We start from the raw sequence: 57671 nt of genomic DNA on the forward strand, positions 1-57671 counted from the left end.
TTGTGAGCAAGGATGCGGCCACGCCAACGGTAGTAGCCACGGGTGGTCAGTTGACCTGCGAAGTAACAAGCTTGCCGATCACAGCCACGGGTTCCCCACAAAATGTTACGTATGCATGGAGCGGCCCATCGAACTTCACAGCAACGACAGCCAGCATCACGGCCACTTTGGAAGGAATTTACACGGTAACCGTTACGAATCCGGCCAACGGCTGTACGGCTTCGGACACGGCGATTGTGAGCAAGGATGCGGCCACGCCGACGGTAGTAGCCACGGGTGGTCAGTTGACCTGCGAAGTAACAAGCTTGCCGATCACAGCCACGGGTTCCCCACAAAATGTTACGTATGCATGGAGCGGCCCGTCGAACTTCACAGCAGCGACAGCCAGCATCACGGCCACTTTGGAAGGAATTTACACGGTAACCGTTACGAATCCGGCCAACGGCTGTACAGCATCTGACACGGCGATTGTGAGTAAAGATGCGGCCACGCCAACGGTAGTAGCCACGGGTGGTCAGTTGACCTGCGAAGTAACAAGCTTGCCGATTACGGCCACGGGTTCCCCACAAACAATCACCTATGCATGGAACGGCCCGTCGAACTTCACAGCAACGACTGCCAGCATCACGGCCACTTTGGAAGGAATTTATACCGTAACCGTTACGAATCCGGCAAACGGCTGTTCTGCTTCGGATACGGCGATTGTGAGTATTTCAACAAAAAAACCATCCGTTGGAATAAATAAACAATTGAACCTTGCTTGTATAGGTAGTATACCGGTAATAAGCACAGTTCTGAATGCGGTGCCATTCCCCAATGCAAGTTGGAGTCAGGTAGGAAATCAATCATCTGTTGTTTCATTTGCTAATGCAGCGGATCCGAATACAACAGTAAGCGGATTGGTGCCAGGCTCTTATACATTTGTATGGAAGGCAGGAGAATGTGCAGATACTCTACGAGTTTTGGTGCCTGACTGTAATGAAGAATGTATTAAACCCGAAGCCGGTCCTGACCTTTCCATTTGTGCACCAGTAACCACCGCAGATTTGCCTAATGCCGGAATCAATCAATCATGGGTTTCAAGTCCGATGAATCCAGCCTCAATTTCCATAGATTCTCAATCGGGAATTGTTAGAGGGATGACTGAGAGTGGAGTTTTCATTTTTTACCTGAATGATAATACCATTGGAAGTACCTGCTCTGATACGGTGTTTATTTTCCGTGGAATACCAAATGCGCCAACGAATCAATCAACCTGTACGGATACTTTGACATTGCCGGTCGTTGCCGGAAGCTCCTATGCGGTTGCAGCATTAAATCCTGCACCGGCTACTATTACTTCCAGCGGATCGATTCAGGGCATGAGTGCCATCGGTGTGTATACTTTTATACTTTCCAATGGAACATGTATAGATACAGTTCTCGTAGAAAAATTGAATTGTAATAAAATCTATGATTTGGCCCTCGATAAATCCATCAGTAAAAAAGTGGCTCAATTGGGCGATACGCTAACGTACACCATTCGGGTTTGGAACGAGGGAGAAGCTATTGCGCACGGAATTGAAGTTACCGATACGCTTAATGCCGGAGTTCAGTACCTTTCCTATACGTCAACCGTAGGGAATTATTCCAATGGAAAATGGACGTTTGACAGCATTGAGGTAGGAGATACGCTTTCTCTCAATATTAAAGTACGAGTGATTGGGCTGGGAGTTTGGTTTAATACCGCCGAAATTACCAAAATGACTGAGAAAGACGAAGATAGCACTCCTAACAATGGCGATGAAAGTGAAGATGATATTGATCGTGAGTGCTTTACAGTTCCAATTGAAGTCTGTCGCGGACAGGCCTACGTTGCTTCTGTACCAAACCAATACACAAATGTCGTTTGGTTTAGAGATGATGTTCAGGTAGCTGTCGGCAATTCACTGATTATTTCGGAATCCGGTCAGTATACCTTTACCGCAACCGAGACCCAATGTCCTGCACAGGGATGTTGTCCAATTATGGTTGCTGTAATTGACTGTTGCCCGGTAGATGTTTGCGTGCCATTTGTAATCAAGAAGACAAGATCTGGTAAGTAAAAAAATCATGTAGTTGAAGAATAAAAAAAGGGGCATTCCGAACTTTCGGAATGCCCCTTTTTATCTTGTACTTTTTCAAAAGTCCAAATGGCAATTGAGCCACTCGTCGTCAAACCGTGTGCCGTATTTGCGGTAAAAGCCTACAGCAGAAGTATTCCAGTCCAATACCTGCCACATCATACCCGTGCAGTTTGTCTCATGAGCCGCTTTGACCACGGCATCAAAAAGAATTTTTCCAATTCCATTTCCCCGCATCGTTTCGGTAATGATAATATCTTCCAGATACAACCGCTTGCCTTTCCAGGTAGAATAGCGAAAGTAAAAAAGCGCCAGGCCAACGGCTTTTCCCTCCGATTCTGCAATGTAAAAATCAAAAAGATTTTGTTCATAATCCTGAGTCATCCGGTCAACCGTATTGGAAACCTGATCCAGGGCTTTTTCATATACTGCCAATTCTTTTACTAATTCAAAAACAGCCGGAATATCTTCGCGTGTGCCGTGTCGTGTTGTAATGTTCATGAAATTGGGTTAGTTAAAAATTGAAGGTTTTATTAGTTATAATCGCAAAGCAGGTGAATACTACTGATGTTGTACAAAATTATCCCATCGGGCTAATACCTCTCGAAAATCTTCCGGTAGCTCTGTGTCAAACTGCATCCATTGTTTTGTTTTGGGATGAACCACGCCCAAAGACTTAGCGTGCAAGGCTTGGCGGGGCATGATTTTAAAACAATTTTCGACAAAGGCCTTATAGCTTCCACTTGTGGTCCCTCTCAAAATCCGGTCTCCGCCGTACGTACTGTCGCTAAATATCGGATGTCCAATGTGTTTCATATGTGCCCGAATTTGGTGGGTGCGACCGGTTTCAAGTGTGCATTTTAGAAGCGAAACATAGCGTAATTTATGAATAACCTCGTAGTGAGTCACCGCTGCTTTGCCCTGACTTCCGTCCGGATAAACATCCATTACCCGACGATCTTTGGCGCTACGGCCAATGTGCCCTTCAATTGTTCCCTTGTCCTGCTTCGGTTCTCCCCAAACGAGTGCATAGTATGTACGCTCAATGCTATGGTCAAAAAATTGTTTGGCAAGAAAAGTCATTCCGAATTCAGTACGGGCTATAACTAGCAACCCGGAGGTGTCTTTGTCTATTCGATGTACTAATCCAGGACGAATGTCTCCATTTCGGTTGGTCGGCAGATGCTGAAAGTGATACACCAACGCATTCACCAGGGTGCCCGTCCAGTTACCAAACGCCGGATGAACGACCATTCCGGCGGGCTTGTTCACGATTGTCATTTCTTCATCTTCATATAAAATATTGAGGGGAATATTTTCGGGAACAATTTCCGTGTCACGCGGTGGCTGCGGAAGCGATAGAACAATCACATCCAACGGCTTGACTTTATAGCTTGCTTTGGAGGCAATTCCATTCACAGTGATAGCTTCTGCTTCTATTCCATTTTGTATTTTAGTCCTGGTTACATTTGGTACGTGCAGACTAAGGTATTTATCAAGACGCATCGGTCCCTGACCTTTGTCGGCAACAAGCCGGTAATGTTCGTATAAATCTTCTTCGTCTTCGGGTATTTCCTGCGAATGATCAGACATAGAGTAGTAATAAATTGACCGCGCCGCCGGGGCGTGAAAAGTTGTAGGTATACAGGCTTCGTTCTACTTTTGACAAAAATATTAAAAATTTACGTGGACTTTCTGATTCCTTTTGGACCAACACGGCTACAACGCCTGCTTGATGCACCTACTCAACGGGCGGGAATTGACCTGTACCTGAAAAGAGACGACGAAATTCACCCTGAGATTTCTGGTAATAAGTGGCGAAAATTGAAGTTTTCGCTTTTGGAAATTCAAAAATCAGGATATGAATCTCTGATCACATTTGGAGGTGCCCGCTCCAATCACCTGTACGCAGCTGCTGCCGCAGGCAAGGCGTTGGGAATCAAAACGTTTGGTGTCATTCGTGGTGATGAATTTGCGGAGAAAGACACCGAAACCCTGCACTTTTGCCGTGCTCAAGGCATGACTCTTTTGCCTGTAAGCCGTGAATTGTACCGACAAAAAGAAGATCCCAATTTTCTTCAAAACTTTACCGTGGATTTCGGAAAATATCTTTTGCTGCCAGAAGGTGGAACCACCGCTTTGGCTTTGCCGGGCGTGCGTGAAGTAGTTGATGAAACGGAAAAGCAATTAGGTTTTTCTGCTGATGCTTACACCGTAGCCGCCGGAACGGGCGGAACTGCCGCTGGTCTATTGTCGGCACCGACTTCACGGGTGTTGGCTTTTTCTGCACTGAAAGGTGGAGATTTTCTTTTTGGAGATATTTTAAAATGGATAAATGAACCCACGGCTGCTCAACGTTTGACGCTTCGGACAGACTATCACTTTGGTGGATATGCTCGTCATACGCCGGAATTGATTCGTTTCATGAGCGAATTTGAGCAGCGGCATTCCGTGCTTTTGGAGCATGTGTATACGGGTAAAATGCTCTATGGAGTGTATGATTTGATGCGTAAAAATTTTTTCACTCCCGGCTCTACCATCGTAGCTATTCATACAGGTGGTTTGCAGGGACGTAGTCATGAGAATAAGAATTGAACAAAAAAAATCGGTCAGACTGAAAATTTCAGCCTGACCGATTTTTGAATCTATATTGGATCGAAAAGATTAACCAACGCTACCTTCCAAACTAATTTCAAGCAGTTTTTGAGCTTCAACCGCAAACTCCATCGGAAGTTGGTTGAGTACTTCTTTGGCATAACCGTTGACGATCAGCGCTACGGCCTGCTCGGTAGCAATACCACGTTGATTGCAATAGAACAAAATATCCTCTCCAATTTTTGATGTAGTAGCTTCATGCTCAACAGTGGCCGTTGGATTGCTAACCTCGATATACGGGAACGTATGCGCTCCACAGCGGTCGCCTAATAAGAGCGAATCGCACTGCGAAAAATTACGGGCATTTTCGGCACGTTTAAAAACTTCCACCAATCCGCGGTACGAATTCTGACTTTTCCCGGCAGAAATACCTTTCGATACAATTCGGCTTTTGGTATTCTTGCCGATATGAATCATTTTGGTGCCGGTATCCGCCTGCTGCATGTTGTTGGTAACGGCTACCGAGTAAAACTCGCCAATGGAATGATCGCCTTTCAATATAACCGAAGGATATTTCCAGGTAATTGCCGAGCCGGTTTCAACCTGTGTCCAGGAAATTTTGGAATAAGCGCCGTCACAAATACCACGCTTGGTCACAAAATTATAGATTCCGCCTTTTCCTTCCTTATCGCCCGGATACCAGTTCTGAACGGTAGAATATTTCACTTCGGCTTTTTCGTGCGTAAAAATTTCAACCACCGCTGCGTGAAGCTGATTTTCATCCCGCATCGGTGCCGTGCAACCTTCCAGGTAACTTACATAACTTCCTTCATCAGCAATAATCAGCGTACGCTCAAATTGCCCGGTTCCTGACGCATTGATCCGGAAATAGGTAGAAAGTTCCATGGGGCAACGCACGCCTTTTGGAATATAAACGAACGATCCGTCTGAGAAAACAGCGGAGTTTAGTCCGGCATAAAAATTATCTTTTGGAGGAACTACCGATCCCAGATATTTTTTTACAAGATCCGGATGCTCTTTGATTGCCTCACTGATGGAGCAAAAAATGATGCCTTTTTCTTTTAATGATTCTTTGAAGGTTGTAAAAACCGATTCAGAATCCATGACAGCATCTACTGCTACATTGGAAAGACGTTTTTGCTCATCCAGTGAAATTCCCAGACGCTCAAACGTATTTCTCAGTTCAGGATCAATATCATCCAAGCTATCCACCTGCTTCTTTTTCTTGGGAGCAGAGTAATATTTGATCGCCTGAAAATCAATGGCCGGATAGTGTACATTTGCCCATACGGGCTCAGTCATCTTTATCCAGGAACGATAGGCTTTCAACCGCCATTCCAGCATCCACTCGGGTTCGTTTTTCTTTGCAGAAATAAACCGAACGATGTCTTCGCTTAAACCGGGAGGTGCTTCATCCGCCTCAATGTCCGTGATAAAGCCGTATTTATAGTCTGAATTGGTAATTTCTTCAAGTAATTCTACTTCTTTGCTCATAATGCTAAAAGTTACCTTTTTAAGATATAATCAGTTAACAACTGAAAGAGGGGATCAGTTTGTCGTTTTGTACAAAAATATAGAAAAATTCTAAATAAGCTCACTTTCCTGACAGGAATCACCCCCCAAATCTGAATGGGCAAAGAAATGGCGAGTTTTTGGCAAAGTTTATTTTAAACCTTCCTATACGTCAATAATATTTTTCAGGAATAAGGTAATTTGCTACATAATCCTGAACTCCATCTTCAAGTGAATGAAACGGCTGAGAAAAACCAATAGAGCGCAGCTTACTCATCGACGCCTGCGTGTAGTATTGGTATTTGTCACGAATATCGACGGGTGTATCAATAAATTCTATGTCAGGTTCAATGCTCATGGCCCGAAAGGTATTCAACACCAGATCTTTGAACGTGCGGGCTTCACCGCTTCCCAGGTTATAAATACCCGAATTTTTGCGATGATGCATCAGGAATAAGCAAACATCCACCACGTCTTTCACATATACGAAGTCGCGCATCTGCTCGCCATCCTGAAAATTAGGATTGTGAGAGCGGAAGAGTTTCATTTTGCTGGTCTTTTTGATTTGGTGAAAAGCATGAAAAATTACGGATGCCATTCGTCCTTTGTGAAATTCATTGGGACCATACACATTAAAAAATTTGAGACCCGCCCAAAAAAACGGTTTCTTTTCCTGAGAAAGGGCCCACAAATCAAAATCATTCTTGGAATCTCCGTAAGGATTCAGCGGTTTGAGCTGCGGAATAAGTGATTCGTTGTCTTCATACCCAAATTCTCCCAGGCCATATGTAGCAGCAGAGGAAGCATATACCACCGGAATATGATACTCCACGCAGCGATTCCAGATTTCTTTGGAATAATTCAGATTAAGCTCATCAAAAATTTCGACGTCAAATTCAGTAGTGTCGGTACGGGCACCAATGTGAAAAATGAACTCGACTTCTTCGTGTTTTTGGTCCAGCCACGAAAAAAAATGGGTGCGCTCCACCCGTTCCTGAATCGACTTGCCGTCCAGATTTTCGAGTTTTTCTGTTTTTGAAAAATCATCTACGGCAATAATAAACGTAAAGCCCTGCTGATTTAATTTACTGATTAGGCAACTGCCAATAAAACCTGCTGCACCCGTGACAACAATCATACCTCCTGAGTCTAGTGTTTGTGAAGAATGTTTGAACCTGTAAAGTTAGGATAAAACCGCTGGGAGAACTAACCCGGCTGTTCCCTAAAAGTAGGATTTTTTTTAGTTGATTTCGCTAATTGATAAAAAACTATGGGAACAAGATGTAATTTTGTACCTGAAAGATTTGAAATAAAGTATGATTTACGTAACCAGAAAAGAACATTTCAACGCTGCGCATCGCCTGTATAATCCTGCATGGTCAGAAGAAAAAAATCAGGAGGTTTTTGGGCCCTGCGCCAACCGAAATTTTCATGGACATAACTTTGAACTCATTGTAACGGTCAAAGGTACACCCGATCCCGACACAGGTTTTGTGATCGATCTTAAAGTACTTGGTGAGCTGATTAAGAAGCACGTGGTAGATAAAGTGGACCACCGAAACCTGAATTTGGACGTTGATTTTATGGAAGGTAAAATGGCTTCCTGCGAAATTTTTGTGATGGAAATCTGGAAAATTCTTGCGCCAATTATTACCGAAAAAGCACCTGCTGCCCATCTGCATTACATTAAACTAGTCGAGACTCCCAAAAACTTTGTGGAGTATTATGGCGAATAACTTTCGTCAAGTTTGTCTTTTTTTAATCTTTCTATGAAATACTACCTCATTGCCGGTGAGCGTTCGGGCGATTTGCACGGTTCAAATCTGATGAAGGGCATAAGGGCGCACGATCCTGATGCACAGTTTCGGGCGTGGGGAGGAGATTTGATGAAAGAACAGGGTGCCGAGCTCGTCATGCACTACACGCAAATGGCCTTCATGGGATTTTGGGAAGTTTTTAAAAATCTGCGGACAATTTCAGGCTTTCTCAAAAAATGCAAAGCAGACTTAATCGAAAATGCCCCGGATGCTTTGATTTTGATTGATTATCCGGGTTTCAACCTTCGCATAGCGGCTTTTGCGAAGAAAAAAGGCATTCGGGTTTTTTATTACATTTCTCCCAAAGTTTGGGCCTGGAATCAGCGCCGGGCGCTCGGCATTAAGGCAAACGTGGATCACATGTTTGTGATATTTCCATTTGAAGTCGATTTCTACAAAAAATATAGTTACGAAGTTACCTACGTAGGAAATCCTTTGATGGATGCAATTCAGGATTTTGTGCCTGATGAATCGTTTCGTAACAAGAATGAGCTCGGACAAAAGCGGGTCGTTGCGTTGCTGCCGGGCAGTAGGCAGCAGGAGGTAACGGGCATGCTGGACCGAATGCTGAGCATTAAACCGTATTTTGAAGATCATGAATTTGTCATTGCTGCCATACGCACCCTGCCCGCTTCGCTGTATGAAAAATATACGTCTCAACCGGGCGTAACCCTTGTGTATGAGGCTACCTACGATTTGCTGCACATAGCCGAAGCAGCCCTCGTAACCTCCGGAACGGCAACGCTTGAAACCGCCCTTTTTGGCGTGCCGGAAGTAGTTTGTTACCGGACAAGCGCTGTTTCGTACCGAATCGCAAAAGCCCTGATTCAGGTTCCTTTTATCTCTTTGGTCAATCTGATTATGGAAAAAGAAATTGTTCGGGAGCTGATTCAGGATGAATTTTCGAGTCAAAATCTACATGCCGAACTTGCCGCCCTCGTAGAAGGCGGGGCCAAACGCTCCAAACAGCTTGCGGCCTATGCCGAACTCAAAAAGCGGGTTGGCGACAAAGGGGCTTCGCTGCGAACCGGGGCAGAAATTGTCCGGCTTTTGCAGGTCTGATTATTTGATTAAATAGTTGGATTTCCCAATTGTTTTCAGGGCAATTCCTGCTCCTCTGACCACCATTCGCAAGGGATCCTCTACGGTATGTACGTGCAGGTGTGTTTTTAGGGCAAGGCGTTTATCCAATCCGTGCAGCAACGCACCGCCTCCCGATAAATACATGCCTCGTTGATAAATATCTCCGGCGAGTTCGGGCGGCATTACTTCCAGAAGTTTCATGACAGATTCCTCAATTTTTGCAATGGATTTATCCAGGCAATGTGCAATTTCAGCCTGATTAACGACGATTTGCTTCGGCATTCCTGTGAGTAAATCCCGGCCCATCACTTCACATTCTTTCTGCGATTCCGGCAAATCTGTCAGAGCCGCACCAACCGCTTGCTTGATCCGCTCGGCGGTCGGTTGCCCGATCATCAGGTTGTATTCGTGGCGAATATAGAGTTCTATGTCAGCATCAAGCGCATTTCCGGCAATGCGAATGGATTGATTGCAGATAATTCCGCTCGATGCGATGAGGGCGATTTCGGTAGTGCCGCCACCTATATCCACAATCATGTTTCCCTCGGGCTCTTCCACATCAAGCCCAATGCCAACGGCAGCGGCAATTGGCTCATGAATAAGGTATAATTTGCTGGCACCGAGCGTTTCTGCGGAGTCCTCTACGGCTCTTTTTTCTACTTCCGTAATACCGGAAGGAATGCAGACTACCATCCGAATGAAGGGCTTAAAGAAGCTTCGTTTGAAACCTGCCATCGCCATCATTCCCCGGATCATTTGCTCAGCGGCATTGAAATCGGCAATAACTCCGCCTTGCAACGGCCGTACTGTGCGGATGTTTGCGTGGGTTTTGCCTTCCATTTGCATGGCCTCATTGCCGACGGCAATCATTTTATTGGTGCTGCGGTCAAATGCCACCACAGAGGGTTGGTCTACTACTACGTTTCCATCGTGTATTATCAGAAAATTTGCAGTACCAAGATCAATAGCTATATCGCGATTCATGAGAATTATCTACGTAAAAAGTTTAACAGAGAATGACAAATCCTCACAGTGAAAACCGAATCTAAACGGAATGATAAAGTAAAAAGGACACCTGAGAACCGCGCAAAAAGAAAAGCGCCATACGTATATACGTGCGGCAGGCGGCAAATGTAGGGGATGATTAAGGATGTCCTTTGCGGATCTTTTTCTTTCACAACAACCAATCTCTCTAATGGACCCGATTTTCTGACTTAATTTGTCAACTTCAAATATACATGGATATGCAGAACTATCACCTAGAACAGGCCGTATATTTATTATATATAACTAATTCTTTGAAACAGGATTTCGTGTTATTACCTGTTATTGATTAGGTCATCGGGGGAATCAGCCCGGTTTTGGCGTAGTTCGTCAGCCATGATTTTTTTGGGCCGGGAATTGTCAGGTAGTAGTCGTACATGATTTTCATGTCCTTTTGGTAGTCTCCACTCAAAAACAAAGGAGCGCTCAGCATCAGTATTTTTTCTGGATTGTTGATTCCAACCAGCACAAGCGGAACACCGGCTCGAAGGGCCATGTGGTAAAAACCTGTTTTTATTTTATCGGTATCTTTTCGCTTGCCCTCGGGAGCAATCGCAATGTGCATATCGTCTGCTTTTCGGAACATATCTGAAACACTTTCTACCAGATTATTTCTTTGGCTGCGGTTGACGGCGTGCCCGCCAAGGGCACGGAACAGCCAGCCCGAATACCAGGTAAATAGTTCTTTTTTACCTAAAAAACCAATATCAAAACCGATCGTTGCCCGTACGCCCAACCCAAGAAAAAAATCCTGATTGGAATAGTGAGGTGCCACGATCCAGATTGATTTTCGCATGGTTTTGGGCGGAATTCCGGTTACTTTCCAACCCATTGTTTTGAAAAGAAACTTAAAAAATAGTGTGCTCATGAGGAGGAGATTAAATGGAAATAGGGTTAAAAATCAGACGATTATGATGAACGGTTTGGGGCTAAAACAAAGAATAAAAACTAACACAGCGAGCCAACCCAAAAGAATACGTCCTTTGCTCAAAGGCTCGTTTTCAATTGTTTCGGGATGATATACGCCAAGGAAACGCCCTAATAAGAAGATGAAGGGCAAAAAACCTGGGTAGCCTTCCCAGGTAGGGTAGATGTACGAAACTCCAAATTGAAGTACTACAATGCTGAGAGCTATTATCCAGGCATTGCGCGGATTATCACTTATTTTTCGGAGGCAGACGTATAAAAAGTAAATGTAAAAGGCCAGGTAGCCTAACAAAGAATAGAATTCAGATTCATCCGGGATGGCAAACTCTTCGGCTCTGAACAAACCCAAACCGGAGTAAAAGGCAAAAAGTATAAATAATGCCGGTGCAGCGATGTCAAACTTTTTTTTACCAATTAATCCATATAAAATATGCCCGCCGTCCAGTTGACCAATCGGAATCAAATTAAGGGAGGTAAAAAAAAGGGCGATGTATCCGGCCAAAATGTAGGGATAGTGAATGATTTCGTTGGCATGCGGCAACAAAGCCGGATCAGCGACGTACATTTTGAACCAATAAAACAGGAGAGAATCCCCCAGAATCAGCGCACCTTCCTGATTTTGGTATACAAATTCCGGATAGTTCAGACCGTATTGTTGATATTCAGGATGAATTGAGAAAATGTATTCAGGAGGGGGGAGATGCGTAAATCCGTACCAAAGAACCCCCAAAGCGGCTACAAAACCAGCGAGTGGACCGGCAATCCCGATGTCAAAGAATTTGAGCCGTGACCGGACAAGTGACTTTATTCGTATAAAAGCACCCATAGTTCCGATGCTTTGCGATATGCCAAACCACAGCGGAATGTAATAGGGGAGGGTTACTTCCACCTGATGCGCTTTGGCTGTAAAATAGTGGCCAAACTCGTGAACCGTCAGGATGAATAAAAACGGAATGGAAAAATGAAGTCCCTGCCAGAACTCGTCCCAACCCAGGGCTTTTTCTACAAGTACAAATGAATTGCCAAACATCCATTCCGCACCGGCAAGGGTGGTGGTGATAAGAGTCAGGACAAATAAGGACAGTTGTAAAAGCAGCGTACGGGTGTTAGGAGACATAATCGGCGAGGTAATCCAGGATCGTAAACGGTTTTTGTACGTGTATAGTTTGTATACCGAGTGCCGCTGCGGCAGCAATGTTGTCGGCATTATCGTCCAGAAACAACGTTTCGTGAGCCTGCATAGTGCCTTCCTGCAAAACCCGTTGGTAAATGGCAGCGTCCGGTTTCATCACACCCATTTCGTACGAAAGAAAAACCTGTTCAAAAAGATCCTGCAATTGCTCTACACCGGTGGTCTGATACAGAATTTTGTTTACCGCCTCTACATGAATACTGCTTGTATTACTCAATAAAAACAATCGGTAGCGTTGGCGAAGATTTTGAATCAATTCGATCCGTTTCGGGGGAATGTCCAGCAGGAGTGCGTTCCAGGCTGTATCAATGAGGTGATCCTCCCAGTCAGGATTGACCAAAAGTTCACGAACGTAAGCACGAAATCCGGCTGCACTCAGCGTACCTGTTTCAAACTTGCGAAATATTTCTACATCTTTAAAAACATCCTGAACAGCAGTAGCTTCCTGCCCGCTCAGTTCGGCGAAAGCTTTGGCTGCAAGGGGGACGTCAATGTTGATAATGACGTCCCCGAGGTCAAAAACGATATTTTTTATTTGTTCTTTCACAATTCCAATTATTCAATCACAACTCCCATGGCGCAAAACTTATCGATACGCTCGCTGATGCGTTGCTCAGGCGTAAGTTTAGAAAGTTCAGCAATCGTTTCCATAATTACCTTTTTCAAGCCCAGCGCCATCACTCCATGATCAAGATGCGCTCCGCCTAAGGGTTCAGGAATAATGCCATCGATCAATTTGTTTTCTTTCATATCGCGGGCGGTAAGTTTCAGTGCTTCAGCGGCCTGTTCCTTGTAATCCCAGCTGCGCCAGAGGATCGACGAGCACGATTCGGGCGAAATCACAGAGTACCAGGTATTTTCGAGCATCAATACCCGATCGCCAATGGCAATTCCGAGCGCGCCACCGGAGGCCCCTTCGCCAATAATGATGCACAAAACCGGAACTTTGAGCATAAACATCTCTTTCAGGTTTCGGGCAATGGCTTCCCCCTGTCCGCGTTCTTCAGCTTCGAGGCCCGGAAATGCACCCGGTGTGTCAATAAGCGTAACAATCGGACGATTAAATTTTTCGGCCAACTTCATCAACCTGAGTGCTTTGCGGTAGCCTTCTGGATTTGGCATGCCAAAGTTGCGGTGTTGGCGTTGCTTGGTATTTCGTCCTTTTTGCTGCCCAATCAGAAGTACACTTTGCCCGCCGATATTTGCAAATCCACCAATCATCGCCGGGTCGTCCCGAACCTGACGGTCGCCATGCAATTCAATAAATTCGTCGCACATCAGCTGAATATAGTCGAGCGTGTACGGCCGATCGGGATGCCGTGAAAGCTGCACTCGTTGCCAACGGGTGAGATTTTCAAAAATCTCTTTCCTTAATTTTTCAATACCCCCCTGCAAAGCAGCAGTCGCAGACGAAACGTCAACATTGCTTTGTTCTGCCAGTTTTTGCATATCTGCCAGCTTGGTTTCAAGCTCAGCAATTGGTTTTTCAAAGTCGAGATAGGTTCTCATAGTTAGTTAGTAGTCCGGGTAATTAGTTCGGATTATAGATCAAAACTTTGTCCACGCTCCGGAATTTCGACCTGTCCGTAGCCATGTTGATGTAATGTTTCACGAAACTGACTCATGCTTTGTTCTTCCCCATGAATCAAAAATATTTTTTTCAGTTGATCCGACTTCTGCATTTGGACAAAACCCAGCAGGTCGTCACGGTCTCCATGACCGCTAAATACGTCAATTTTTTCAATATTCGCCAAAACTGACTTTTTCTCCTTACCAATCGTGATGGTATCCTGCCCATTGAGCAAGCGCCAGCCGAGGGTGTTTTCGGAGGCATACCCAATCATAAGAATTGTGGCGTAGGGGTTTTCAATATTGGCTGCAATATGATGCTCTACCCGTCCGCCCTGAATCATACCTGAGGAAGAAATGATGATGCAAGGCTCACTGTAATTGGAAATAGCCCGGCTTGCGTCGTTGCTTTCGACATAAATGAGATTTTCAAAATCAAAAAGCATATCATGCTCCTCCTTAAATTCTCGTGCCTCCCGGTTGAGCATCCGGGCATACTTTTGGTACACCTTAGTACTGGCAAATCCTAGCGGACTATCCGAAAAGACTTTTAGTGGGGGCAAATTTTGGGTTAAATACAGGCGGTTGAGTGTATAAAGCAGTGCCTGCGTTCTTCCCACGCTAAATGTTGGAATGATGAGTCTTCCCGGAATATCCACGCAGGTTCGCTGAATCACATCGGCCAAGGCTACCTCCGGCGGGCGGGTATCCTCGTGCAGGCGATTTCCGTAGGTACTTTCGCATATCAAATAGTCAGCTTGCGGAACTGATTGAGGGTCAACGAGTAAAGGGTAGTTTTTTCGTCCAATATCTCCTGAAAAGCACAAGGTTTTTAGTTCTCCATTTTCGCGAACTTCCAGGTAAATATGCGCAGCGCCCAGCAAGTGTCCGGCCGGAATGTACGTTACGGTAATTTGGTCAGAAATTCGATAACGCCTGCCAAAAGCAACCGGGAAGAAATTTTCGAGTGCTTCATTTACCTGTTTTTCAAGAAAAATATCCCGTGGCAGTTCTCGTGCACTTTTGCCTTTTTTCTTTTTTGAAGCAGCCGTTCCGTTAATCGTATTTATTCGGCGTTGGTGCAGCGAAGCGGCGTTTTTTAGTAGAAGTGCCGTCAGCGAATAGGTCGGTTCTGTGCATACAACCTGTCCTTCAAAACCTTCCTTGTATAGATTAGGTATATTTCCGGAATGATCAATGTGCGCGTGCGTCAGCAATACGGTATTTAGTAGAGAAGGGTCAAAAGGGAAAACACTTTTTTGTAAATCATAAAGCGCTTTTTTTTCTTTTTCATCTAATTCAAAATTGGCTCCACAATCAATCAGAACCCGGTAATCGTCTACTTCGAGTAAGTACATGCTTCCGGTAACTTGTCGTGTGGCGCCCCAAAATGTTAATTTCATATAGTCAAAATGCAAAAATATCTCAAAGTATGAGCGGATTGTATGTCAATAAAAGCTTTTTTTAAAGAAGAATGTTGTTAGATTTAAATATCTTGACCCTGCAAAAAGTGCCTGCGCCGAACCGTACCTTCGCTATTTATGGCAGAGGGTGCTTGTGTGCACCTCGACAGAAATAGGCGTTACTTTCAACACTAATCCGCAAAAGTACCAAAAAGGCATCAGTATCGTTTCATGTTATTTTTTCAACCAATCGAAATGTTTCAGGTACATCTAAATTTTTTTTTGACAATTGGGACATGCTGTAAGCGAATTCTCCTGATTGCATGGCTTTTAGGCGGGATTACCCAGCCACTTCATTCGCAGGTGGTAGATTCTCTTGGATTAGCTAACCTGACCGATGCCCTGCTAGAATTGCAAAATTCTGAACTTATGCAAAACGGCACGCTGAGTTTTAGTTTGACTTCCTGCCAAACCGACCGTCCCCTGCTGATTCTCAATCAAAAGCAGTCACTTCCGTCGGCTTCCATACTTAAACTTGTTTCTACGGCCACGGTACTTTCGGTGTTCGGCGGCGATTATACCTATAAAACTTTCCTGGAATACGATGGGCAAAAGTCAGGAGATACGCTGAAAGGCAATCTGTACATTCGGGGCACCGGCGACCCTTCTTTGGGCAGCGACAGATTTAAGGATTTTGCCAGCTATCAGCAACTCCTCAGTCGTTGGTCAACCGCATTGGCCCAAACAGGAATAAAACATGTACAGGGACAAGTAATTGCTGACGCTTCGTTTTTTGATGAACAATCGTTGGCGGATACCTGGATTTGGGCTGATTTGGGGAATTATTACGGAGCGGGTGTGCAGGGATTAAATTTTAATGAGAATAAATACACGATGCTGTTTCGGACAGGATCGGATGTAGGGCAGCCGTCAGAAGTCCTGCGCACCGAGCCTGCCCTGCCTTTTTTACACTGGACAAATCGCGTGACTTCCGGACCTACCGGTTCGGGCGACCGGGTGTATATGTATGCGAGTCCTTTAAGCAAGGAGGTGCTTCTGACGGGTACGGTGCCTCGAAATTCTGCGGCTTTCAGCGTACGCGGCGCCATTCCAAATCCTTCTTTTGCGGTGGCTTACCTGTTAACTCAGGAATTGACCCAAAAAGGCATTACCATTTCTGGGGAGCCCTCTACAATTCAGAATAACCCCCAAAATAGCCCGAGAACCGTACTTGATACCCACACATCGCCTACTTTGCGGGAACTGTGTCAACAAACGAACTGGTGGAGTATTAATTTATATGCCGATAGTTTTTTGAAATTAATCGGGCGCAAACTCACTGACGAACCGGATTTTTCTTCCTCGGTGCAAGCTGTGATTGACTATTGGCAGCAGCGCGGGGTTTCCATGAACGGATTTTTTATCAAAGACGGAAGCGGACTTTCTCCTACCGGCTCGCTCACGACTCAAAATCTGACCGGAATTCTTAATGCCGCAACTCGTGACAAAACCTTCCCTGATTTCTATTCGTCCATTGCCATTCTGGGAGAAACGGGAACCGTCCGAAATATGGGAAAAGGAACCCGGGCGGCAGGTAATGTACGCGCCAAAAGTGGATCTATTGAAGGAACACGCGCTTATGCCGGATACGTGGTTACGAAAGAAGGTGAACGGCTGAGCTTTGCCATCATTGCCCACAAGTATACACCAAACAATAGCCGCGCCATCGGGATTGAGCTGGCGCGGCTGCTGATTTTGTTAGGCGATTTGTGAGTAAGAAAACTTACTGTACTTTTTCGATAATCAGATTGTGATTGGTATAAATACATAAGTCAGCAGCAATATGCAGGCTTTCCCGTACCATTTCTTCGGCGGTCATTATGTGTGCATGTTTTTTGAGCGCTACTGCCGCAGAAAGTGCGTAGTTACCGCCTGAACCAATCGCCGCAATACCATTTTCGGGTTCGAGGACGTCTCCTGTGCCGGAAATTACCAGAATTTCATCCTTATTGGCCGTTATCATCATAGCTTCCAGCTTGCGCAAATACCGGTCAGTGCGCCAGTCTTTGGCCAGTTCAATCGCCGCACGCTTCATGTTGCCGCCGTAGGCGTTTAGTTTTTCTTCAAATTTTTCCAGCAGCGAAAATGCGTCAGCCGTGGAGCCAGCAAAACCTACCAGGATTTTACCTCCTTGCAATGACCTGATTTTCTTTACATTACTTTTCGCTACCGTGTTGCCCATTGTAGCCTGACCGTCGGCGCCGAGAGCTACCGTTCCATTATGAACAACTCCAAGGACGGTTGTGGCGTGTATTTTTTCCATGAATATAGTTTGATTTCTGTCTATGAGGTTTATGCAAAACACTTCTTTATAATGCCTTCAATCTACCTGAATTGAACAAGTCCTGCTAATTGAATTTGAGTTATGATAACCCAAAACCAAAGTAGTTGGTTCTTACGAAATGGAAAGGGGGGTATTCCTGGCAATAGAAATAAACATGGAAATTGAGAGAGGAGAAAAGCTTTTTACCTCAGTAGTGGGATAATTTAAACTTTATTTTTACTTATTTTTAGCCCAAATTGTCAATTAACCTATGCTACATTAATCTCTTAATCCTCCTGTGTTTATGTCACTAGTAAAACCTCATTTAAACTTTTCTCAAATCATCAACATGAATTTCGGATTCTTTGGCCTGCAATACAGCTTTGGATTGCAGCAGGCTAACATGAGCCCGATTTATTCGTACCTGGGAGCGGAAGAAAGCAGTTTGCCACTTTTGTGGTTAGCTGGCCCGATGACGGGTCTGATTGTTCAGCCGATCATCGGTGCAGTGAGCGATAAAACCATTACCAAATGGGGACGGCGTACGCCTTATTTCCTGCTTGGCGCTATTTTTTGTAGCCTGGCACTTTTCGCCATGCCATTCAGTAGCAGCGTTTGGATGGCTGCAAGTATTCTCTGGATTCTGGATTCGGCCAATAACGTAACGCAGGAACCCTACCGGGCGTTTGTCAGCGACAAGCTTGATCCAAAACAACATTCGCTTGGTTTTTTGACCCAAAGTGCATTTACCGGCCTGGGGCAAACGCTTTCCTATCTAACGCCTTTTTTATTAATTAACTTTCTGGCTTTTAGTGAAGAAGGTAAAATTGGCAGAATTCCAACCACAACTTTTATTGCTTTCATGATCGGGGCGGTAGTGTCGATTGGTTCCATTTTATGGACTCTGAAAACTACCAAAGAGATTCCGTTGACAGAAGAGGAAAAGCAAAAGATTCGGCAATCGCCCAAAGGAGTGGGCTCTACTTTTGCTGAAATCGGTGAAGCTATACGGGATATGCCCCGCACAATGAAACTCATGGGGCCGATGATGCTTTTTAGCTGGTACGCAATGTTTATTTATTGGCAATACATCGCCAAATGTCTGTCAAAATCGCTCTATAATACCGTTGACGCAGAAAGTCCGCTGTTTCGCAAGGCCGAGCTTTTGGTTGGTCCGTTAGGTGCTTTTTATAATGCCATAGCTTTCGTATCAGCGTTTGGATTAGCCTGGCTCGCACGAAAATACAGCCCAAAATATCTGCACAGTCTATGTTTGTTACTTGCCGGAATTGGTTTATTAAGTATTCCATATATCAAAAACCAAAACTTACTTTTCATTCCCATGATCGGCATGGGGGTGTCATGGGCAAGTATGATGGGCAATCCGTACATTATGCTGGCGAGCAGTATTCCCAAAGATCGCACGGGAGTTTATATGGGAATTTTTAACATGTTTATCGTGATCCCGATGCTGATCGAAACCTTCACGATTCCGATGTACTACACGTCCTGGCTCGGTAATGACCCGATCAACGCTATTTTATTGGCCGGAGTTTTATTGATACTTGCCTCGTTGTCTACGCTACTGATCCGTTTTGAGCGGCCTGTTGAAAATTTGGTAATGCCCGTAGTAGGGGCGGGGCATTAAGAGACGATTATATTGATTTGACGTATAAAAATCCTGTGGAAAACAAAACTAGCTTTTTGTTCTCCACAGGATTTTACGTTTTTGTCACTTACATCTCATAAAGTGCCATTTCGTCGGCACTTGGTCCATAAGGTCCCGGAATTGGAATATCAAGTAAGCGAAGAAAAACACCCAATTGAGCGCGATGATGCGCATTTTGACCAAAAGCATGACGCACAGCCTCCCATCGTTCTACTTCCATAAAAACCTGCTCGCCGGAACATAGCTTCCAGTTGTCACGTAAATTATCGTCGGATGCATGTGCCAGGGCATTTTCGGCCTTTTCGATACATTCGTCAAAACGGGCGAGCAGAGCCTCCGCAGTTGGGAAATCATAAGGATTGTAAGGTTCCTCTGCAAAATCCCATTTGTCCTGTTCCAGTGCTACCGTAATCATAATCGGGATTTCGGCCAAATGGGTGGCAAGAGCCTTTAAGGTCATGCTTTTCGGATGAGGTTGCCAGTCCATTTTGTCGGCAGGTACAATAGCAAGCATCCGTCGGGTTTCTTTGCTTTCGTCAGCTAACTCTCGTTGAAATGTTTCGATGAATGAAATCATGGTTGAAACGTTGGTTTAGTTGTTCAGCAAAGATCAAGTACACTTGTGACAGCCCTATGTCAGCAGGGTTTTGAATCTTTTGAATAAAGTCTGTTTTTGACTAAATCGAGTTTTTGCTGTACCAACGTTTTGATTTCTACCGGCTCAATTATATCGGCTACTTCTCCCAAAAGTAAAAACCAATGCGCCAATCCATTCAGAGATTCGGTCAGGAAAGTCATTTGCAACTGATTGCCGATTTCATCCTGAGAAACAAAACCATGATAAAAGTGCTGATCGCCGAGGTAGTGTACCGCAGATTTGTCTATGCGTAAAATCACTTTATGAAGTACTTTTTCACGGGAGGTTTCTTCAATAAAACTGTGAAGCGAAGGATGTGTCGTAGAAAAATGGTCAGATAAACTTTCCAGTGATTGCACGCGATCAATGCGGAAATTGCGGTAGGCGTTTCGTAGACGGCAAAAGGCGATAAGGTACCAATAAGGACCGCGCGAGTAAATTCCGACGGGCTCCACTATACGGAAACTGACTTCGGTGTTTGCAGCAGAAATGTAGGATAGCTGAATGACTTGCTTGCGGGTAATGCTGTTCAGAATCCGTTCTATGTTTAGATTTTGATTTCTTTTTTGTGGTAAATATGGGTTGTCCAAAACTTCAATATGACTGCTTACAGTCTCCACCAGCTCTTTTTCAGTGGCGGGCAAAACAGCCTTAATTTTATAAAGGGCTGATTGAAAAGCAGTTTTGGTAGTTTCATCTGTTAATGCCTGAACAAGCTTGCCGGCTGTGACAAACGACAACGCTTCTCCTCTGGTAAAATGTACCGGTGGCAAACGGTAGCCCGTTACGAGTGAGTAACCCACTCCCGCTTCACCCAATAGCGGCACTCCGGCAAGTTCCAGGGTTCGGATGTCTCGATAGACCGTCCGCAGACTTACCTCAAACCGGTCAGCTATTTCCTGTGCTTTGACAATCCGCTTGGATTGGAGGTGGATGAGTAAGGCAGTCAGGCGGTCGAGACGGTTCATGAAACTACGAGTTAAGTTTTTAAAGGTTTACTTAAAAGTACATTGCACAAAAAAAGGGAGAAACTGAAATCAACAGTTTCTCCCTTTCAATAAATTTATTCAATACTAAGAAATTACACCAACATACTCATCGGTTCTTCAAGCAATTTTTTCACAGTTTGCAGGAACGACGAGCCCGTAGCACCATCTACCACACGGTGATCGCAGGATAGCGTCACTTTCATGATATTAACCGGATATACCGAACCATCTTCTTTGAATGCAGCTACCTGTTTGATGGTGCCTACTGCCAGAATACAGGCATCGGGCGGGTTGATTATCGCCGTAAATTCATCAATTCCAAACATACCTAAGTTAGAAATAGAGAAAGTATTGCCTTCCCAGTCCTTAGGTTGCAGTTTTTTGTCTTTGGCTTTGCCAGCGTACTCTTTTACTTCGCCTGAGATAACCGAAAGTGTTTTTTTGTCAGCATCACGCACCACAGGTACCAGTAAGCCATCTTCTACGGCCACGGCTACTCCGATATTTACATAATCGTACCGACGAATTTTATCACCAAGCCACGCTGAATTAACAGCCGGATGCTGACGAAGTGCCAGGGCACAAGCCTTGATCACCATATCATTAAAGGAAATCTTGGCGGGGCTGACCGCGTTCAGCGTGGGACGCAGGGCCATTGCCTTATCCATGTTGATTTCCATAGTCAGGTAAAAATGCGGAGCCGTAAACAGGCTATCGCTCAAACGGCGAGCGATGGTTTTACGCATTTGCGACACGGGCAGGTCTTCATAATTACCCGCAGGTGCAGCTTCCGGTGCTTTGGCGGGTGCAGGAGCTGTTTTGGCTGGTTCGGGAGCAGGCGATGCAGCTTTGGCGGCAGGTTTAAATTCATCGACATCGCGTTTCACGATGCGTCCATTGTCGCCTGATCCTTCAACAGAAGAAAGGTCAATACCTTTTTCTTCGGCTAAACGTCTTGCCAAAGGTGAAGCCTTAATCCGATCGCCAGAATCTTCTGCATGTACAGTTTCCTGACTTTTCGCCTCTGTTTCGGGGGTAACGGTTTCGATTTCTGCGGGTTCGTCATCCGAAGTTTCTTCACCATTTTCCCGGTCAATGAGTGCCTTAAAATTAGCGCCTTCTTCACCGATGACGGCGATTATTCCGTTAACAGGAACTGATTCGCCTTCTTCAATTCCGGTAAACAGAAGTGTACCTTCCTCATAAGCTTCCAATTCCATAGTGGCTTTGTCGGTTTCAACCTCAGCCAGAATATCGCCGGATGCCACTTTGTCGCCAATTTTCTTTTGCCAGGATACCAGAACGCCCTCTTCCATGGTATCACTCATTTTGGGCATTCGAATGACCGTAGCATTGATTTTTTCGGTAGAGGCGGCAGGCTTAGGGGCTTTGGCTGCAGGCTTGGCCGGCTCTTTGGCGGGAGCTGCTTCTTCAACCACCGGTGCTTCGGCTGCCGGAGCATCATTGGATCCATTTTCAAGCAAGGATTTATAATCTTCGCCAGGGTTTCCAACAATGGCCATAATGCCATCCACGGGCACGGCATCGCCTTTTTCTACACCAATATACAAGAGGGTCCCTTCCTGATATGCTTCCATATCCATGGTCGCTTTGTCAGTTTCGACTTCGGCCAGGATATCCCCGGACTTAATTTCGTCGCCCACTTTTTTATGCCATTCAGCAATAACACCTTCTTCCATGGTGTCGCTCATTTTGGGCATTCGAATAACTTCTGCCATATGAATTCAGTAGGGTGTTTGATCGTAGGAAATTTTACATTAGTTAGCCAAAAATACAACAAAAGGATGACAGGTCAGGTCATTTGGCTGGAAAAATTGGCTTTATTCGGGACAATGTTGGTTGTTTCTGAAAAGTATGTATTGACTTTCAGCTACATAGATAGTGATTGACAAATGCAGAAGATGAGGGCTTATCTTTACTTGTTGTGGTTCCGTCCCATATTCAACTGCCTTTGTTAGTAGCAAAATATGGGACGGGAGAGTATAGAATCAGGGGGATTAGTTGATCTTCAAAACCGCCATAAAGGCTTCTTGCGGAATCTCTACATTTCCAACCTGACGCATTCTTTTCTTTCCTTTTTTCTGTTTTTCCAGAAGCTTACGTTTTCGGGAAATATCTCCACCGTAGCACTTGGCCAATACATCTTTCCGCATGGCTTTTACGGTTTCGCGGGCAATGACTTTCTGACCGATAGCTGCCTGAATCGCAATTTCAAACATTTGCCGGGGTATCAACTCGCGGAGTTTTTCACATAGTTTTTTGCCCCACTCATAGGCTTTGGTACGGTGCACAATGGCCGAAAGTGCATCTACACGGTCGCCATTCAGCATGATGTCGAGCTTTACCATGTCCGATTCTACGTAGTTGCTCAATTCGTAATCCAGCGAAGCGTAACCTCTTGAAATGGTTTTCAGTTTATCAAAAAAGTCGAAAACAACTTCGGCCAAGGGAAGCGAAAATTGCAGTTCTACACGATCCGAAGTCAGGTAAATCTGATTTTTCAACATTCCCCGCTTGTCCATGCACAGCGTCATAATGGCTCCCACATATTCAGATTTGGAAATGATCTGAGCATTAATAAATGGCTCTTCAATGGAATCGATCAGATTGGGCTCCGGCATTTCGGAAGGCGCACTGACTTTCAAAACTTCTCCTTTGGTGGTCATTACCGTAAACTGAACCGAGGGCACAGTCGTAATAACCGTCATGTCAAATTCGCGTTCCAGACGTTCCTGCACAATTTCCATGTGCAGCATTCCAAGAAATCCGCAACGGAAACCAAACCCGAGCGCAGCCGACGTTTCGGGCTCCCATACAAGTGCGGCATCGTTGAGCTGCAGCTTTTCCATGGCATCCCGAAGCTCTTCGTATTCGCTCGTATCTACGGGATAAATTCCGGCAAAAACCATTGGTTTTACTTCCTCAAAACCTTTAATCATCACCGTTGAAGGCCGATGAATATGCGTAAAGGTATCGCCCACTTTGACCTCACGCGCTACTTTGATGCCCGAAATCAAATACCCCACATCGCCACATTCAATCACATCTTTGGGTTGCTGTTGCAGGCGCAGCGTGCCAATTTCGTCAGCCGTATATTCTTTGCCCGTAGCCATAAATTTTACTTTATCGCCTTTCCGGATACTTCCGTTTTTGATTCGGAAAATAACCTCAATTCCACGATAGGAATTAAAAACAGAATCGAAAATGAGCGCCTGAAGCGGTGCGGCAGGATCGCCCACAGGTGCCGGAATCCGGTTGATAATTGCGTGTAAAATGGCTTCTACGCCAATTCCTTCTTTACCACTTGCGTGAATTACCTCATCGGCATCACACCCAATTAGTTCTACAATCTGATCGGTCACTTCCTCCGGCATAGCACCGGGAAGGTCAATTTTATTAAGTACCGGAATAATCACCAAATCGTGATTAATAGCCAGATAAAGATTAGAAATCGTTTGAGCTTCAATTCCCTGTGCAGCATCTACCAGTAGAAGTGCGCCTTCGCAGGCAGCAATAGATCTTGACACCTCGTACGAAAAGTCAACGTGACCGGGAGTGTCAATTAAATTGAGGGTATACAGTTCATTTTCATAGAGGTAATCCATCTGAATCGCGTGGCTTTTAATCGTAATACCGCGCTCGCGTTCAAGATCCATATTATCCAGGAGTTGTTCCTGCATTTCACGTTTGGTTACAGTATTGGTAAACTCCAATAGCCGGTCAGCCAACGTACTTTTTCCGTGGTCAATGTGGGCAATGATGCAAAAATTGCGAATGTGTTTCATGTATAAATTTTCAAATGTTCGTCCAGAAAAAAAAATCCTTCTTTTTTTATCCCGAATTTTTTTACAAACATACACGATTAGACTTTAACTTACATAAGGTACTTTGGACTGAGACTCGATTTACCACCCGCTTACCCACTGCATGAGCAGGGCGGTCAGATACCCGGCGTAGGTACCGAGGGCATATCCCAAAATAGAAAGCAGTACGCCCACCGGCGCAAGCGACGGATGAAAGGCCGCTGCCACCACGGGTGCCGAAGCCGAACCGCCGACATTGGCCTGACTGCCCACAGCGGCAAAAAAGAATGGGATTTGCAGGATTCTGGCCACTCCAAGTACACATATAGCATGAATCAGCATCCAAATGAGCCCGATGGCAAATAAGCCCGGATTTTCGGCCACCGCTTTTAAGTCCATTTGCATGCCGATGGTGGCTACCAAAAGATATAGAAAAACACTGCCAATTTTTGACGCACCAGCATATTCCAGCTTACGAATTGGAGTAAAAGAAAGTGCCAGTCCCATAAAAGTAACCAGGGCAACAATCCAGAAGAATGTGGAAGTTAGACTGTATTTTTCAAGTTCAGGAAAGTTGGTTGAAAGGTAAGGAACGATCCAATCGGCAAGAAAATGGGCGAGACCTGTGGCGCCAAAGCCGATAGCACCCAGAAAAATCAGATCTCGTGTAGCCGGAATCCGCTGATTTTCCAGTTCAATTGTTTCGAGTCTTTCCTGTACTTCCTGAATTTGAGTGCTTTGTGCCCGCAAAAGGCTGTCTATTCGTGCAGCGTAGCCCGCTCCATAAATCAATATAGCCATCCAAAGCTCAGCAACCAGTACATCTACGGCCACGACCTGAGAAAAAAGGCGGTCGCTGGGTTGAAAAATTTCTTTCAATGCCGTCTGATTTGCCCCTCCGCCAATCCAGCTACCTGCGATAGTCGCCAAGCCCCGCCAAACGGCTTCCGGACCTTCGCCGAGCACGGTTTCCGGATGTACTATACTCACGATCCAAAGGGCTACGGGACCACCTAAAACAACACCTACGGTACCTGCAAGCATCATAATGATGGCCGGTGGACCAAGTTTTATCAGTGATTTCCAGTCCATGCCCAGGGTGAAAAAGACGAGACAGGCAGGTAATAAATAGCGGGAAACGACCGGATAAAGACTGGATTCACTCCCGTTGATTATGCCAAAAGTGTTGAGCAGGCCGGGCAAAAAATAACAAAGGAGCAGGGGCGGAATTACTTTGTAAAAACGCACCCAGGCAGGAGTTGGCAGGGAGGCTGTATAAAAAACAAGCCCAAGCACGAGCAATAAAATACCTAAAACGGTTGCGTCGTTTTGGATCATAAAAGGACAAAGATAAAGGTAGGCAAAGGTGGCAAGATAACCAGAAAACCGAAAGGAATGCGTTGGAAAGGCCTAAAAATGAAAACACGCAGGTTTCAAAACGAACCCGCGTGTCAAATTACACTTCATCAACAAACTAAAAACCAAATAAAACTACTGCGAAAATTGTCGCGCGTCAATTTTTATTTGCTGTAGGAGGGGGAGTCGAACCACCCACGGTGCGGTTAGCTGCGATACAAAGACTTGGTGGTCAACCCCAGTCGACAAGGGTCGGCATTATATCACGTTTATCCCGGAATCACCACCCCCGAGACAGGAGGGCATGGCTGCCAGTTTCATCATCCTACAATTTGAGAAAAAACATTGTCAGTTGCCTGTTTAATTGGATTGTTTCAGCGAATTGACTCTACAAAAGTACAGGTCTAATCCAGATTATTAAAATATTTGCATAAAAATTTTATAAAATTTAGATAATTTTCAATTTTTGTACCCAATGATTAGACGATATTCAAATTGAAGGCCGAAAATGAATAAAAATTTAGAAATTGATAATACTGACCTGCGTATTTTGTCCCTTTTGATGGAAAATGCCAGTTTGCCCTACACCGAAATTGGAAAAAGAGTGTTCGTTTCGGGAGGTACAGTGCATGTTCGAATGAAAAAAATGGAGCAAATGGGAATTGTCAAAGGCTCGCAACTTCTGATTGATCCAGCCAAACTTGGATGGGATATAAGTGCCTTTTTGGGGGTATATCTTGATAAAAGCTCGCTGTACGATGAAGTAGCGGCAGACCTTGAAAAGATCCCGGAGGTTGTAAATATTCATTACACCACAGGTATTTACAGCATTTTTGCCAAAATCGTTTGTCGCGATACGGGACATTTACGGGAAGTTCTGCACGATAAAATTCAGAAGGTTAAAGGTATCCAACGAACGGAAACATTTATATCTTTGGAAGAACGGATCAATCGATCAATTCCACTCGATGAGGATTGAGTGGATCGATTAAGGAGTAAGCCTCGGCGACAGCCTTGAAAGTGATTTTGTAGCTCAATTCTGTGTAGAATTTGGAAGCAAAGTTTTTTTGAGGAAATGATTTTTATATATAAAAAACTTATATATATTTGTCTCAGGCAATTTGTCAAATGAGCATAAACAACGAAGAATTATGTGGAGTAAAGCGTGTGGGAAATGAGAATGCTACGGTTTAATTTTTTATGAATTGATTGTTGAATAAATGCCCCAAAGGGCTGATTTTATGTATGGAAAATAGCGCAAATACCAGTAATGAATATGTTCGGGGAACCCTGAAAACCATTGTGTTGAATCTCCTGGCAGAGCGTGGCCGCATGTACGGTTACGAAATTACGCAGGAAGTGAAAGATCGCACTAAAGGAGAAATTCTGCTTACGTTTGGTGCATTGTATCCTGTTTTGCACAAATTAGAACAGGAAGGACTTCTTTCCACGGAGTCGGAGCCGGTGGATGGTCGCATGCGGAAATACTATACGCTGACTACGCAGGGCAGCGAAACCGCACGTACCAAAACCAACGACCTGGAACGATTTATGGAAGCCATGAAATTGTTACTTTCTCCTCCCGGGCTTGCGCCGGAACGGGGCTGACCACCTTAAACCTTAATGACTCATGAAACGTCTCAACAATCAACGCATTGCCGAATTGCACCGTTTTCTTGAAAAAAGCGGGCTGAGTGAAACCTTGCTGCCAGAATTACTGGATCATTTGTCGTGTGAAGCCGAAGAGCGAATGTGGGACGGAGAGTCATTGGAGGAAGTGCTTGATTCGATTCAGCAAAAGGTTGATTCCGAAACGCTGAAACGGCTAAATCTGGAAAGGAAAAATCTGTTAGCTATTCATGATTCGCTGACGGATATTGTGTTTGAAAATCGGAATAAGTCGTACGGAGCTTATGCTCTTCGGAAAGATTACGGCGGGCATGTTCAGCGGGCAACGCTGATTGGCGTCGGGATTTTTTTGTTGATTTTCATGCTTCCGCAATTGTATGCACGGCTAAACACCGACCCTTCGCCGGATGAAATTGGTTTTGAAGTAGAGTTTAGTCCATTGACTATTAAACCCGAAAGTAAACCAAAACCACCGGTAGCTGATCAGGCCGCTGCTCCAAAAAATGTAAAGACCATTCGATTTTTGCCTCCGCTTATCTTGTCGGATGGGCTAGTGCCCGAAGAACAGGTGCCGCCAACGGTAGAGGCGATTGGTCAGTCACAGATTGGTACCGAGACGCAGGACGGAGAAGAAGTATTTACCGAACTGAGGATTCCGCCAGCTGAAATTGTACAGCGGCCTTCGGTGGTTGAAATTGCTCCCGAAGAAGAAAAAGAGCTATTGTTTGCAGAACAGCAACCAGAATTTTTGGGTGGGCAGGAAGAGCTAGTTCGTTATTTACAAAAAAATCTGACTTATCCCGGTCGAGCAGCCCGTGCAGGCATCGAAGGAAAAGTATTTGTGGAATTTACGGTGGGAGCAGACGGCAAAGTAAAAAATGCCCGTACCGTCAAAGGAATTGGCTTTGGGTGTGATGAAGAAGCAATTCGCGTTATTCAGCGGATGCCCGATTGGCGACCCGGTCGGCAGGCAGGAAGGCCGGTTGCGGTGCGTTTTACGATGCCAATCACCTTTTATCTGGATTAATATTAGTTTCAATGCTTCCCGAATTATCAGATTAAAACAAAAAATCCTCGTTCATGAACGAGGATTTTTTGTTTTCTTGCAAGAAATTTCTGGCTTCGTTTTTTAAGAACCAATAGTCCAGAACCCTTCTTTTCAGATACCGATGTACGCAATAGTTGATATAGAAACGACGGGCGGAGTAAATGGCCCAACACGCATTACCGAAATTGCCGTTTTCAGACACGATGGGCGGCAGGTCATTGACACTTTTCATTCGCTGGTAAATCCCCAAACCTACATTCCGCCGTTTATTACCCGCTTGACGGGTATCGATAATCAGTTGGTAAAAGATGCTCCGGTATTTTCGGAAATTGCTGATTCGGTGCGTCAAATCACGAAAGATGCCTGGTTTGTGGCACATAATGTGAGCTTTGACTATAATTTTATTAAGAAGGAATTTTCCTGGCTGGACGAATTCTATACACGGGATCAGCTGTGTACGGTACGGCTGAGTAGAAAAATTTTCCCAGGCTATAAATCATATAGCCTGGGAAATATTTGTCAAAGCTTGAATATTAAACTGGAAGACCGGCATAGGGCTTCGGGAGATGCCGCCGCTACGGTGAAACTTTTTGAACTTTTGCTTCAATATGATACCAAAGCGCTGATTCCGGTAGACTTTGATTAGTAAATGCTCTCTTCTGGAATAGTTTTTTAAGCTATTTGAAATAATTTTCACTTAAAGCTATTTCTATGAGATCTTTGGCCAATTACCTCATCATTTTACTCCTGACTTTTACACTTACCAGTTGCGATATCATCGGAGGAATCTTTAAGGGCGGCATGTGGACCGGCGCCATCATGGTTATTCTGGTAATCGGCCTTGTTATATTTGGATTTGTAAAGTTGCTCGGGAAACGAGACTGACCATTATCCAATCGCCTCGTTCCAGTCGGGTAGGTGACCAAACCGTTGAAGCGTATTGATATGGGATTGGAGAGCGCTGCCAAAAGTTTCGTTCTCCATATATACCAATCCAAACTCTTCGGCGGTTTGCTTCACAATTGGAGCAATAGCCGGGTAATGCACATGGCAAATTCGGGGGAATAAATGGTGCTCTACCTGAAAATTAAGTCCACCTACATACCATGAAAGCCATTTGTTTTCACGTGAGAAATTAACAGTAGTCTGCAACTGATGAATCGCCCAGTCATTTTCGATTACCCCCGCTTCGTTGGCAAGCGGATGCGCTGTTCCCTCGACAGTATGTGCCAGTTGAAAAATAACGGTCAAAACCAACCCGGCAGTAAAGTGCATCAATAAAAATCCGGCAAGAATTTCGCTGAACGGAATTGAAAAAAGAGCAACCGGAACATAGAAGAAGATCACAAAATAGATAATCTTCATTACGATGAGTTTGAGCAGCATCAGGATGTTTTCCTTGCGTGTTTGAGTATTTACTCCCGACTTGGTAAACGTAACAAATTGAACAAAGTCTTTCAAAACAACCCAATACAGGGTAAGGATTCCATAAAAGAAGAAGGCGTATATCCACTGAAAACGGTGAATTGCCCGAACTTTTGTATGAGGTGACAAGCGAACAACCAATCGATCCTGTATATCTTCATCCATAGGAACCACGTTGGTGTACATGTGGTGCAGGACATTGTGTTGCAGTTTCCAGTTTAAAACAGATCCACCGGCTAAATTGAGCGTATAGCCCAGCCAATCATTCACTTTTGGGTTGGATGAGTACGCCCCGTGGTTGGCATCATGCATGATACTCATACCGATTCCGCCAATGCCAAGACCCATGACAAGCCATAAAACAAGGCTGATTGCGAAAGGTGGATTAAATAACAGGATGAAAATGAAGGGTAAAATGTAAGAACACAGCAAGACAACTGTTTTTAAAACCATGCTGCTATCCGCATGTTTGGAGAGGTTTTGTTCAGTAAAATAGTCGTCTACACGTTTTTTGAGAGTGGGGAAGAACTGGTTTTTATTTTTGTTGACAAAACGAACTTTACCTTTTTGTTTCATATTTGAGGTTAAGAAAATTGATTAAGCGGTTACCAGAATGATAAGCGCCTTATAATAGAACGTAAATATCTATAAAAAAGCGCTTGCTGGGCAAATTATAACCTGAAAAAAAGATCAATCATTTTTTTTGAAAAAAAAGATGAGAAAAGTTGCGTTTGACATTTCTGCCCTACATCTTTGCACTCCCATTCAAAAACACCAAATGGGAGTTCCCAGGGGGGGATTAGCTCAGTTGGCTAGAGCGCTTGCATGGCATGCAAGAGGTCATCGGTTCGAATCCGATATTCTCCACAAAACTGTATGAAGAACCAATTAAGCCACTGTTAAGTGGCTTTTTTTATGTCCTTTCGCCATTTTTCGCAACTATCTCCATACGTTTCTGCATATTCGGTGGCACTAAAATACCGAGGTGGCACTACCTAAAAATTAGAAATATATAACCGATGAAGTATTTATTTCGGGGCTTTCATAACCATAAAAGCCTCTTTAATGCAACCAAGACGAATGGAGATTCTATTCTGGCGTCATTCCACTGCCACACAAAAAAGAAAAGGAACATGTACTTTGTATCTTAGGGTAACTATTTTTGGCCGTCGTGCTGAGCTCGGCTCGACATCAATTCGAACCTTTACAGATTATTGGGATCAAGAGCGACAGGAGATCTTGCATTCTGATCCTCAAAGTACCTTTAAAAATGAACAACTCAATAATATCAAGTCCCTGCTTCTAGGGATTTATAATGAGTTGTTAAGGAAAAAAAAGGCAATTACCGCTGATCGGGTTAAACAAGAGTTTTTACGTTCTGATACTCAATTTACCTTCATGGCCGCATTCTCTCTTTTCCTAAAAGAATATAAAGCAGACCCAAGTCATGCAGAGTCGTCATTTAAAACTCTCCGAAATGTCCGAAATCTATTTGGAAATTTTTTATTCTCAATTCACAGAAGAGAGGTTATCATCGAAGATATTGATGAAGGATTGATGGCTCGCTATCTCAGCTGGATGAAGTCAAAGCATTATGAGGAAAGCTACCAGGTCAAGACATCACGAGTAGTCAAGCAAGTAGTAACTTGGTCAAAAAAGAAAAAAATGCTGGATTTTGATCCGCTTAAGGATTATGCAATAAAGCATGAAAAGAAAAAGAAGCCAATTTATCTGAACAACGAGCAATTATTATTTTGGTCTACTCATAACTTTATAAGTCCATCTTGCCAAATGGCTGCTGATCTCTTTGTGATTTATTGCCGTACAGGATTTCATTATCAGGATCTAATGCAAGTTATTCGTAACCCTGATCAGCACTTGCGGAATGGCATGGACGGGAAAATTTGGATTTATAAGCCCCGACAAAAAACAGAAGTTGAAGCAAAAGTCCCTGTGCATCAATTTGCTAATCTCGTTGATCCAATTATTTCCAAGTATGGAGGGTGGAATTTATTGCCCACCATGACCAATAAAGACCTTAATGGCTATTTAAAACTGTGTGTAGCTCACATTAACCAAAATTTACCAGTTAGCAATCAGATTTATGATAAGCTGAGTGTGAAGCACGGCCGGAATAGCTTCTGCTATCATATATTGAACGAACTCGCAATGGATAAGGAAAGGCTTATAACTATGTTAGGCCGATTGTCAGCCACGGATTTGGATGTGTATGTCAGACCAGACGAAGTTGGAATTATTAATGCATTCAAAAAACAAACAGAGCGACCTAAAATTAGTGCTGCTTAATAAACATGCCCGCTTTAATTTTTGAAGCGGGCATGTAACATTTTACTTTATGTTTTCTACACCCCCCAAAGCTCCACTTCCGAAAGCCCTCTCAGGGGCAGACCAATCCGCTGCGCTCCAATGAGATAATTTCTGCCTTGAATATAGACTTTCATTGGTTCGCCGGCCGTTCGGTGCAGATCGATCCTGGCCACGTCCGATGACGTCAGATCACCGTAGAGCAGTCGCCTATCTGTCCAGGCTCGGAAACTTTCATACTCCGACCAAAAGGTTGCTGCCAAATTTGAAGATCCGTGCCAGGCAAGTCGATACTCACCTTCTACGTTTCCAGCCGTTGGTTCACCTTCAATGACTCCCTTCCAGAATAGGAGCCTGGGCGCAAATTTGTTATTCATTTGGTTGTTGATCGGACTGATCCCCGGCTGCTCCATCACCGGCCGGCCACTGATCGGGTCGATGTCGAGGGTACTGAATTTGGATTTAATGGCAAAAAGTGCTGAGTCGCCAGATGATTGATACAGCTGAAAATCTTCCGGCCGCACTTTCATTCGTCCGTCATTGCTATCCACTTCCCAGTCCAGTTCCAGGCGCCGGGCGCTTTCTGGTGCGCGCGTGGCCACCGGTGCAAACTTTCGGGACCAGTCTAACATTGGCTCCTGTTGAATCAAATTGTCTACATACTGAATCGTCAGGATCCTGTTTCGTACATCGAAAAACAAAGCCAGGTTAAAAAGCTTCCGCAACTCTTTCAAAAGGTCAGGAATCGTCAGCTCCGGAAGGTGATTGCTGTAATTAATGACCGTGGCAGAATCCATTGAGAAAGTATTGACAAGAATCAGGCGCTGCATGATCGGATCATCCACAAACTGACCCTTGATCTTGAAATTACATAGAATCTCAATCTGCTTGAAGACCCACCGCAAAAACAGCATCGGGACTTTCGGAGTATTGGCCACGTACGAGCCAGTTTCAAAAGTATTTATAGTGCCAGCAAAATCGGGTGGGAGGGTGGTACCATAAAATGCCGGATTAGAGATGACCGGCAAACAGTAAGCATCAGTAAGGTGATTTGCAGCCGCTGTGAATTCTTCCGGAATGGATTCTTCCCCCAAATCAATTTGATTGAGTGGCGTTCGCTGGTAATCTCCGAATATTTCACCCAGATTTTGACTGTACGAAATGGAATATCCGGTTTCAGAAACTCCCAAAAGATAAACGTAGCCACGTTCCAGGAGTTCTGATCCTTCATACTTTTCGCAGAAAAAAACCTCATTTGTGAATCGTACCTGAGGCAGCCGGGCGTAGCCAAAAATCCTGTCATTCACCGTACTGAAAGGAACCATGAAGTCCAGAACCTTGGATCCACGTACTACATCAAAATCAAAAATCGGATTGTAGCGTTCCAGCACAATGGTTTGCTGTGGATTCAGATCCAGCCGGTGGCCATTTATTCGTATTTGAAGCATTGATAAAATTCGATTAGAGGTCAGATTTAGCAGAATTTGCGGTGGCCGACGCCACGGCACCCTGAATTTCATGCAGGCTCGGGCCGGTCGGCTTGTTTCGTATGTCGTTCAAAAGGGAATTGGATTGATCAATTTTGCCGGCCAGCTCCTTGATCGCACCAACTGTTTGAGCGGTGTTTTTGGCAATATTCTCCATCATCAGCTGACTTTCCCTGATTTGGGCGCTCGTGGTCGCATTGGTGGCACTGGCATCTCCATAGTCGGCGCTACCACCATAGTCTCCATAATCCCCATAATCGCCACCGGCGCCTCCATCGTCATAATTATAGTCCTCGTAGGCATAGTCTTCATATCCACTGGCAGTTGTACCATTCTTGGCGGCCTGATCCGCATCATATTGGGCCTGCATCTGGGCATCGTAGGCTTTTTTCTTTTTCTTGCTTCCAAACAGGTAGCTCTGACCATAGCTTAGCGGCTCAATAGGAGCTTCACCAAGCCAGGCTCCATCCCGGGCAAAGATGGGAGCGCCATTTCGGTGCAACGAGCTGTGCAATAATTTGTCAATCGTCCCTCGGTTGTTCTTATAGGTATTTCGGGACAGGATCATAATTGGTTCATCCCCTTCCATTTCACCTACTTCCTGTTGGGTATCGCGTCTGACCAAAGCGATACCCGATTTTCCGTAACTGGATCCATGTCCCGGACCTTCCGGAACACCGGCATTACGAACATATTTTTTCCCAGGGAGCGTACCACCATCTGCAAAACTGGGTGGCTGCTGTTTTTTGATCATGGCAATCTGGATCCCCGCAGTCACGGCGGAAGCGGCCACGCCGATAAGCCCCAGTGGCCAGCCCATGGTAGCCAGGGATTTGAGTGCAGCTGCTGCCGCATTAATGATGGCCATCCCGATTTGCATGGCCTGATCGCGTTTCCAGGCTTTCAGTTTTTCGGCTCGTTCCTTCTCAGCGGCTTGAGCATTGATCCGGTCAACGCCTACCTGGTATTCGATTTTGGAAATTTTGCCTGATTTGTACTGCTCCTCCCAGCTGGCCAGTTGAGAGTTTTTTTCACGCTCAATCTTTCTCAGCTGAGATTCAAGAAATGCCTGGTTCAGCTGCTGCATACCCTGCACCACCTGGCCGGCTATTTCCAGCGTTTCAGCCCCTTTCGTGGCAAAGTCTCTCAGCCTGGTTTGGTTGGCTGCCTGCTCGTTCGAGACTTTTTGTAACAGAAAATTTGTGAAAGAATTAAAATCGCCCTTGGCTAAACCTTCCAGAGCATTAAAGAACTGCGTGGTATTGGTTAGCCGGTTCTGGTGCTGTTCAGCCAGGAGCCTGGTCTTTTCTGCCTGCAGATTGGCATCATTGGTTTTTAACTGCGATGTCAGCCGATCGTCAATATTTTTAATGGCGGCTGCCCTGGCATCCGAATCTTTGATACTTTCGGCCAGCCGAGCCTTTTCGTCCGCGGCTTCCATCAACAGCTTCCGCTTTCGATACTCGTACTCCTGCGTCAGGGAGTTGATCTTTACCTGCAATTGCGCGTTGGATCCTTCCCTGGTATTGGCCAGCTGTGCTTCGGTCTTGGCCTGAAAAGCTTTAAATTCCGAATCAAAAAGCGATTTTTCTTCTTTCAGTTTAAGATCACGTGCCGCTTTTTCTTTGACTTCCGTTTCCTTCCGGAACTTGTCGCGGGTAGCGGCAATATCCTGTTCCTTTTTCGTATTAATGGCAACTTCCAGTTTGGCCAGTTGATCCTTATCCTTCACCAGCTTTTGGGCTTCTTCCAGATCTTTTTTGGCCGAAGCTTCAATGGAGGCAATCTTTCTTTTCAGATCATCGGTCTGATATTTGGCTTCCATGGCGTCAATCTTCTGAGCCGTTTGCTGATCAGCCTTTTCTTTCTTTGTCCGAAAATCGCCATTGATTTTCTCAATTTTGGCGGTATGCTCTTTTTCGAGTGCCTCCAGCCATTTGGCTTTCAGTCCGGCGTCCGCCTTTGACTTCTCGATACGCTTTTTCTCTTCGGCGTACTTGGCATTTTCATTGGCAATATTCCTTTTCAAATCATCAGCTATTGCCGTTACTTCCAGTTTGGCAATGTTTTTCAAGGCATCCTCATTGGCCTTTACCCGATCATCGGCAGTTTTTTTGGAAGCATTGGAGGAATAGGCTGCCCTGGTATCTACTTCTTTGATTACCCCTTTGGTAATATCCGTTTCTGCTTTGGTCGAATTTTTGGTGATCGTCGTCTGGGTCTTTTCCGAAGATTTTTCAATGTCCTTCTGGCTGGTTTCCCACATGGAACCTATGCGCTTAAAATTAGCTTCCAGATTGGTGGTCAGGTCTGTGAAATCCATGTTGGCTAATCCACGTAACCCATCCATGACCGCCTGAATGATGGCCAGTCCGCCGCCAAGTACGGTACCTATTAGTTTGAAAACAATGGCCAGGCCTTCCATGACGGAAATGGTACTCATGCCTTCTGATTTCAGACCCAGGAATGCACCAACAGTCTGAAAAATGGAGCCAACCGTACTGAAAAGCACTTCACCAAGGCTGACAAATACATCCAGAATCGGAATGGTACCAAGTATGACGTCCTCCATGACGGTTAGAAAACCCATGAAGCCATCGACGACCCGGCCGACAATGGGGGAGAGCCCATCACCAAGGCCAAAGCTTATTTCCTCAATAGCCTTGTCCGCTTTATCAAGTTTGGCCGCCAGCGTGTCATTCTTGATGTTGAATTCATCGGTGAGGGACGTAGCTTCCTGAAAGGCTTTGCTTGAAAGCTCTTGCTTTTCGCGGACCAGATCCGTGTTTTCAGCCAGAACGCCCATCACCTTGATCGCTTCCTGAGAGTTCAGTCCAAGATCTTTCATTTTGGCTGCTACGTCAGTGGTTGATAGTCCCTCAAAGCTTTCGGCAAGTTTCAGGATAAATTCATTCGGATTGGTATTGATCAGATTCTCTACCTCACTCTTGGCAAGGTTCATGCCCCGGGCAAATTTCTCCGATTCGGTAGCTCCAACGGTCAGCACCTTGGTTAATCCGGACGCGGCGATTTCGGAGGTTAAGCCCAGCTCCTCGAAGATGGAACCGAAGGCAAGCGACTCAGTAACTTTCGGAGCTAAATCACCTAATGCTCCGAGTCGAGCCGTGAAATCTGATAAATAGGGACCGGTGGCCAGGCCCGCAGCGCCAAGTTCATTTACTGCGGAGCCGATCCGGAGAATGGCTTCTCCTGCTTCTAAATCTTTGGTTTCTTTGAACAAGTTAGCCAGCACACCCATTTCTTTGGCTACCTGCTCAGCACCCCCGCTGAATTCATCGCCCAGGGCAACTACCGCTTTGTCGATCGCATCGACGAAGCCAAACATCTCCTCCTTCGCAATGCCGATTTGTCCACCCACCTGAGCAATATTCAAAAGGTCGAGCTGAGCGGTTCGGGTATTGATGCCTTGAAGCTGTTCGTTGAGCTCGCGTACTTCGGCGTTGGTTTGACCGGTGGTTTTTTGAATATCCGCAAAAGAATCGGAGTATTCGGCGGCAGTTTGGATGGCTTTTTTGCCAAAATCCCAGATTGCCTGACCCGCCTGCATGAGCATGTCGGCGGCAAAGGCTCCGAAGAATGTGCCCTTGAAAGTGTCCCAGAAGCCTTTTTGGTCTTCCCCTTCGTCCTTGATCTTACGCATTTCAGACCGCACGTCTTTCATACGGTCTTCAACCTGAGCAATCTCTTTAAGCTTATCGACCCATTCTTCCGAGCCGATTTTCAGATTGGCAAGATCTCGACCCAGCTGCTTACTAAGGCTGGAAAGCTCTCGCCAGGAGGCATCATTGATGTCAAGGGCTTTGGTAAGGTCTTTAATTTCATCCTTTACATCTGCCTGAACCTTTTTGAGTTCTTTCCAGGCATCGGAGCCTTTCTCCCCATTGAGCTCCATAAGGCGGAGCTCGGAGTTGACATCTTTTAGGCCTGATTCCAGGCCCTGAACGGTCTTTTGGGCTTCGTCACCCAGGATTTCGAGCCTCAGGCGGGCTACTTCCTCTAAATTCATGGCTATCGTACACTAGGTAGTGTACGAATATCAATGTAGGAAACGGGGTAGGGAAGGACAGAAAATCTGAGCTCAGGAATGAGAAAAATCTGGTACCAAATTTTCGATAAGATTACCTTTTATAAGTTACCAATTTTTTACATTTACAAAGTTTCTAAAATCCACCCAGTATGAAATTGAAACAGACCCAGGGCTTATTGCTTACTTTTTATATTTCCCTGATTATACTATGCCTTACTGAGTGCCAGCTTGGTGGCCCTGGCAAGCGCGTCACTACCGTCACGGGTCGAGTGATCGACGAGGCGCAACAGCCTGTCGATAGCGTATTGATTTTTGTGTCCTCGACTGGATTTGCTAGACCTAGTGTTAATTTAGGTGAAACATATACAGATAAGGAAGGTAATTATCAGCTTGTTTTTGATGTATCCAAAGATTTTGATGGTGTCACAGTAGGTATTTCTTTTAATCGTAGCATTGCCTTTTCTAATAAATACAAGGATTATAGCTATAATAAAAGAGAAAGTAATACGGAAGGAACATGTTGCCCCGTTCGAATTGGTGCTAAAACCAGTTACGACTTTACCTTACTATTTAGGTAAACACATACTTTTTGAACATATCCGATATACAGATTAAATAATTAGGGGTACCTCTAAATCAGAACCTACATTTTGTTTCAAAATCACATCCCGCAAGCGGTCTTCGTGCTCATCGCCCCATTGCCCCAATGTGGCAATCACGGGAATTAACGTCTTACCAAAATCAGTGAGGCTGTATTCTACTTTCGGCGGTACGACGGGATATATTTTTCTAGTTACTAACTCATGTTCTTCCAATTCTTTCAACTGGATATTCAAAACCCTGCGTGAAGCATCGGGGATTTTGCGTTGCAGTTCGCTTGGACGTTGATACCCCTGGTCAATAAACCACAGCAAGCGAATTTTCCATTTGCCATAAAGCACTTCGCCTATCAGGTCAAGTCCGCAATTCAGGTTTGGTGTTGTTTTTCTCTCATACATATTTCAAAATTAAGTATATGTATCAGTTAGTGCAATAGGGGATCAATTTATCCCTATATGAATCGTACTTCCGTACTTGTCTAAACTTCATTTACACTCCAATTTTGTCCTATCATTTAAGCAAAAGATAAATACAATGGAACAGTTTAATTTTAACAATGAATTATCAGGCAAGATTGCTTTGGTAACCGGGGGTACAAAAGGAGTCGGAAGAGCAATTGCAGAAAGGCTTTTTCAAGCTGGTGCAACCGTTATTATTACCGCAAGGAACGCACCGGAAGACGAAAACGAGAGGTTGCATTTCATTTCCGCTGATTTAAGTAAGGCAGAGGGATCACAAAAGGTGGTAAGCGAAGTGCTATCAGCTTATGGAAGGCTGGATATCCTGGTAAATAATCTTGGATCGTCATCAACGCCTGCCGGTGGATTTGCAGTATTGAGTGATGAAGATTGGGAATCAACGCTACAGGCCAATTTGCTTGCCCCGGTTCGGCTGGACAGAGGATTTTTACCACAAATGGTCGATCGAAAGAGTGGTGTTATCATTCACATTGCTTCCATACAGGGTAAGCTGCCTTTGTACGATTCAACTTTGCCTTACGCAGCTGCCAAAGCAGCATTAAGAAACTACAGTAAAAGCTTATCCAACGGAGTTGCCCCTTCGGGTGTGCGGGTGCTAACTGTTTCGCCAGGCTGGATCAATACGGCAGCATCGGAAATCTGGCTGGGCGAACTTGCAAGAAATGCGAATAGTACGGTAAAAGAAGCGCAACAGGGGGTTATGAATGCATTAGGTGGAATACCATTCGGAAGACCTGCCGAGCCTAAAGAAGTTGCAGAATTTGTCGGTTTTTTGGTTTCGCCAAGAGCAAGTTACCTCACAGGGACAGAATATATTATTGATGGTGGAACTGTTCCTACTATTTAACAACCTCAAAAATAGACAAAAATGAACTTACCAAAAGTAGTAGCCGATTTAGTAGAAACGCAAAACAGCTTTGATAGCGTCGCATACGCAAATTGCTTTTCTGAAACAGCCATAGTGTTTGACGAAGGAAAAACGCACAATGGGAGAAAAGAAATAGAATGTTGGATTGCCAATTCCAATGAGCGATACAAGGCTACCATAAAGCCTGTCGGCTTTGAAGAAAAAGAAAATAAAATCCTTTTAATAGCAGAAACTTCGGGAAATTTTCCCGGAAGTCCTATTTTATTAACTTACCACATGGAAATAGCTGATGAATTGATACAATCGTTGAAAATTGCAGGATAAGTGCTAATGACTAAAATTAGTCATTAGGTTAAATAAAAAGAAAGGACAATAAGTGCCACGGCATTATTGTCTCTTCTTCAAAAAGCCCTTAATATCAACACCACTATACTTTAAAATCTTGTAAAGTGTAGGTTGGCTTTTTATTTTGAACATCTCGCGGATTTCATCAGTGCTTCGGTTATTCTTTTCATAAACCTCTTTGACTTCCGGAGCTATCTTTCGGTAACGCTCACTTAACCCTTCCGGTCTTCCTCCGGATCTGCCCCTTGCTCGGGCTGATTCTAGCCCTGCCCTTGTTCGCTCGCGGATTATGTTGCGCTCGTGTTCAGCCAGAATACACATAAACTGGAAAAACAGATTACCGGTCGCTGTACTGGTATCAATAGACTCAGATAGTGATTTGAGATTTACTCCCCTATTTTTCAATTCTTCGATCAACTCGATGAGCTTAATGGTACTTCTTCCAAGCCGGTCTAGCTTCCATATGACAATGGTGTCACCAGGCCGTGCATATTCCATCAATTTTTCAAAATTCGGCTTGGTAGCCTTTACTCCGGAGACCTTATCGGTAAAGACCTGCTTGCATCCTTCTTTTTTTAGGGCGTCGAGCTGAAGGTCAAGGTTTTGTTCCTGGGTAGAGACCCGGGCGTATCCTAATTTGATCATTATTATGTACGAAACTTAATAAAATCAAATATAATGAATTTAGATTAATTACATTACAATATAAATAAGCAAATTATTGAGAACAGGTTGTTTTTGAATTATGTAAAAATTCGGTCGTTTTAATACACAAAGCGCATGGCTGTCGTCCTAAAATAAATTGTCCGTTGTACGATTTATGAAAAAACTGATAAATACCGTAGCAACAGTGGTTCTTCTCCTAAATTCTTATATTGTCATTTAGCTAACAACCAGCGACTATGCAAAATCGTCTTGCCTTTCTAGATGAATGGGGCAACAACGGCCTTGACTTTACTAAAAAGGGAGTGTCCACCCATTTCCTTGTTACAGCTCTTATTCTACCTAGGGAAGAACTGCCGATAGCCGAAGAAGTCCTGGAAAGGGTCAGGAAAAAGCACTTTCAGACGGGTCCTATCAAGACGGCTAAGGTAGGCAGTAATCACAACCGCAGAAGAGAGGTACTGGTGGATCTAACGGATGCTCCCTTTCGCATATTTGCTCTGGTCGTGGATAAACGACAGATCCTAGGAGAAGGTCTGCGTTACAAAGGTTCCTTCTACAAGTTTTTGCACGGGCTGGCGGACCGAGAGCTCTTTCGCACCTTCCCCAACCTTCAGATGGTGACTGACCAGCATGGCACTGATACGTTCATGGAAGGGTTCATCAGCTACGTACAAAAGAACCATATCCCCAACCTGTTCAACCAATCCTCTGTATCGTCCAGGAAGCGGAATGAATATCCCACACTTTTTGATGCACTCCTAATTCCATTAGAAGAAGGGGCAATTAAATTAACGGTTCAGGAAAACACTGCTATTGATCCCCGGGATGACAAAAATCCCAGAACAGAAATCGAGGTGGTGAGCAGGTGGTAAACAGCAGAGAAAATCTCAAATAATCACCCCATCTCTCATTTCAATCACCCGATCGCAATTGGCGGCAAAATCATCATCATGGGTCACGGCAATGATGGTTTGGCCCCGCTCTTTGGAAAGCTCTCTGAAAATGTCAAAAACGATCTGTGTATTTTTACTATCAAGATTGCCGGTTGGTTCGTCGCCCATGATGATGGCTGGCTCGTTGATCAGTGCCCGAGCTATGGCCACCCGCTGTTGTTGCCCTCCCGACAGCCTGTTAGCCTTTTTCAAAGCCTGTTCTTGAAGACCAAGCAGGCCCAGGTTTTTGTAAGCAGCTTCTTCAATCTCTTCCTTGCTTTTTTTTTTCAGTTTCAGGGCCGGCAGCATTACATTATCTAAGGCTGAAAACTCAGGTAACAGGTAATGAAACTGGAACACAAAACCAATATTTCGGTTACGGAAGTCTGCCAATTCGTTTTGTTTTCGGTTGGTTAGTACTTCATTATTCAATTCGAGGGTACCCGTATAATCCGTATCCATGGTTGAGAGTACATACAACAGCGTGGATTTACCACTACCCGATTTCCCGATGAGTGCCACAAACTCCCCCCGTTTCACTTCGAAACTGACTTTTTTCAGTACTTCAAATTTTACGGGTTCGTAAAAATATTTAACGATGCTATCTGCTTTTAAAACAATTTTGTTTGTCATGGTTATCCTCTTATAATGTCTACGGGATCAATTTTTGATGCTTTAAGGGCCGGCAGGTATCCGGCAATTACCGTAATAATCAACCCGAAAATAAATGCCAGTACATAATCCTGCCAATCGTACGTCATGGGCAGTGTTTCCAGATTGGCAATTTTAAATGGCACCCGGTTGACGACCCACGATATCAACAACCCAAAACCCATGCCCAGAACACCCCCAACAATACCGATAATCACCGCTTCGGTTAAGAAGATCTGGGTTACGTCGTTGCCCGAAAAACCCATGGCCTTCAGGATGGCAATCTCCTTTATTTTCTGGTTGATGGTCATGTTCATGATGTTATAAATGCCAAAGCCCGCTACCAGCAAAATGGTCAGCGAAACGGCAATAGCGATGATATCCCGTAATTCTGAACCCGCCACCAGCTGTTCGTTGGCCATTTGCCAACTTTCCACCTTGTAGGGAACCATAGGCGCCAGTTTGTTCACCAGGCCCTCGGTCTGATTATAGTCATTGATATTAATCTGTATGTCGGTAACAAAAGCAGCATTGGCCGCCTGCACCTGCCGGGCGGCATTAATGTTGATGTAGCCCTTTATTTTATCAGTACCCGCTACGCCCGTTTCAAACAGACCAATTACTTTATAATTCTTGCTCACCCCGTCAGCGGTAAGTATGTTCAGATTGTCACCTATGCTAACACTGAGGTTGCTGGCCAGCTCGCTGCCCAGAATAATACCATCGCTGCGCTTCTCCAAATCGATCCAATTGCCTTTTACCATGTATTTACTGATGTTAAAGACCTTATCTTCATTTTGAACATCAACCCCCGAAATAGTGCCATTTATTTTGTTGCCGGTATTCTTAAAAAACACATTAAAGTTCACTTGTGTAGTGTAGCTGGTTATTTCGGGCTGCGATTTCAACAACGCGGTTATGGCCGCTGAGTTTTTAATGCCATCGGTGTATTTTATGATTTTGGGATGACTGATGTTCACCACCGCATCGGGATAGACTGCCTGTATGATGTTGCTCCGGTCGGCCGGCCGGTCATTGTATATGTGTACATGTGCCAGGGCGCTGAATGCGAGTTCCGTCTGAGTATTGTTTACACCGGTCATAAAGCCGGTCATAAAAACGTACATGCTGATGCCAAAAACCACACCTAGTATGGCCACGATCGTTTGACCAGGGCTTGAAGTCAGGTATGTACGGGAAATGCGGTTATTTACAGAGGCCATGGCTATTGCTTTTGGGGTAATTCAATCACATCTCCTTCTTTGAGCCCGCCGATAATCTCAACCCATTCAGCTGACTTAATTCCGGTTTGTACGTTTTTTTTCTTTTGGCCCTCTTTCAGTAAAACTGTATTATCATCCACCAAATATTCGGTAGGTATCACCAGGGCTTTTTGCTTTTCGGATACCACAATGTTGGCCTGCAACTGCGTACCGTCTTTCAGCACGGCAGGGAATTTCGTAAAAGTGGCCTCCGCTATGAAGGATTGGGCACTGTTGTCAAAAGACGGATAGATTTTGGATAGATACCCCTCATAAACCGTACCCTTGGCGGTATTCAGCGAAACGTAAACGGGCTGGTTCAGTTTTATTTTTTCAATATCGTCTTCATCAATAAACAGCTTCATGATCTTGCTGCCGGAACCGATGACAGCTACTGTTTCTCCACGTTTTACCAGGTCGCCTTGGTTTTTCAGTACCTGCAAGACGGTCCCTCCACCATCGGCCGTCAGGTTGTAGTACTGGTTGTTTTGCTGCTGCAGCTGGTATTGACTCAAGGCATTGGCTTTGTTGAGCTGCAGGTTATCCTTTAAGTTGTCAAGACTTTTTTGCAGCTGTGCAATGGTCGAGAGGTCGTTTTGATAAACCAATTTTACATTTTCATAGTCCACTCTCGAAACAGCATTGGTTTTGATGAGGTTTTCATACCGTTGCAGGTTAGCTTCATCGGTTTGCTTTTTACGCATAGCCTGGCTGATCTGTTCTTCCAGTTCCCTGATCTGCGGCGAATTACCGTCGGCATTGCTTTTGGCAAACTGGTAATTGGTGGCTGCATTTTCCACCTGCAATTGCTGCACACTGTTGTTGAGCCTGAATAACAACTTATTTTTTGCCACCGTATCACCTTCGCTGATCTTTGCTACCTCAAGGTATCCATCGGCCATTGCAGTAACCCTGTATTCATCTTTTGTGATAATATTTCCACTGGCAAAAACGGCATCTACCAAATCTTTTCGCTGCGGCGTTGTTGTTGGCTGCTCTTTGCAGGCTGACAGTAGCAATAGGCCTGCAAGGGTTGTTAGTATTCTATTCATGACTTCCTTATTTTCTGGCGTTTACAGATGCCTGCACCATTAGCAGGTTTGACAAACTATTCAGATACATATTTTCGGCACTGAGGTAATCCTCAAAACTTTTCAAGTAGCTGTCCACGCTGATGAGCCCCTCTGCGTATTGCTGGCGGGCCAGTTCAAGGTTTTCGCCAAACAATTCAAAAGTTTTTTTCGAGTTATTGGTCATGCTCAGGTAATTGCTGAAACTTGTTTTCAGTGCATTGTCGTTAATGGCACTCTGCTTTTGGGCATCCTTAAACTGCACTTCCACAATCTGCTTTTGAATGGTGGCACTTTGAAGTTTATTCTTTGTGGCAAACCCGGTAAACAATGGCACGTTCAGGTTAAGTCCGAGGTATCTATAACCCGACCAGGAGCTACTTTGCAGGGAAAGACCAAAGTCACTTCGGAACTGCTGAGAGCCGGTGTATGACATTAATGACAAGCTGGGGTAAAAAGCCGCTCTGGCCGCTTTGGACTGGTGATCGGCAGATGCAATACTGTGTGGATACACCAGGAGGTTTCGATCTATTCCCAATTCGGGGACGTTAGTGTACAAACGCACCAGGTCCGTTTCCTGCCTAAGTACCAGGTCGTTTTCGAGCTCTATGCCGGTAAGTTTTTTTATATTGCTCAAAGCCAGCTGTTTCAGTTCCTCACTCTGGTAAATATTCTGCAGCACATTGTTATAATCAATTTGGGCTTTGTTGACCGGTGTGATCGGGATGAGCCCCTGGCTGAATTTCTGGTTGGCAAGCTTCAGAATGCTATCGGCAAGGGCCAGGTCTTTACTGAAGATGTCGGTAGAGGCATTCGCTACCTGCCACGAATAATAATACTGCGCCAGTTGGGTTTTTAGACTTTGTTCAAAAGCACCCTGTTGCGCTCCTGTTAGGGCAATATTTTCTTTGGCAGCCTGAGCCTGAAATTTCTTCTGCCAGTCAAACAGGCCTTTTGTCATCGTGAGGCCGGCATTGTACTGATATTTTTTTCCGAACTGCAAGTCAAGCGTTGTACCCGGTTGGCCCACCAGTTCCCCTGGTACTGGTGTGGTGGCCAGTTCCAGAAAATCCAACCCATTGAAACTGGCTCCGGCCTGTGGATAGAGGAAACTCCGCGCCGTTTTATAATCAGCTTCCGCCTTTTGCCTCTGTAAGGTATACACCTGCTGATTGCCGTTTTTTTGCAGGGCTATCCGCCAAAGCTCTTCAAGACTCTGTATGGTGGTACTGTCAATTGACTGGGCCCCAACTGCTAATCCCCTTAGCAATACAAAAGCAGTTAAGATGATTTTAGTCCTCATAACGCTTCCAGGTTTTGGTTTTTGCCACACCGTATTTTCTTCCCTGAATTTTTATGGTGTTGATGTCAACCCTTGTCACACTTGCGTCGGCATACACTCCATTTTCAGGGCTGTATAGCCTTCCCCCGTTCCAGGTATTTTCAGAGGGATGATATTTTAGCCCGGTTAAAATTTCAAGCCCGAGAATGGGTCGGTTTCGTAAACTTTTATCCGGATTTCTTTGGTCGGTTGCCTTGCTGCCTTTGGGGTTTTTTAACCAGGTTATTTTGCCCCGGTATTCGTTGCCGGATTTGTAAATTTCAAAACGGGCTGAACCGTCTTCTGCCATCCATTTGCCGGTAATATCATTGGATGTTGTTTGCGCCGATGCGGTCACAGTGGCCAGTAGAAGTAGCATGCTCCATAAACATTTCATAGTCACTCGCTTTTTGGGTAAACTTATACCGAACCCCAGGCGGATACAATGAAATTTTCAGCGAAACGGACAAAACCACTATTAAAGCAGACAATTTGAATCAGGCATTTTTCAGCCATTCGAGAAAGGCCGGTATCTTTTCCTTACTAATGAGGATTTGTTCGGGAAATTGGATGTGAAGTGAAACCAGCATTTTGCGGTTAAAATACTGGGTAGCATCTTTAATTGCCTTACGATGAACTATTATCTGCCGGTTGGCCCGGAAGAAATAAGGTAATTGCAGGGCCTGGAAATCTTCCAGGGTTTGGGTCGTAAAATGAATAGTATTATTGAAGGTGTACAGTTTAACGGTCGATTTATCAAGATGGATTGCGGCTATGTCGTCGGTATTTAAGGGAATAATTTTATCTTTTTGATGAAGGAGGATCGATTTGGCAGTAGGGGCTTTCGTTTGTCTATTGAGATATGCTAGCAGTTCTTCAATAGGGATTTGGCGCTTTTGCGTGATCTTTTCAAACTTCTCAATCGCGTTTTCAATATCGGCTTCGTCAAAGGGTTTTAATACATAAGCAATACCGTTTGCCCGGAAGGCTTCCAACAAGTACTCGTTATAGGCCGTAAAAAAAATGATAGGTGCGTCTGAAGGCACCTCTTTAAAAATTTCGAAGCTGACGCCATCTCCTAATTGAATATCAGAGAATACCAGGTCAATGTTGCGGTGGTCCCGAAAGTATTTCTTGGCCGTTTCTACTGTTTCCAATACATCGTTCACAACATAGCCTGGCCTCAGATTTCTGATTAACTCCAAGAGTTCACCAGCAATAATTTTCTCGTCTTCAATAACCACAACATTCATGGTACGATCAATTTTATTTTTACCGCAAACTGTTCTTCATTACTTATCACCTCAATGTCGTTTCCAGAAAGTAGTTTGGTCCGTTGGTTGATGTTGGCCAAGCCCGTTTTGGATGGCCCGAGCACAAATTTGGGTTGCACATTATTTTCAACTACCAGCATATCATCCTGTGTTACTACGGTTATTTCCAGTGGCTGTTGGGGGGTAAAATTGTTGTGTTTGATCGCATTTTCTATAAGAGATACCAATGTAAAAAAAGGGATATGCTGGCTTAGCTTTCTTTCATCAATATTAACTGTGAAAAGAAGGGCCGCGCCAAACCTCAGTTTTTGCAATTCAATAAAATTTGCTGCCAATTCTAGTTCTTCTTTTAGCGAAGCGGATTTCCGGTTGATGTGTATGGTAACCCTTAAAAAATCAGACAGCCGTTTGATGTATTGCTCTGCCTGTTCGGGGTTATTTTTAATCAGCGCTTTGGAAATACTCAGCGCATTGAACAGGAAATGCGGGTTTACCTGATCTTTCAATAATTTGTATTCAGCTTCCAGGTTGGTAAACTTCAATTCCGCATTTTCACGGTTCAGCCGAAGCTGGGATTCTCTTTTAAAGATCAGGTCCAGCAGAATAAACACAATCAGGTTGATGGATAAAACGTAGGTTAGCCTCAAGATGACCATTTGCGGTAAACTGAGCCGCGTAAGCGATCCGTTGAGATTGGCGGTGAGGGTAATTGTAAAACCTATTCCAAGCATGATAAACGAGCTGAGCAAAACCCGCATCCAGGTTTGAATCCATTTTTTTCGGACCAGGGTAATCAATAAAATATTCAACAGCCAGCAGAAAGCCGTGAATGCGCAAAACATCAGCCAGGCAACAAAAAAATTAAAATAATTTTTTTCCCTGACTGTATATACCGGTATCACCACCAACAAGGCTATTAGCGGAGTGGTGATACCAGCAGTTTTAATAATTTGCCTACGTAATTTCTGCGATAACATTTTTCAAATGGAGGTTTTTCTAACAAATGGGCGAAAAACGGCGTTAGTGAACTGCGTTTTTAGTTTTGATACATAGTTGTAGACGGGGTTCTTCTTCCAACGGGGCGGTTTTACACGCTAAGACCATGGATTTGGTTTACTACTCATTTGTTCAATGCCTTCCTGTACCGCTTGACGCTTGATAAGCTGATGCCGGTCAGCTGTACAATCTCAGTAACGGAGAGCCCCCTTTCCAGGGCTTTTCTTACTTTCTGATAGTTCTCGTCATTGACGCCGCTGGGGCGGCCGATGTGCTTGCCGTTTGCCTTGGCCAGGAGCTGGCCGGCGCGGGTCTTTTCCAGAATCATCTCCCGATCGTACTCCGCCAGTGCAGCAAAGATGCCTATAACTAGTTTTCCGGCCGCAGTGCTAAAATCTATACCCAGGTCCAAAGCTTTGAAGATGATGCCTTGTTTGGCAAATTCTCCGATTAGATTAATGAGGTGGTCACGGCTCCGTCCTAGGCGGTTGAAGCGGGAAACAACCACCGTATCGCCCTCCCGGAGAAGCGAAAGCATTTCGTCCAGGGCAGGTCGTTGAATGGAAAGTCCGGAGATCTTCTCCTGGAAGATCCTGTCACAGCCAAATTTCTGTAAGGCCTCGATTTGGGTGTCGGTGTTCTGGTCGGCGGTGGAGACGCGGGCATAACCGAAGGCTTGGTTCATATGTGGTCAAAAAGATGGGTTCAGAAAGGTACATCAACTTTTTGACTTGACCCTACTTTTTGGCCCCTGTTTTTGGAGGGATACCAAAAAGAAACCCCGTCTTTCGCCCAGGTTCAGAAAGGTTTGGCTTTTTGGGCCTGGGGAAAGGCCTGTGAGACACAGGCCAAGGAATAGTAATAGTTTATAATTATTGGGGTTGTCATTTATTATTTCAACCGTATATTTGTAGCCTGCATTAGTTAAAAATGAATTGATACTTTTTCTGTATTTTTTAATTAACAATCTAACTATTTGTTTTTGTTTGTTGATTTCACCTTGCAATAGACCAACTTTTTCAAGAACTGTATTGAGTGAAGTGTTTAATGATTCAACGATTTGCTTTGTTTTTTCTGCCTTGAATCTATCAAATAGGTCAATATTAATTTTGAGATTTGTCAACTTTTCTTCAACCTTTTCATCCTCACTAAAACTTACGAAAGAAATGTTTTTTAAAGCCTTTAATTTTAATAAAAAATCGTCAATCTGTTGTTTAACTACAACAATATAATTCATTTCGGATTCTTCTAAACCTGATTGTTTTTCTGTTATGGTTTGAAGTGTTAAGTTGGCGTCTTCCGAAAAATATTCGCCAAGATTTTTTAATGCTTCAATAATTACAGTAAAATTCTTTATTACATTTCTATCGTAATATGTTGATACAGATTTTATAGTTTCTTTATTTTCAGTTGTTGGTGAAGTGCAATATGGACAATCGTCAGAAATATCAAGAAACTGTAGGCCATTGTTCTGCCATTCTAACCATTTTACACAACTTCTGTCTTTAATTAATTTACTGTATCCTCTTAATGAATCAGGAATATGTTGGATTTTATTCCCTCCTTTTAATCCCTTATATAATGCAGAAGATTTAGAAAGACCAGTTTGTGTAGTTGCAAAACTTTTGGATAGATTTTCAAAATCTAATATAATTTTATTTAAGTCATCATTGTCTGAAAAAACTTTCTTTATTTCAGATAATAATTGTTCGATTTGGTCGGTTGATAACTTAAATTCAGGAGTATTTATAAAAATTTCATAACTATTTGAGATTAATTCATCTTCTTTAAATAAAAATTGATTTAAGTATTCTTCATTAAAAATAAGTACACTTTTAATTTCTTCATTCATTATAATTTCAGGGACAATTTCAATTTCTGAATTTCTATGCTTAAATGGGATTAATTCTTTCAATAATTCCGGAGAATCAATTGAATATTTTATAGCTCTTGTAATTGTACTTTTTCCTGTACCATTTATCCCAAATTTAATATTTAGTTTATTTTTAGTGATTTCAATTTTACCACTATCAATATTATTGCAGTTTGTAATTGTTAATTCCATAATTTATTTTTTTTGTTTTAATGGTGTCGTCTTTTAGAGTATTTTGTTATAAATAATTAGAGATTTTGAAACACAAAGCTTTCAAACTTGCACAAAAGGCTAATTGGAAAATTGAACTTATATTTTGCCACTTCGCCCCACGTGACGCCAAATGTGAATTATAATCCGTTTTTTTTCCTGCTGCGTGTTTAATGAATTCCATAATAGGCTTTTAAAAGTTCAACAAGAAGTCCGCCAGCAGCACCTGTCCCAATTTGCCAAGTCCCGTCAAGTGTCATACTTACCATTTTTTGAACCCATTTATTTGCTTTTGTACCAAACTTCTTTGTTTCTCTGTTTGGCTCTTCCTCCTGGACGATTTGAATTATTTCGTCAATATTTTTAGCAGGCACGCTATTCTTTTCTAACTCTCTTTTCAAGTCAGCCACACTGCCTAGAGTTATATTTATGTTAGAAGTTACGGAATTTCCTTCCCCTGTTGTTATTGTATTTCCAAAGCCACTTGTATTAATTATTGTCTGATTATAAATCTTTCCAATTTTTTCATTTACGTTTTCTTTTACAATTAATTTATTTTTAATTAACTCGTCTAAATTGGGAACTTCCTTTTCTAATTGAAGCATAAAGTCTAAAAGTTTTGCTCTAACCTCTGCGAGAACCTGCGTTATCTGACTGACGTGAACAACCATGCTCATTGTAGTAATAGCAAATCGTTGTCCAGCATCAATAGCCATCTTTGTCAGAATAGCACACATATCAGGACCGAAGTCTTTATAAATTATCCCATTCCTATTTTCTCTTTCCTGATTCTCTAAAGTTTGAATACTGTCATTGAATCGAAATTGTAATAAATCGTCTATAAACGTATTTTGAAATACCATTAAAGGCAAGGGCACATTCTCATAAGTGTCAAATCCTTGTTGCATCGTGCAAGTAATGTTTGATGTTCCAAGACGGTATGTCGGAAGCTCCTTCTCTTTATATCCGCTGAGTTCATCGTTAGTCCATTTCATCAGTTCCTCATTGCTAATTCTCGTCGCTAATACTTTTGTCTTTAACAATGGATTAGTCAGAGATTTTTCTGAGTTTGATAGTTCATCAATTATTTGCTCGATTATTGTCATTCCGTCTTCTTTTAAAATGACTTATAATGGCCATTAATTACCGTCTTTTTCATTTGTTTCCTCTTTTTCCTCCTTTAATTCTCTTAGTTTCTCATACAATTTATGTCTTTCTTTATCCTTATCTCTTAAAAGTCTTAAAGTGTAAAGAAGCATCATTGCTATAATTGGAATTAAAGTCGCAATTGTCAATAGTGGTAATTTATCTTGAAGTAAGCTTAAATTGTCTTTTTCAGTAGCTCTGTTTGTTATGAATAATGTCATTGTTAGAACCATTGCAAAAGTTGTCATTGCTAGCAAAATACTGTTGTACTTAGAAGAAATATTGTCCTTTTCGTTTAAGTAAATTACTTCAACTTCTTTTTGTGTACTTTCTCCTTTTCCCGTTTCTTTCATTGAGTTTAATAAGCCGCAGAAATCTAATTTCTGTTCTGAACTTAAAAATGAATTAGCCATAATTTCATTGATTAAGTCATTTGAAAGAGAGAATTCATTATATAAATCTTCTTGCTTTACACCATATTTTTTCGCTGTCGAAATTCTTACTGCTGAAAGGATTTCCTTAGTTGGGATTTTCTTTTCAATTACAAGTGGCCTAATTGAATACAATATTTCATTGTTTGCAGTCTCTATTTTTTGTAAATATTCTCTTTTTTCACGTTTGCTAAAAAAGTACCTCGTTACAAAAAATACTATTAAAGAACTGATTATTCCACCTCCAATTCCTGTTACCCAAGGGTTATTTAGTATATCTGTCATATTTTATGTTGTCGTCTTTTGATATGGTGCATATCGTTTTGCCGCTTTGCGAAGGCTGGTATTTTGAGCAATAAAATTCATTAGATGCACAAAGCTTGGATTTAGCACTTCCCTTTCACATTATGCAAGTAGGTCTCGCTTTAGCAAAATATTTTGTAGTATGAAACTCAATTGGTTGCGTAACTGGATAATGATGCTATTACATTACCTTGCTCCAATTCAGCCAACTCGACTTAGGTTTTGATTGATTCTCTAACGGTGACAAGATAGCACAACATCTTTGTATACAAATACTATTGTAGAAATTTAGAATCAGTCTAAGGAAGTTGTTCCCCACTTCTACTTGCCTTCTGCCTGCTCTTTCAACGCTCTCATTACCAGCACCTGCGTCCGTTCCATCATTCGCCGTCGCATCACATTCATAAAATCCACCTTGGTACGGTTGTACCAGGTCGAGCTGCGTTTTCTCCGGACGGTGCCTATTCGTTTTTTGTGCATAGCAATGGCCCAGGCAATGTGCCGGGCATCTGATTGCTTGGTTGGGAGCTTCCGTTGCCCAAACCGGTTCACAAAGGCAAATTTGTCCAGCCCCACTTTATCAACATATTCTTCCAACACATCCACGGATGGCATATTCAGGTAGGTAAGCGAGCGCATGTCCTTCATCCGGCCGTAGCCTTTGAAGTAAATGTCTCCGGAGACGGCCAGCTGCCCGGCCTGATGGTTGATCTGGTACTCAAAGCTATTTCTGAGCTCAGAGGTCAGGAGCAACCCGCTTCGCTCAATGGCTTTTTCAAAATAGCCTACCGCATCACGGGTAATTTCCGTAGCCAGATCAAGAATCTCCTGACTTAAATCATCTGCAATCATGCTCAGGCGGGTTCAATGACTATGATTAGTTCATCATCGCCCCAGGCTACCGGCACATTTGCAAAACGAAACGTCTGATTTCCATTCAGGATCGGACTGGACAGGTTTTTAGTCGGGATTCTGACCTTGTATGGCAGGGTAGGAGCCGACGCAAAAGACGCCTTGATGTCCAGCGTGTAGGTACCTGCTATCAGACCAGCGGCCGCATAGCGCACATCAATGCTGTATGCAGTATTGGCAATAACTTCCACCTCATTTTTGCGGACAGCCGCAATCGGATTATAGGCCGCACCCGTAAAGCCGATGCCATCGCCGGGGCAATCATTTCGTAGTCCAAGCGGAATTGGAGTTGCCAATACGCAGCTTCCGTATAGGTTGGCGTTGTTTTGCGTATCCAATGCAAACCAGGCTGCCTGGGCCCTGGCATTGGCGTCTGTCTGACTGCTTTCCGAGCCGTACACACCGGCCGGAATGGTGATCATCCAGCGGGTACCTACGTAGCCGTTTGGGCAACCAACTTTCATGTACGAAGACATCCCGCTGATTTCTTCACTTAGAAATGTGGTTAAACCCGGCGCACAATCGGCGCTTATCCAGGATCCTATGTAGCCTTCTGTGCCTGGATTGTTGGGCTTTTGGGTATAGGGTTTTACATCTTCACCCGTATCAAGGTAGTATTTTACCAGCAAACCATACCTTTTCAAATTGGTCCGCAGGCCAGTAACTGCGTTCGTTTCACAAGCCGGGGCATCCCCACGCCATGAGGTTGGCCGGGCTGGTACCGGAGGCAGTATCGGCAATTTGCTGTACGACCGCTCGGCATTGGTGTAGCGGAAGGTCATGGACCGGTTGATCAGCGTTTCGGCGTCATCCAGCGGCAGGTAGGATTCTGTCAATGGCAGTAGCGGAATCATTTCCCGATCGGTGATCAGATAAAACTGCTCTGAAAAATAAAGCTCCTGCCACCACTCCCGTTGAGCCTTGGCCTGATGAGCCGGATAGCCAAAGGCTACTGACAGCTGTCGTTCTCCCGTAACCCGGTTGATCACCTGCTCGCTCGATGTGGGCAGAAAGTCAAAGCCCGTAAACCGATCGGCCAGTTGGCGCGCGACAATCAAACTTTCACTGCCGCTGCCGGTAAAGGCAATTGTGTCAAATGCTCCTAAGCTATTTTCAAAAATCAGGTAACGCACCTGTCGATGGTGCGTAGTATCTAGTATATAAGTCCGTGTTTCCGATAGCCGTTCTTCATTTTCATTGGATAGCCAGACCTCATATCTCTGCACTGTTTTGGCCAGATCCATGAGCCCAAGCGCCTGTACCCCGACCGGAATGCAGTAGGCCGTCATGGCCGTAATGCCTGCCAGGGTTTGGGCTGTAAAGGTCTGCCGGGTAAAATCATCAAATTGCACCTGAACCCGAAGGTGCAATTCAGCCGGGGTCGGACTGAAATTAGTCAGGAAAGTGAGGAATTCGGGTTGATCCGGGCGAATGCCCAGGCCATCAGGTTTATAGGTCAGAAATTTCCGCCCCTCGGTGTAGCGGGTAAAAAAGGTAGCCTGAAAATCGGCATAGTCCGCAGGGCCGATACCGGCGCGGAAAACGGTGCCGGTTGGAAAAAGAGACTCATCAATCAGTGTTTCACCCTCAAACCTTCGGGCCTTTGTGTAGAAGGACGAAGTTAACGTATCGCAGACCGAAATCACCTGCTGACCAAATGCAGGCGGGCAGCTCATCAGCTGCGAGTGAAGCAGCTCGGCCAGATCAAAGTAGGCACCTGCGTAGGTGACCACAACGGCAAAGTTTTTGGGCGGCTCTTCCGAAGCTTCCAGCGTGGTGAGAAGGGCATACTCTGATGCCTGAAAAAACTTCGGCGTGTAGACATCCAGCAAATACCGCAGACCGGCGCGAACGGGAAAAGTTGCCGGACTAACCGGATCCACATTTACAATGATCGGGTTTTTGGAGAGCGCCAGATCTTTGGGGGTAATACTAGCTAAGTAATCCATTTGCGTTCAGGTGAAGTTCAAATTCGAGTCTCCACCCATGGTGGTTATTTGCCCAGGCACGATCTACGGCCGACTTTCTCATTTTAGCCAGGTTGCAGTGCACAAAGCCTTTGGACCGGTTATCGGCCCGCATTTGTTTTTGGAGTTTGTAAATGATCCGAATCGAATCAATTTCAGCCTGGATTTGCTCCTGTGGCCGGTCAAGTGGCGGAGCAAAAATGATACTCACGCCCCCGTAGTAAATCTCGGTCAGCTGACTGGCGTCGTTGTCATCCGAAATGATTTCGGGTTGTTCGAGCCACATAAACGGGTAGTTGAAGCCGTCCGCTCCGGTGGCGTACTGAATACCCAGCTCAACACCTCCATAGAGAAAGTACTCTATATCGGGGCTGAGCTGGGCAAACTGCCTGAAGTAATTGATATAGGATTCAAAATCGGCACTGCGTAGCATACCTCCATGGGATTTGGTAGGCTACAAACGTAGGGAGTAGGTTGGAAGGGAAGTAGGACAGAAAAGTTAATCCTATTCCGCCTGCATCAAACGGTTTGCTTCATCCGTCTTTACCTTCTTGTGCGATAAATAGAGCCAAATGGTATGGATATTAGTCTCACAAACGGCGTCAAAATTACCGTGAACACGATTCTCAGCCACATCTTCAATGGTTGAAAGCCAGCCCTCGCCATTTTGAAAGAGCTGCCGGGTGCTTTCATCCGATTCGTAAAGCTTCTCATAACGCCGGATAAAGGCATTATTCATTTCCTGCCAGTAAAGCAGTACCGGTATGATCTGCTGAAAATTTAGCTTCCTGAACCGTTTGGCGCGCTTTTGCGCTCGCAGCGAATTGAAGACCTCCCGGTTCTCACCGTTGTAGGAGGGAAGCCATTGCCGGATCCGCCAGCCCATTCGTCTTGGGCGAAGGATAGTACCCAAAAATTCAAAGAGGGCTTCCGGATTTGGAGCCCTGGGATTGCTGAAAGCCAGATACTGAATGTTGGCCATGGCTACTTCAATCGTCGAGCTGTCGGCATAGGTGGGCTCAGGCAAGTAGTACCGGCGATGTCCGACCCTTATAAAAGGATAGGGTTTTTCTTTGAGTGGCTCGGAAATAGCCCAGGCAAGACTGGAATACAGATCCTGCCGGGCCAGCAGGGGGAGCGAGCTAACCTTAGTAATGCCACTCAGGATTTCTGCCAAATGATCCATCAGGCGCAGGGTAGCCGCAGAATCTTCATTGGCTTTGACCGTCAGCACTACGGGCAAGGCTTTTAAAATCTGATTCCGGCTACAATCAGACCAGCATTTCGGCAGGGTTTTTCTCATCTTCATAGGCTTCAACGATTTCCCACCATACTTTTTCTTTTCGATCCAGAGCCGCCACTATTTCATCAAATAGCGGGTCAAAGGCTTTTTTGCTTTCCCACACGCAAAACTCCCCATCTTCCTGCCCGTAGGACAAACCTACAATCAGGCATCCCCGGGTGTCCCGGATCCAGTTTCCCTTGTGGGCATAGATGTACTCGAAGGCCGGCACGTTTTGAAGCCAGGGCAGTTTTCTTTTGAAGGCCGGAGACACTCGCAGCTTCACTTCAAACCGGCCGATTGGAATAGCCGTTTGGCTATGGACCTTAATTTTCAGGAGTTCAGCCAGTGTCATGGTGGACTTTAGTCCCCGGTCCTTGTCTTCAAGAATGTAGCCTTTCCAAACACCGTTCACCCAGTATTTGGAAAGCGTACTGTTCTCTTTTTTCAAAATTCGCTTTTGGAAAATTTCCATACACTTTTGGAAAATAAAATACGATACATGGAAAAATTCTTACACTTCCGGCTTTTTGGTGCCGCTGGGCAGGTACTCGGCAAGCTTCTGCCAGGCCAAAAGAAAGATGGTCTTTTTACCAATGGCCGCGTAGTTTTCCTGAACCGACCAGAATTCTGCCGCCATCATGGCCACCAGTGCGGCATATTCAAATGCGTGAAAGACGGTCACCTCCTGATCCTTGACCTGGAAGTGAGCCAGGCCGTGCAGGGATCCAAGCATGATCAGGTAGTACGTGATTTTTGAGAACGTCTTATCCTTGAATACTTTGGAATTTGGCGTGGGATTCACTCCTGGATTCAGGTTATGAAGATACTTCACCCGCTTAATGCCTGCCATGGTATCGTAGGCAATCATCAAGAACAGGGAGGTTAAATACCGAAAATCGGCGAAGATGTAGATCTCCACAAATTCCACCAGCCAAATACCCAGGCCTAAAAACAGCGCAGCAAAGGTCGTCCAGGGATTATCGATCAAAAAAATGCAGTAATTCTTACCCGCCAGGGCGATACTTTCAAGGTAGTTTTTCATAAAAAAATTGCGG

At 44.3% G+C, this 57671-nt stretch carries 54 protein-coding genes and 1 tRNA gene (1 of these 55 cut by a window edge); 17 read left to right on the forward strand and 38 right to left on the reverse strand.

The features are described 5' to 3' along the window. The coding region (locus tag EZE20_RS06405; RefSeq protein WP_165933423.1) for a DUF11 domain-containing protein at positions 1 to 2084 on the forward strand (2084 nt) is incomplete at its 5' end. Positions 2085 to 2159: 75 nt separating this feature from the next. Here the strand turns inward: EZE20_RS06405 and EZE20_RS06410 are convergent. After that, entirely contained in the window at positions 2160 to 2603 is a 444-nt protein-coding gene (locus tag EZE20_RS06410) for a GNAT family N-acetyltransferase (protein WP_132115724.1), read from the reverse strand. Between the two features lie 60 nt (positions 2604 to 2663). Then, positions 2664 to 3695 (reverse strand): RluA family pseudouridine synthase, encoded by a 1032-nt coding sequence (locus EZE20_RS06415; protein ID WP_132115726.1) that lies wholly within the window; start codon positions 3693 to 3695, stop codon positions 2664 to 2666. Positions 3696 to 3764: 69 nt separating this feature from the next. Here EZE20_RS06415 and EZE20_RS06420 point away from each other — a divergent pair, with 69 nt between their 5' ends. Then, positions 3765 to 4697 (forward strand): 1-aminocyclopropane-1-carboxylate deaminase/D-cysteine desulfhydrase, encoded by a 933-nt coding sequence (locus EZE20_RS06420; RefSeq protein ID WP_228713600.1) that lies wholly within the window; start codon positions 3765 to 3767, stop codon positions 4695 to 4697. A 69-nt stretch (positions 4698 to 4766) separates the two neighbouring features. Here the strand turns inward: EZE20_RS06420 and sufB are convergent, their stop codons facing one another. Both sufB and rfaD read right to left on the reverse strand, forming a co-directional pair. Further along, the gene (gene sufB / locus EZE20_RS06425) at positions 4767 to 6212 is read right to left on the reverse strand and encodes a Fe-S cluster assembly protein SufB (protein ID WP_132115728.1); all 1446 of its coding nucleotides are present in this window, start codon (positions 6210 to 6212) and stop codon (positions 4767 to 4769) included. 190 nt (positions 6213 to 6402) lie between these two features. Further along, on the reverse strand, positions 6403 to 7368 hold the full coding sequence (gene rfaD / locus EZE20_RS06430) for an ADP-glyceromanno-heptose 6-epimerase (RefSeq protein WP_132115730.1): 966 nt from the start codon (positions 7366 to 7368) through the stop codon (positions 6403 to 6405). A gap of 178 nt (positions 7369 to 7546) precedes the next feature. Here rfaD and EZE20_RS06435 point away from each other — a divergent pair, with 178 nt between their 5' ends. Together EZE20_RS06435 and lpxB are read left to right on the forward strand one after the other, a co-directional pair. Next, a complete protein-coding gene (locus tag EZE20_RS06435; protein ID WP_132115732.1) occupies positions 7547 to 7966 on the forward strand; it encodes a 6-pyruvoyl trahydropterin synthase family protein in 420 nt (139 codons plus the stop codon). A 33-nt stretch (positions 7967 to 7999) separates the two neighbouring features. Further along, positions 8000 to 9109, forward strand: a complete 1110-nt coding sequence (lpxB, locus tag EZE20_RS06440; RefSeq protein ID WP_132115734.1) for a lipid-A-disaccharide synthase — start codon at positions 8000 to 8002, stop codon at positions 9107 to 9109. On the opposite strand, the gene mreB is transcribed toward lpxB, so the two are convergent. From mreB to EZE20_RS06470, 6 genes are all read right to left on the reverse strand, one after another. Beyond that, positions 9110 to 10114, reverse strand: coding sequence for a rod shape-determining protein (mreB, locus tag EZE20_RS06445; protein ID WP_132115736.1), 1005 nt, complete (start codon positions 10112 to 10114; stop codon positions 9110 to 9112). A 349-nt stretch (positions 10115 to 10463) separates the two neighbouring features. After that, a complete protein-coding gene (locus EZE20_RS06450; protein WP_132115738.1) occupies positions 10464 to 11042 on the reverse strand; it encodes a 1-acyl-sn-glycerol-3-phosphate acyltransferase in 579 nt (192 codons plus the stop codon). Between the two features lie 33 nt (positions 11043 to 11075). Next, on the reverse strand, positions 11076 to 12218 hold the full coding sequence (locus EZE20_RS06455) for a site-2 protease family protein (RefSeq protein ID WP_132115740.1): 1143 nt from the start codon (positions 12216 to 12218) through the stop codon (positions 11076 to 11078). Continuing rightward, the gene (locus EZE20_RS06460) at positions 12208 to 12840 is read right to left on the reverse strand and encodes an HAD-IA family hydrolase (RefSeq protein WP_317129156.1); all 633 of its coding nucleotides are present in this window, start codon (positions 12838 to 12840) and stop codon (positions 12208 to 12210) included. The genes EZE20_RS06455 and EZE20_RS06460 overlap by 11 nt, the downstream gene beginning before the upstream one ends. An 8-nt stretch (positions 12841 to 12848) precedes the next feature. Then, on the reverse strand, positions 12849 to 13802 hold the full coding sequence (locus EZE20_RS06465; RefSeq protein ID WP_132115744.1) for an acetyl-CoA carboxylase carboxyltransferase subunit alpha: 954 nt from the start codon (positions 13800 to 13802) through the stop codon (positions 12849 to 12851). A 32-nt stretch (positions 13803 to 13834) separates the two neighbouring features. After that, positions 13835 to 15265, reverse strand: coding sequence for an MBL fold metallo-hydrolase RNA specificity domain-containing protein (locus tag EZE20_RS06470; RefSeq protein WP_132115746.1), 1431 nt, complete (start codon positions 15263 to 15265; stop codon positions 13835 to 13837). Positions 15266 to 15547: 282 nt separating this feature from the next. On the opposite strand from EZE20_RS06470, the gene dacB reads away from it, so the two are divergent. Further along, positions 15548 to 17038, forward strand: coding sequence for a D-alanyl-D-alanine carboxypeptidase/D-alanyl-D-alanine endopeptidase (gene dacB, locus EZE20_RS06475; RefSeq protein WP_228713602.1), 1491 nt, complete (start codon positions 15548 to 15550; stop codon positions 17036 to 17038). A 10-nt stretch (positions 17039 to 17048) separates the two neighbouring features. Here the strand turns inward: dacB and hslV are convergent, their stop codons facing one another. Then, positions 17049 to 17588, reverse strand: a complete 540-nt coding sequence (gene hslV / locus EZE20_RS06480; RefSeq protein ID WP_132115748.1) for an ATP-dependent protease subunit HslV — start codon at positions 17586 to 17588, stop codon at positions 17049 to 17051. Between the two features lie 349 nt (positions 17589 to 17937). On the opposite strand from hslV, the gene EZE20_RS06485 reads away from it, so the two are divergent. Beyond that, a complete protein-coding gene (locus EZE20_RS06485; protein WP_228713604.1) occupies positions 17938 to 19236 on the forward strand; it encodes an MFS transporter in 1299 nt (432 codons plus the stop codon). Positions 19237 to 19324: 88 nt separating this feature from the next. On the opposite strand, the gene EZE20_RS06490 is transcribed toward EZE20_RS06485, so the two are convergent. The 5 genes from EZE20_RS06490 to EZE20_RS06510 form a co-directional block, all read right to left on the reverse strand. Beyond that, positions 19325 to 19834, reverse strand: coding sequence for a DinB family protein (locus EZE20_RS06490; protein ID WP_228713606.1), 510 nt, complete (start codon positions 19832 to 19834; stop codon positions 19325 to 19327). 59 nt (positions 19835 to 19893) lie between these two features. Further along, positions 19894 to 20862, reverse strand: coding sequence for a helix-turn-helix transcriptional regulator (locus EZE20_RS06495; protein ID WP_132115752.1), 969 nt, complete (start codon positions 20860 to 20862; stop codon positions 19894 to 19896). Between the two features lie 113 nt (positions 20863 to 20975). Then, complete coding sequence (locus EZE20_RS06500) at positions 20976 to 22622, reverse strand: pyruvate dehydrogenase complex dihydrolipoamide acetyltransferase (protein WP_132115754.1); 1647 nt, start codon at positions 22620 to 22622, stop codon at positions 20976 to 20978. Positions 22623 to 22901: 279 nt separating this feature from the next. Then, positions 22902 to 24689, reverse strand: a complete 1788-nt coding sequence (gene lepA, locus EZE20_RS06505) for a translation elongation factor 4 (RefSeq protein ID WP_132115756.1) — start codon at positions 24687 to 24689, stop codon at positions 22902 to 22904. A gap of 120 nt (positions 24690 to 24809) precedes the next feature. After that, on the reverse strand, positions 24810 to 26045 hold the full coding sequence (locus tag EZE20_RS06510) for a DUF819 family protein (protein WP_132115758.1): 1236 nt from the start codon (positions 26043 to 26045) through the stop codon (positions 24810 to 24812). Positions 26046 to 26571: 526 nt separating this feature from the next. Between EZE20_RS06510 and EZE20_RS06515 the strand changes: the two genes are divergently transcribed. The 5 genes from EZE20_RS06515 to EZE20_RS23975 all read left to right on the forward strand — a co-directional run bounded on the left by EZE20_RS06515 (position 26572) and on the right by EZE20_RS23975 (position 29625). Further along, a complete protein-coding gene (locus EZE20_RS06515; RefSeq protein ID WP_132115760.1) occupies positions 26572 to 27042 on the forward strand; it encodes an Lrp/AsnC ligand binding domain-containing protein in 471 nt (156 codons plus the stop codon). Between the two features lie 266 nt (positions 27043 to 27308). Beyond that, a complete protein-coding gene (locus tag EZE20_RS06520) occupies positions 27309 to 27671 on the forward strand; it encodes a PadR family transcriptional regulator (protein WP_132115762.1) in 363 nt (120 codons plus the stop codon). 22 nt (positions 27672 to 27693) lie between these two features. Beyond that, positions 27694 to 28719, forward strand: a complete 1026-nt coding sequence (locus EZE20_RS06525) for an energy transducer TonB (RefSeq protein ID WP_132115764.1) — start codon at positions 27694 to 27696, stop codon at positions 28717 to 28719. A 142-nt stretch (positions 28720 to 28861) separates the two neighbouring features. Then, positions 28862 to 29386 carry a 3'-5' exonuclease gene (locus EZE20_RS06530; protein ID WP_132115766.1) on the forward strand — a complete coding sequence of 175 codons (525 nt, stop codon included), beginning with the start codon at positions 28862 to 28864 and terminating at the stop codon, positions 29384 to 29386. Positions 29387 to 29451: 65 nt separating this feature from the next. Then, positions 29452 to 29625: a hypothetical protein gene (locus tag EZE20_RS23975; protein WP_165933424.1), complete on the forward strand. Its 174-nt coding sequence runs from the start codon at positions 29452 to 29454 to the stop codon at positions 29623 to 29625. Between the two features lie 3 nt (positions 29626 to 29628). On the opposite strand, the gene EZE20_RS06535 is transcribed toward EZE20_RS23975, so the two are convergent. After that, entirely contained in the window at positions 29629 to 30741 is a 1113-nt protein-coding gene (locus EZE20_RS06535) for a fatty acid desaturase family protein (RefSeq protein ID WP_132115768.1), read from the reverse strand. Positions 30742 to 30958: 217 nt separating this feature from the next. On the opposite strand from EZE20_RS06535, the gene EZE20_RS06540 reads away from it, so the two are divergent. Both EZE20_RS06540 and EZE20_RS06545 read left to right on the forward strand, forming a co-directional pair. Beyond that, a tRNA-Ala gene (locus tag EZE20_RS06540) sits at positions 30959 to 31032 on the forward strand. 213 nt (positions 31033 to 31245) lie between these two features. Further along, positions 31246 to 32472, forward strand: a complete 1227-nt coding sequence (locus EZE20_RS06545; RefSeq protein ID WP_165933425.1) for a phage integrase SAM-like domain-containing protein — start codon at positions 31246 to 31248, stop codon at positions 32470 to 32472. A gap of 56 nt (positions 32473 to 32528) precedes the next feature. On the opposite strand, the gene EZE20_RS06550 is transcribed toward EZE20_RS06545, so the two are convergent. Both EZE20_RS06550 and EZE20_RS06555 read right to left on the reverse strand, forming a co-directional pair. After that, the gene (locus EZE20_RS06550; RefSeq protein WP_132115772.1) at positions 32529 to 33938 is read right to left on the reverse strand and encodes a hypothetical protein; all 1410 of its coding nucleotides are present in this window, start codon (positions 33936 to 33938) and stop codon (positions 32529 to 32531) included. A gap of 13 nt (positions 33939 to 33951) precedes the next feature. Further along, on the reverse strand, positions 33952 to 38004 hold the full coding sequence (locus tag EZE20_RS06555) for a phage tail tape measure protein (RefSeq protein ID WP_132115774.1): 4053 nt from the start codon (positions 38002 to 38004) through the stop codon (positions 33952 to 33954). A 170-nt stretch (positions 38005 to 38174) separates the two neighbouring features. On the opposite strand from EZE20_RS06555, the gene EZE20_RS06560 reads away from it, so the two are divergent. Next, complete coding sequence (locus EZE20_RS06560) at positions 38175 to 38603, forward strand: peptidase associated/transthyretin-like domain-containing protein (RefSeq protein ID WP_132115776.1); 429 nt, start codon at positions 38175 to 38177, stop codon at positions 38601 to 38603. A 33-nt stretch (positions 38604 to 38636) separates the two neighbouring features. Here the strand turns inward: EZE20_RS06560 and EZE20_RS06565 are convergent, their stop codons facing one another. Continuing rightward, positions 38637 to 39023, reverse strand: coding sequence for a winged helix-turn-helix transcriptional regulator (locus EZE20_RS06565; RefSeq protein WP_132115778.1), 387 nt, complete (start codon positions 39021 to 39023; stop codon positions 38637 to 38639). A 136-nt stretch (positions 39024 to 39159) separates the two neighbouring features. On the opposite strand from EZE20_RS06565, the gene EZE20_RS06570 reads away from it, so the two are divergent. Beyond that, positions 39160 to 39951, forward strand: a complete 792-nt coding sequence (locus EZE20_RS06570; protein ID WP_132115780.1) for an SDR family oxidoreductase — start codon at positions 39160 to 39162, stop codon at positions 39949 to 39951. 21 nt (positions 39952 to 39972) lie between these two features. Next, positions 39973 to 40296: a cupin domain-containing protein gene (locus tag EZE20_RS06575; RefSeq protein ID WP_132115782.1), complete on the forward strand. Its 324-nt coding sequence runs from the start codon at positions 39973 to 39975 to the stop codon at positions 40294 to 40296. A 63-nt stretch (positions 40297 to 40359) separates the two neighbouring features. Here EZE20_RS06575 and EZE20_RS06580 read toward each other — a convergent pair whose 3' ends face one another. Further along, on the reverse strand, positions 40360 to 40962 hold the full coding sequence (locus EZE20_RS06580) for a recombinase family protein (protein WP_132115785.1): 603 nt from the start codon (positions 40960 to 40962) through the stop codon (positions 40360 to 40362). A 257-nt stretch (positions 40963 to 41219) separates the two neighbouring features. Here EZE20_RS06580 and EZE20_RS06585 point away from each other — a divergent pair, with 257 nt between their 5' ends. After that, on the forward strand, positions 41220 to 41855 hold the full coding sequence (locus EZE20_RS06585) for a DUF3800 domain-containing protein (RefSeq protein ID WP_132115787.1): 636 nt from the start codon (positions 41220 to 41222) through the stop codon (positions 41853 to 41855). Between the two features lie 15 nt (positions 41856 to 41870). Here the strand turns inward: EZE20_RS06585 and EZE20_RS06590 are convergent, their stop codons facing one another. The 17 genes from EZE20_RS06590 to EZE20_RS06670 form a co-directional block, all read right to left on the reverse strand. Continuing rightward, positions 41871 to 42548, reverse strand: a complete 678-nt coding sequence (locus EZE20_RS06590) for an ABC transporter ATP-binding protein (protein WP_132115789.1) — start codon at positions 42546 to 42548, stop codon at positions 41871 to 41873. A gap of 2 nt (positions 42549 to 42550) precedes the next feature. Beyond that, complete coding sequence (locus EZE20_RS06595) at positions 42551 to 43789, reverse strand: ABC transporter permease (RefSeq protein WP_132115791.1); 1239 nt, start codon at positions 43787 to 43789, stop codon at positions 42551 to 42553. A 2-nt stretch (positions 43790 to 43791) separates the two neighbouring features. Beyond that, positions 43792 to 44880 (reverse strand): efflux RND transporter periplasmic adaptor subunit, encoded by a 1089-nt coding sequence (locus tag EZE20_RS06600; protein WP_132115793.1) that lies wholly within the window; start codon positions 44878 to 44880, stop codon positions 43792 to 43794. Positions 44881 to 44887: 7 nt separating this feature from the next. After that, positions 44888 to 46201, reverse strand: coding sequence for a TolC family protein (locus EZE20_RS06605; RefSeq protein WP_132115795.1), 1314 nt, complete (start codon positions 46199 to 46201; stop codon positions 44888 to 44890). Next, entirely contained in the window at positions 46191 to 46598 is a 408-nt protein-coding gene (locus EZE20_RS06610) for a DUF2147 domain-containing protein (protein ID WP_165933426.1), read from the reverse strand. Before EZE20_RS06610 ends, EZE20_RS06605 begins: the two co-directional genes overlap by 11 nt. A gap of 118 nt (positions 46599 to 46716) precedes the next feature. Next, the gene (locus tag EZE20_RS06615) at positions 46717 to 47472 is read right to left on the reverse strand and encodes a LytR/AlgR family response regulator transcription factor (protein ID WP_132115799.1); all 756 of its coding nucleotides are present in this window, start codon (positions 47470 to 47472) and stop codon (positions 46717 to 46719) included. Beyond that, a complete protein-coding gene (locus EZE20_RS06620; protein ID WP_165933427.1) occupies positions 47469 to 48335 on the reverse strand; it encodes a sensor histidine kinase in 867 nt (288 codons plus the stop codon). The genes EZE20_RS06615 and EZE20_RS06620 overlap by 4 nt, the downstream gene beginning before the upstream one ends. A gap of 278 nt (positions 48336 to 48613) precedes the next feature. Beyond that, positions 48614 to 49174 (reverse strand): recombinase family protein, encoded by a 561-nt coding sequence (locus EZE20_RS06625; protein ID WP_132115803.1) that lies wholly within the window; start codon positions 49172 to 49174, stop codon positions 48614 to 48616. A 33-nt stretch (positions 49175 to 49207) separates the two neighbouring features. Continuing rightward, on the reverse strand, positions 49208 to 50554 hold the full coding sequence (locus EZE20_RS06630) for an ATP-binding protein (protein ID WP_132115805.1): 1347 nt from the start codon (positions 50552 to 50554) through the stop codon (positions 49208 to 49210). Positions 50555 to 50742: 188 nt separating this feature from the next. Beyond that, positions 50743 to 51678 (reverse strand): AbiTii domain-containing protein, encoded by a 936-nt coding sequence (locus tag EZE20_RS06635; RefSeq protein WP_132115806.1) that lies wholly within the window; start codon positions 51676 to 51678, stop codon positions 50743 to 50745. A 33-nt stretch (positions 51679 to 51711) separates the two neighbouring features. Beyond that, entirely contained in the window at positions 51712 to 52434 is a 723-nt protein-coding gene (locus EZE20_RS06640; protein ID WP_132115808.1) for a hypothetical protein, read from the reverse strand. A 339-nt stretch (positions 52435 to 52773) separates the two neighbouring features. Then, on the reverse strand, positions 52774 to 53304 hold the full coding sequence (locus tag EZE20_RS06645) for a hypothetical protein (RefSeq protein WP_132115810.1): 531 nt from the start codon (positions 53302 to 53304) through the stop codon (positions 52774 to 52776). A 2-nt stretch (positions 53305 to 53306) separates the two neighbouring features. After that, positions 53307 to 55313 (reverse strand): DUF5977 domain-containing protein, encoded by a 2007-nt coding sequence (locus tag EZE20_RS06650; RefSeq protein WP_132115812.1) that lies wholly within the window; start codon positions 55311 to 55313, stop codon positions 53307 to 53309. Continuing rightward, positions 55297 to 55764 (reverse strand): hypothetical protein, encoded by a 468-nt coding sequence (locus tag EZE20_RS06655; protein ID WP_132115814.1) that lies wholly within the window; start codon positions 55762 to 55764, stop codon positions 55297 to 55299. Before EZE20_RS06655 ends, EZE20_RS06650 begins: the two co-directional genes overlap by 17 nt. 72 nt (positions 55765 to 55836) lie before the next feature. After that, positions 55837 to 56640: a hypothetical protein gene (locus EZE20_RS06660; protein ID WP_132115816.1), complete on the reverse strand. Its 804-nt coding sequence runs from the start codon at positions 56638 to 56640 to the stop codon at positions 55837 to 55839. Beyond that, positions 56603 to 57088 carry a DUF5675 family protein gene (locus EZE20_RS06665; protein ID WP_132115818.1) on the reverse strand — a complete coding sequence of 162 codons (486 nt, stop codon included), beginning with the start codon at positions 57086 to 57088 and terminating at the stop codon, positions 56603 to 56605. The genes EZE20_RS06660 and EZE20_RS06665 overlap by 38 nt, the downstream gene beginning before the upstream one ends. A 39-nt stretch (positions 57089 to 57127) precedes the next feature. After that, positions 57128 to 57671, reverse strand: partial view of a hypothetical protein gene (locus tag EZE20_RS06670; protein ID WP_132115820.1) — the 3' portion only. The gene runs 185 nt beyond the window's last position; the window shows 544 of its 729 coding nt (coding positions 186-729); its start codon lies off the right edge, out of view; its stop codon occupies positions 57128 to 57130.

It is taken from the genome of Arundinibacter roseus (assembly GCF_004348825.1).
GTDB classification, from domain to species: domain Bacteria; phylum Bacteroidota; class Bacteroidia; order Cytophagales; family Spirosomataceae; genus Arundinibacter; species Arundinibacter roseus.

What these genes read in the sequence shown, in the direction of transcription:
- EZE20_RS06410 (WP_132115724.1), bottom strand. Translation starts at nt 2,603, where the DNA reads ATGAACATTACAACACGACACGGCACACGCGAAGATATTCCGGCTGTT.
- EZE20_RS06415 (WP_132115726.1), bottom strand. Translation starts at nt 3,695, where the DNA reads ATGTCTGATCATTCGCAGGAAATACCCGAAGACGAAGAAGATTTATAC.
- sufB (WP_132115728.1), bottom strand. Translation starts at nt 6,212, where the DNA reads ATGAGCAAAGAAGTAGAATTACTTGAAGAAATTACCAATTCAGACTAT.
- rfaD (WP_132115730.1), bottom strand. Translation starts at nt 7,368, where the DNA reads ATGATTGTTGTCACGGGTGCAGCAGGTTTTATTGGCAGTTGCCTAATC.
- EZE20_RS06435 (WP_132115732.1), top strand. Translation starts at nt 7,547, where the DNA reads ATGATTTACGTAACCAGAAAAGAACATTTCAACGCTGCGCATCGCCTG.
- lpxB (WP_132115734.1), top strand. Translation starts at nt 8,000, where the DNA reads ATGAAATACTACCTCATTGCCGGTGAGCGTTCGGGCGATTTGCACGGT.
- mreB (WP_132115736.1), bottom strand. Translation starts at nt 10,114, where the DNA reads ATGAATCGCGATATAGCTATTGATCTTGGTACTGCAAATTTTCTGATA.
- EZE20_RS06450 (WP_132115738.1), bottom strand. Translation starts at nt 11,042, where the DNA reads ATGAGCACACTATTTTTTAAGTTTCTTTTCAAAACAATGGGTTGGAAA.
- EZE20_RS06455 (WP_132115740.1), bottom strand. Translation starts at nt 12,218, where the DNA reads ATGTCTCCTAACACCCGTACGCTGCTTTTACAACTGTCCTTATTTGTC.
- EZE20_RS06465 (WP_132115744.1), bottom strand. Translation starts at nt 13,802, where the DNA reads ATGAGAACCTATCTCGACTTTGAAAAACCAATTGCTGAGCTTGAAACC.
- EZE20_RS06470 (WP_132115746.1), bottom strand. Translation starts at nt 15,265, where the DNA reads ATGAAATTAACATTTTGGGGCGCCACACGACAAGTTACCGGAAGCATG.
- hslV (WP_132115748.1), bottom strand. Translation starts at nt 17,588, where the DNA reads ATGGAAAAAATACACGCCACAACCGTCCTTGGAGTTGTTCATAATGGA.
- EZE20_RS06485 (WP_228713604.1), top strand. Translation starts at nt 17,938, where the DNA reads ATGAATTTCGGATTCTTTGGCCTGCAATACAGCTTTGGATTGCAGCAG.
- EZE20_RS06490 (WP_228713606.1), bottom strand. Translation starts at nt 19,834, where the DNA reads ATGATTTCATTCATCGAAACATTTCAACGAGAGTTAGCTGACGAAAGC.
- EZE20_RS06495 (WP_132115752.1), bottom strand. Translation starts at nt 20,862, where the DNA reads ATGAACCGTCTCGACCGCCTGACTGCCTTACTCATCCACCTCCAATCC.
- EZE20_RS06500 (WP_132115754.1), bottom strand. Translation starts at nt 22,622, where the DNA reads ATGGCAGAAGTTATTCGAATGCCCAAAATGAGCGACACCATGGAAGAA.
- lepA (WP_132115756.1), bottom strand. Translation starts at nt 24,689, where the DNA reads ATGAAACACATTCGCAATTTTTGCATCATTGCCCACATTGACCACGGA.
- EZE20_RS06510 (WP_132115758.1), bottom strand. Translation starts at nt 26,045, where the DNA reads ATGATCCAAAACGACGCAACCGTTTTAGGTATTTTATTGCTCGTGCTT.
- EZE20_RS06515 (WP_132115760.1), top strand. Translation starts at nt 26,572, where the DNA reads ATGAATAAAAATTTAGAAATTGATAATACTGACCTGCGTATTTTGTCC.
- EZE20_RS06520 (WP_132115762.1), top strand. Translation starts at nt 27,309, where the DNA reads ATGGAAAATAGCGCAAATACCAGTAATGAATATGTTCGGGGAACCCTG.
- EZE20_RS06525 (WP_132115764.1), top strand. Translation starts at nt 27,694, where the DNA reads ATGAAACGTCTCAACAATCAACGCATTGCCGAATTGCACCGTTTTCTT.
- EZE20_RS06530 (WP_132115766.1), top strand. Translation starts at nt 28,862, where the DNA reads ATGTACGCAATAGTTGATATAGAAACGACGGGCGGAGTAAATGGCCCA.
- EZE20_RS23975 (WP_165933424.1), top strand. Translation starts at nt 29,452, where the DNA reads ATGAGATCTTTGGCCAATTACCTCATCATTTTACTCCTGACTTTTACA.
- EZE20_RS06535 (WP_132115768.1), bottom strand. Translation starts at nt 30,741, where the DNA reads ATGAAACAAAAAGGTAAAGTTCGTTTTGTCAACAAAAATAAAAACCAG.
- EZE20_RS06545 (WP_165933425.1), top strand. Translation starts at nt 31,246, where the DNA reads ATGGAGATTCTATTCTGGCGTCATTCCACTGCCACACAAAAAAGAAAA.
- EZE20_RS06550 (WP_132115772.1), bottom strand. Translation starts at nt 33,938, where the DNA reads ATGCTTCAAATACGAATAAATGGCCACCGGCTGGATCTGAATCCACAG.
- EZE20_RS06555 (WP_132115774.1), bottom strand. Translation starts at nt 38,004, where the DNA reads ATGAATTTAGAGGAAGTAGCCCGCCTGAGGCTCGAAATCCTGGGTGAC.
- EZE20_RS06560 (WP_132115776.1), top strand. Translation starts at nt 38,175, where the DNA reads ATGAAATTGAAACAGACCCAGGGCTTATTGCTTACTTTTTATATTTCC.
- EZE20_RS06565 (WP_132115778.1), bottom strand. Translation starts at nt 39,023, where the DNA reads ATGTATGAGAGAAAAACAACACCAAACCTGAATTGCGGACTTGACCTG.
- EZE20_RS06570 (WP_132115780.1), top strand. Translation starts at nt 39,160, where the DNA reads ATGGAACAGTTTAATTTTAACAATGAATTATCAGGCAAGATTGCTTTG.
- EZE20_RS06575 (WP_132115782.1), top strand. Translation starts at nt 39,973, where the DNA reads ATGAACTTACCAAAAGTAGTAGCCGATTTAGTAGAAACGCAAAACAGC.
- EZE20_RS06580 (WP_132115785.1), bottom strand. Translation starts at nt 40,962, where the DNA reads ATGATCAAATTAGGATACGCCCGGGTCTCTACCCAGGAACAAAACCTT.
- EZE20_RS06585 (WP_132115787.1), top strand. Translation starts at nt 41,220, where the DNA reads ATGCAAAATCGTCTTGCCTTTCTAGATGAATGGGGCAACAACGGCCTT.
- EZE20_RS06590 (WP_132115789.1), bottom strand. Translation starts at nt 42,548, where the DNA reads ATGACAAACAAAATTGTTTTAAAAGCAGATAGCATCGTTAAATATTTT.
- EZE20_RS06595 (WP_132115791.1), bottom strand. Translation starts at nt 43,789, where the DNA reads ATGGCCTCTGTAAATAACCGCATTTCCCGTACATACCTGACTTCAAGC.
- EZE20_RS06600 (WP_132115793.1), bottom strand. Translation starts at nt 44,880, where the DNA reads ATGAATAGAATACTAACAACCCTTGCAGGCCTATTGCTACTGTCAGCC.
- EZE20_RS06605 (WP_132115795.1), bottom strand. Translation starts at nt 46,201, where the DNA reads ATGAGGACTAAAATCATCTTAACTGCTTTTGTATTGCTAAGGGGATTA.
- EZE20_RS06610 (WP_165933426.1), bottom strand. Translation starts at nt 46,598, where the DNA reads ATGCTACTTCTACTGGCCACTGTGACCGCATCGGCGCAAACAACATCC.
- EZE20_RS06615 (WP_132115799.1), bottom strand. Translation starts at nt 47,472, where the DNA reads ATGAATGTTGTGGTTATTGAAGACGAGAAAATTATTGCTGGTGAACTC.
- EZE20_RS06620 (WP_165933427.1), bottom strand. Translation starts at nt 48,335, where the DNA reads ATGTTTTGCGCATTCACGGCTTTCTGCTGGCTGTTGAATATTTTATTG.
- EZE20_RS06625 (WP_132115803.1), bottom strand. Translation starts at nt 49,174, where the DNA reads ATGAACCAAGCCTTCGGTTATGCCCGCGTCTCCACCGCCGACCAGAAC.
- EZE20_RS06630 (WP_132115805.1), bottom strand. Translation starts at nt 50,554, where the DNA reads ATGGAATTAACAATTACAAACTGCAATAATATTGATAGTGGTAAAATT.
- EZE20_RS06635 (WP_132115806.1), bottom strand. Translation starts at nt 51,678, where the DNA reads ATGACAATAATCGAGCAAATAATTGATGAACTATCAAACTCAGAAAAA.
- EZE20_RS06640 (WP_132115808.1), bottom strand. Translation starts at nt 52,434, where the DNA reads ATGACAGATATACTAAATAACCCTTGGGTAACAGGAATTGGAGGTGGA.
- EZE20_RS06645 (WP_132115810.1), bottom strand. Translation starts at nt 53,304, where the DNA reads ATGATTGCAGATGATTTAAGTCAGGAGATTCTTGATCTGGCTACGGAA.
- EZE20_RS06650 (WP_132115812.1), bottom strand. Translation starts at nt 55,313, where the DNA reads ATGGATTACTTAGCTAGTATTACCCCCAAAGATCTGGCGCTCTCCAAA.
- EZE20_RS06655 (WP_132115814.1), bottom strand. Translation starts at nt 55,764, where the DNA reads ATGCTACGCAGTGCCGATTTTGAATCCTATATCAATTACTTCAGGCAG.
- EZE20_RS06660 (WP_132115816.1), bottom strand. Translation starts at nt 56,640, where the DNA reads ATGAAGATGAGAAAAACCCTGCCGAAATGCTGGTCTGATTGTAGCCGG.
- EZE20_RS06665 (WP_132115818.1), bottom strand. Translation starts at nt 57,088, where the DNA reads ATGGAAATTTTCCAAAAGCGAATTTTGAAAAAAGAGAACAGTACGCTT.